The 57,671-nt window shown below is 43.4% G+C and carries 46 protein-coding genes (1 of these 46 only partly in view); 25 read left to right on the top strand and 21 right to left on the bottom strand.

Annotated features, from left to right (window positions below; genetic code table 11):
* Both J7384_RS12185 and J7384_RS12180 read right to left on the bottom strand, forming a co-directional pair.
* Positions 1-415 carry the 5' portion of a LysE family translocator gene (locus J7384_RS12185; protein WP_209114395.1) on the bottom strand. 200 nt of this gene lie to the left of the window's left edge, so only the first 415 of its 615 coding nucleotides appear in the window; its start codon is at positions 413-415; its stop codon lies beyond the left edge, outside the window.
* 99 nt (positions 416-514) lie between these two features.
* Positions 515-1,390, bottom strand: a complete 876-nt coding sequence (locus tag J7384_RS12180; protein WP_209114393.1) for a DNA ligase — start codon at positions 1,388-1,390, stop codon at positions 515-517.
* Between the two features lie 112 nt (positions 1,391-1,502).
* Here J7384_RS12180 and J7384_RS12175 point away from each other — a divergent pair, with 112 nt between their 5' ends.
* Complete coding sequence (locus tag J7384_RS12175; protein WP_209114391.1) at positions 1,503-2,042, top strand: hypothetical protein; 540 nt, start codon at positions 1,503-1,505, stop codon at positions 2,040-2,042.
* Between the two features lie 404 nt (positions 2,043-2,446).
* Here the strand turns inward: J7384_RS12175 and J7384_RS12165 are convergent, their stop codons facing one another.
* Together J7384_RS12165 and J7384_RS12160 are read right to left on the bottom strand one after the other, a co-directional pair.
* Positions 2,447-3,154 carry a DUF3581 family protein gene (locus J7384_RS12165; RefSeq protein WP_209114387.1) on the bottom strand — a complete coding sequence of 236 codons (708 nt, stop codon included), beginning with the start codon at positions 3,152-3,154 and terminating at the stop codon, positions 2,447-2,449.
* Between the two features lie 110 nt (positions 3,155-3,264).
* Entirely contained in the window at positions 3,265-3,549 is a 285-nt protein-coding gene (locus tag J7384_RS12160) for a GIY-YIG nuclease family protein (RefSeq protein ID WP_247741772.1), read from the bottom strand.
* A gap of 95 nt (positions 3,550-3,644) precedes the next feature.
* On the opposite strand from J7384_RS12160, the gene J7384_RS12155 reads away from it, so the two are divergent.
* Both J7384_RS12155 and J7384_RS12150 read left to right on the top strand, forming a co-directional pair.
* Positions 3,645-4,478 (top strand): DUF2797 domain-containing protein, encoded by an 834-nt coding sequence (locus tag J7384_RS12155; protein WP_209114385.1) that lies wholly within the window; start codon positions 3,645-3,647, stop codon positions 4,476-4,478.
* A 61-nt stretch (positions 4,479-4,539) separates the two neighbouring features.
* Positions 4,540-5,388: an HDOD domain-containing protein gene (locus tag J7384_RS12150; RefSeq protein WP_209114383.1), complete on the top strand. Its 849-nt coding sequence runs from the start codon at positions 4,540-4,542 to the stop codon at positions 5,386-5,388.
* Between the two features lies 1 nt (position 5,389).
* Here the strand turns inward: J7384_RS12150 and ispB are convergent, their stop codons facing one another.
* Positions 5,390-6,361: an octaprenyl diphosphate synthase gene (ispB, locus tag J7384_RS12145; protein ID WP_209114381.1), complete on the bottom strand. Its 972-nt coding sequence runs from the start codon at positions 6,359-6,361 to the stop codon at positions 5,390-5,392.
* Between the two features lie 268 nt (positions 6,362-6,629).
* Between ispB and rplU the strand changes: the two genes are divergently transcribed.
* The 4 genes from rplU (at position 6,630) to folA (ending at position 9,029) form a co-directional block, all read left to right on the top strand.
* The gene (gene rplU / locus J7384_RS12140) at positions 6,630-6,941 is read left to right on the top strand and encodes a 50S ribosomal protein L21 (protein WP_209114379.1); all 312 of its coding nucleotides are present in this window, start codon (positions 6,630-6,632) and stop codon (positions 6,939-6,941) included.
* 16 nt (positions 6,942-6,957) lie between these two features.
* Entirely contained in the window at positions 6,958-7,215 is a 258-nt protein-coding gene (gene rpmA / locus J7384_RS12135) for a 50S ribosomal protein L27 (protein WP_209114377.1), read from the top strand.
* A 141-nt stretch (positions 7,216-7,356) separates the two neighbouring features.
* Positions 7,357-8,511 (top strand): Obg family GTPase CgtA, encoded by a 1,155-nt coding sequence (cgtA, locus tag J7384_RS12130; RefSeq protein ID WP_209114375.1) that lies wholly within the window; start codon positions 7,357-7,359, stop codon positions 8,509-8,511.
* 23 nt (positions 8,512-8,534) lie between these two features.
* On the top strand, positions 8,535-9,029 hold the full coding sequence (folA, locus tag J7384_RS12125; protein WP_209114373.1) for a type 3 dihydrofolate reductase: 495 nt from the start codon (positions 8,535-8,537) through the stop codon (positions 9,027-9,029).
* 79 nt (positions 9,030-9,108) lie between these two features.
* On the opposite strand, the gene J7384_RS12120 is transcribed toward folA, so the two are convergent.
* The 7 genes from J7384_RS12120 to lptD all read right to left on the bottom strand — a co-directional run bounded on the left by J7384_RS12120 (position 9,109) and on the right by lptD (position 18,004).
* Positions 9,109-11,127, bottom strand: a complete 2,019-nt coding sequence (locus J7384_RS12120) for a methyl-accepting chemotaxis protein (RefSeq protein ID WP_209114371.1) — start codon at positions 11,125-11,127, stop codon at positions 9,109-9,111.
* 192 nt (positions 11,128-11,319) lie between these two features.
* Positions 11,320-12,129 (bottom strand): symmetrical bis(5'-nucleosyl)-tetraphosphatase, encoded by an 810-nt coding sequence (locus J7384_RS12115; protein WP_209114369.1) that lies wholly within the window; start codon positions 12,127-12,129, stop codon positions 11,320-11,322.
* Between the two features lie 8 nt (positions 12,130-12,137).
* Positions 12,138-12,557 carry a Co2+/Mg2+ efflux protein ApaG gene (apaG, locus tag J7384_RS12110; RefSeq protein ID WP_247741771.1) on the bottom strand — a complete coding sequence of 140 codons (420 nt, stop codon included), beginning with the start codon at positions 12,555-12,557 and terminating at the stop codon, positions 12,138-12,140.
* An 11-nt stretch (positions 12,558-12,568) separates the two neighbouring features.
* The gene (rsmA, locus tag J7384_RS12105; protein WP_209114367.1) at positions 12,569-13,378 is read right to left on the bottom strand and encodes a 16S rRNA (adenine(1518)-N(6)/adenine(1519)-N(6))-dimethyltransferase RsmA; all 810 of its coding nucleotides are present in this window, start codon (positions 13,376-13,378) and stop codon (positions 12,569-12,571) included.
* Positions 13,375-14,358, bottom strand: coding sequence for a 4-hydroxythreonine-4-phosphate dehydrogenase PdxA (pdxA, locus tag J7384_RS12100; protein WP_209114365.1), 984 nt, complete (start codon positions 14,356-14,358; stop codon positions 13,375-13,377). The genes rsmA and pdxA overlap by 4 nt, the downstream gene beginning before the upstream one ends.
* A complete protein-coding gene (gene surA, locus J7384_RS12095) occupies positions 14,358-15,665 on the bottom strand; it encodes a peptidylprolyl isomerase SurA (RefSeq protein WP_209114363.1) in 1,308 nt (435 codons plus the stop codon). Before surA ends, pdxA begins: the two co-directional genes overlap by 1 nt.
* Before the next feature lie 17 nt (positions 15,666-15,682).
* Positions 15,683-18,004: an LPS assembly protein LptD gene (gene lptD / locus J7384_RS12090; RefSeq protein ID WP_209114361.1), complete on the bottom strand. Its 2,322-nt coding sequence runs from the start codon at positions 18,002-18,004 to the stop codon at positions 15,683-15,685.
* A gap of 153 nt (positions 18,005-18,157) precedes the next feature.
* Here lptD and J7384_RS12085 point away from each other — a divergent pair, with 153 nt between their 5' ends.
* Genes J7384_RS12085 through djlA form a run of 3 tightly spaced genes read left to right on the top strand, consistent with a single transcriptional unit; the run spans position 18,158 to position 20,777 of the window.
* Positions 18,158-19,180, top strand: a complete 1,023-nt coding sequence (locus J7384_RS12085) for a phosphotransferase (protein ID WP_209114359.1) — start codon at positions 18,158-18,160, stop codon at positions 19,178-19,180.
* Positions 19,177-19,941: an N-acetylmuramate alpha-1-phosphate uridylyltransferase MurU gene (gene murU, locus J7384_RS12080; RefSeq protein ID WP_209114357.1), complete on the top strand. Its 765-nt coding sequence runs from the start codon at positions 19,177-19,179 to the stop codon at positions 19,939-19,941. Before J7384_RS12085 ends, murU begins: the two co-directional genes overlap by 4 nt.
* Positions 19,942-19,955: 14 nt before the next feature.
* Complete coding sequence (djlA, locus tag J7384_RS12075) at positions 19,956-20,777, top strand: co-chaperone DjlA (protein ID WP_209114355.1); 822 nt, start codon at positions 19,956-19,958, stop codon at positions 20,775-20,777.
* On the opposite strand, the gene J7384_RS12070 is transcribed toward djlA, so the two are convergent.
* The 6 genes from J7384_RS12070 to J7384_RS12045 all read right to left on the bottom strand — a co-directional run bounded on the left by J7384_RS12070 (position 20,774) and on the right by J7384_RS12045 (position 29,078).
* Positions 20,774-21,502 (bottom strand): L,D-transpeptidase family protein, encoded by a 729-nt coding sequence (locus J7384_RS12070; protein WP_348523868.1) that lies wholly within the window; start codon positions 21,500-21,502, stop codon positions 20,774-20,776. The genes djlA and J7384_RS12070 overlap by 4 nt on opposite strands.
* 138 nt (positions 21,503-21,640) lie before the next feature.
* Entirely contained in the window at positions 21,641-22,417 is a 777-nt protein-coding gene (locus J7384_RS12065) for a DUF2189 domain-containing protein (RefSeq protein WP_209114353.1), read from the bottom strand.
* A 416-nt stretch (positions 22,418-22,833) separates the two neighbouring features.
* Positions 22,834-23,838, bottom strand: a complete 1,005-nt coding sequence (locus tag J7384_RS12060) for a DUF3530 family protein (RefSeq protein ID WP_209114351.1) — start codon at positions 23,836-23,838, stop codon at positions 22,834-22,836.
* Positions 23,839-23,930: 92 nt separating this feature from the next.
* Positions 23,931-24,608, bottom strand: a complete 678-nt coding sequence (gene rluA, locus J7384_RS12055) for a bifunctional tRNA pseudouridine(32) synthase/23S rRNA pseudouridine(746) synthase RluA (protein WP_209114349.1) — start codon at positions 24,606-24,608, stop codon at positions 23,931-23,933.
* A gap of 33 nt (positions 24,609-24,641) precedes the next feature.
* Positions 24,642-27,545 (bottom strand): RNA polymerase-associated protein RapA, encoded by a 2,904-nt coding sequence (gene rapA / locus J7384_RS12050; RefSeq protein WP_247741770.1) that lies wholly within the window; start codon positions 27,543-27,545, stop codon positions 24,642-24,644.
* Positions 27,546-27,785: 240 nt separating this feature from the next.
* Entirely contained in the window at positions 27,786-29,078 is a 1,293-nt protein-coding gene (locus tag J7384_RS12045; RefSeq protein ID WP_209114347.1) for an NCS2 family permease, read from the bottom strand.
* A 326-nt stretch (positions 29,079-29,404) separates the two neighbouring features.
* Between J7384_RS12045 and J7384_RS12040 the strand changes: the two genes are divergently transcribed.
* The 4 genes from J7384_RS12040 to J7384_RS19710 all read left to right on the top strand — a co-directional run bounded on the left by J7384_RS12040 (position 29,405) and on the right by J7384_RS19710 (position 36,296).
* Positions 29,405-30,118, top strand: coding sequence for a hypothetical protein (locus J7384_RS12040; protein ID WP_209114346.1), 714 nt, complete (start codon positions 29,405-29,407; stop codon positions 30,116-30,118).
* Between the two features lie 504 nt (positions 30,119-30,622).
* Positions 30,623-32,002 carry a PhoH family protein gene (locus J7384_RS12035; RefSeq protein WP_209114344.1) on the top strand — a complete coding sequence of 460 codons (1,380 nt, stop codon included), beginning with the start codon at positions 30,623-30,625 and terminating at the stop codon, positions 32,000-32,002.
* A gap of 176 nt (positions 32,003-32,178) precedes the next feature.
* On the top strand, positions 32,179-32,736 hold the full coding sequence (locus J7384_RS12030; RefSeq protein ID WP_209114342.1) for a magnesium transporter: 558 nt from the start codon (positions 32,179-32,181) through the stop codon (positions 32,734-32,736).
* Between the two features lie 149 nt (positions 32,737-32,885).
* On the top strand, positions 32,886-36,296 hold the full coding sequence (locus J7384_RS19710; protein WP_209114340.1) for an ATP-binding protein: 3,411 nt from the start codon (positions 32,886-32,888) through the stop codon (positions 36,294-36,296).
* 40 nt (positions 36,297-36,336) lie between these two features.
* Here the strand turns inward: J7384_RS19710 and J7384_RS12020 are convergent, their stop codons facing one another.
* Entirely contained in the window at positions 36,337-37,311 is a 975-nt protein-coding gene (locus J7384_RS12020; RefSeq protein WP_209114338.1) for a hypothetical protein, read from the bottom strand.
* A gap of 191 nt (positions 37,312-37,502) precedes the next feature.
* Here J7384_RS12020 and J7384_RS12015 point away from each other — a divergent pair, with 191 nt between their 5' ends.
* Positions 37,503-39,284, top strand: a complete 1,782-nt coding sequence (locus J7384_RS12015; protein WP_209114336.1) for an acyl-CoA dehydrogenase C-terminal domain-containing protein — start codon at positions 37,503-37,505, stop codon at positions 39,282-39,284.
* Between the two features lie 174 nt (positions 39,285-39,458).
* Here the strand turns inward: J7384_RS12015 and J7384_RS12010 are convergent, their stop codons facing one another.
* Positions 39,459-41,120, bottom strand: coding sequence for a methyl-accepting chemotaxis protein (locus J7384_RS12010; RefSeq protein WP_209114334.1), 1,662 nt, complete (start codon positions 41,118-41,120; stop codon positions 39,459-39,461).
* Positions 41,121-41,364: 244 nt separating this feature from the next.
* Here J7384_RS12010 and J7384_RS12005 point away from each other — a divergent pair, with 244 nt between their 5' ends.
* The 10 genes from J7384_RS12005 to J7384_RS11960 all read left to right on the top strand — a co-directional run bounded on the left by J7384_RS12005 (position 41,365) and on the right by J7384_RS11960 (position 56,268).
* Positions 41,365-41,934: a glutathione S-transferase family protein gene (locus J7384_RS12005; RefSeq protein ID WP_209114332.1), complete on the top strand. Its 570-nt coding sequence runs from the start codon at positions 41,365-41,367 to the stop codon at positions 41,932-41,934.
* Positions 41,935-42,157: 223 nt separating this feature from the next.
* Positions 42,158-43,345, top strand: coding sequence for an acyl-CoA dehydrogenase (locus J7384_RS12000; RefSeq protein ID WP_209114330.1), 1,188 nt, complete (start codon positions 42,158-42,160; stop codon positions 43,343-43,345).
* A 107-nt stretch (positions 43,346-43,452) separates the two neighbouring features.
* Complete coding sequence (locus J7384_RS11995; protein ID WP_209114328.1) at positions 43,453-45,705, top strand: thiamine pyrophosphate-dependent enzyme; 2,253 nt, start codon at positions 43,453-43,455, stop codon at positions 45,703-45,705.
* A gap of 409 nt (positions 45,706-46,114) precedes the next feature.
* On the top strand, positions 46,115-49,207 hold the full coding sequence (locus J7384_RS11990; protein ID WP_209114326.1) for a hypothetical protein: 3,093 nt from the start codon (positions 46,115-46,117) through the stop codon (positions 49,205-49,207).
* A 243-nt stretch (positions 49,208-49,450) separates the two neighbouring features.
* Complete coding sequence (locus J7384_RS11985; protein WP_209114325.1) at positions 49,451-50,620, top strand: aromatic ring-hydroxylating dioxygenase subunit alpha; 1,170 nt, start codon at positions 49,451-49,453, stop codon at positions 50,618-50,620.
* Positions 50,620-51,657, top strand: a complete 1,038-nt coding sequence (locus J7384_RS11980) for a 2Fe-2S iron-sulfur cluster-binding protein (RefSeq protein WP_209114323.1) — start codon at positions 50,620-50,622, stop codon at positions 51,655-51,657. Before J7384_RS11985 ends, J7384_RS11980 begins: the two co-directional genes overlap by 1 nt.
* Positions 51,658-51,727: 70 nt before the next feature.
* Complete coding sequence (locus tag J7384_RS11975) at positions 51,728-52,234, top strand: hypothetical protein (protein WP_209114321.1); 507 nt, start codon at positions 51,728-51,730, stop codon at positions 52,232-52,234.
* Between the two features lie 160 nt (positions 52,235-52,394).
* Entirely contained in the window at positions 52,395-53,390 is a 996-nt protein-coding gene (locus J7384_RS11970; protein WP_209114319.1) for a Fe(3+) ABC transporter substrate-binding protein, read from the top strand.
* Between the two features lie 117 nt (positions 53,391-53,507).
* Positions 53,508-55,145 carry an iron ABC transporter permease gene (locus tag J7384_RS11965; protein ID WP_209114317.1) on the top strand — a complete coding sequence of 546 codons (1,638 nt, stop codon included), beginning with the start codon at positions 53,508-53,510 and terminating at the stop codon, positions 55,143-55,145.
* Positions 55,146-55,194: 49 nt separating this feature from the next.
* Positions 55,195-56,268, top strand: a complete 1,074-nt coding sequence (locus J7384_RS11960; protein WP_209114315.1) for an ABC transporter ATP-binding protein — start codon at positions 55,195-55,197, stop codon at positions 56,266-56,268.
* A 3-nt stretch (positions 56,269-56,271) separates the two neighbouring features.
* On the opposite strand, the gene J7384_RS11955 is transcribed toward J7384_RS11960, so the two are convergent.
* A complete protein-coding gene (locus tag J7384_RS11955; RefSeq protein WP_209114313.1) occupies positions 56,272-57,609 on the bottom strand; it encodes a DUF2252 family protein in 1,338 nt (445 codons plus the stop codon).
* Positions 57,610-57,671 lie beyond the last annotated feature (62 nt).

Below are 57,671 nucleotides of genomic sequence, written 5' to 3'. Positions count from 1 at the left end.
CAAATTGGCTGAATAGTGCGATAAAGAAAATCGCTAGTTTGGGATTGAGAAAGGCGATGAGAAAACCATCGCGCCAGCCATTGACTGATTTGTTGGTTTCCTCGCTTTGGTCTTTGACTAATACGGCAGACTTTTTACTCATTAAGCCTTTCACGCCAAGGTAAAGCAAAAATGCTGCTCCAGCGTATTTAATCAAATTAAACAATGCAGGTGATTCTGCGATAACAATACCAATGCCTGTGATACTAATGATCGCGTATAAGGTAACCCCAAAACCATGACTAATAGCAGTTGCTGAGCCGCTTTTATAACCACCGTTAATCGTGTTTTTGAGGACAACGGCGAGGCTTGGTCCCGGTGATAGAGCACCTAAAAAACAGATAATAACAAATGATAACCAAAGGTGAAGTTCCATGGTGACTACTCTCCCAATACTGTTTCGCTTCGCTTTAGTCGGTATTAGCTTCGGCGTTTCTGTAATAAAGCCGTAAGATAACATATTCTGTTATTGTTTTTACTTTTTAGATGCATTGGTATTTTGATCAACATCTGTGACCCTTACTCGTAAAAAACTGGCAAAACGAGGGATATTATTTTTAGTAACGCCATAATATTTGTAAGTCACGGTAGCACCGACTTCAGGTGGATATTGCCGTTGTTTGTCGGTAAAGCCAGATCCTATTTTGAATTGAACGCCTGCTGGAGTTTCTACTAACAGTGCACCAAGTTTGCCGCTGTATTTACCTTTACCGGGTAAATGGGCTAAGACTACGGCTTCGGCATCTTGATAGCGTTTTAACTTCATTAATTGGGGATTTCGTCCTGCTTGATAACTTGCATCTTGGTGATGAAGCATGAGACCTTCGCCGCCAGAAGCGACAACGGTATTGAGCATGTTGTCTAATGCTTGATTTGAACTTAACTGTCGCTGCCTGACAATATCAAGAGATTGGTCAGTGATACTTTGTTGTAGTGTATTCATTGCTTGAACTCGTTGGCTGAAGTTACCACCGTGGTCGGGTAAATCGAAGACCATAAAAGTCATTTGTTGCCAACATGAATCGTTATCTGTTTTGCGCCTAACACAGCCTGATGCGAACTCAAACCTTCCTCGTCCAGCCCACAGCTCTCCGTCCAACGCGTGCTTTGGCCAATACTGGCTGAACCATTTCGGGGCGTGAATTTGATTTCCCCGCCTGGTATATAGATGTTGACCATCCCAATAACCGCGAACGCCATCGAGCTTTTCACTCACCCAGTAATCGCCAATATTTAATTGAGATTTATAAACAACGCCGTGTTGAAGTTTTAACGTTTTAGTTGCAGTGCTTTCTGCATGAGAGGTAAGTGAGATAACCAATGTGATGGCTAAAAATTGTAGTATTTTCATACCAGCTCCTTGCTAATATCGAACAATCCTTATCGAGAGTATAGCGCTAGTTTGTCAGTATTGCCGACAGCAACTATGCTAATAATACGAATCTTCAAGTTAAGGATAACTTATGAGAGCCAGCCAATCTTTTTTCTTTGTTTCAATAAGCTGCTTGGTACTTGCTGTTGTTAATATCGCGAGTGCCGGTCAGCAAGACTGTCAGTCCTATGAAAATAAACTAAAGTTGTTGCAGATTAAGCAAAAGCAAGGCAATAGTGCGAAGCGTCAACAGTCGCTAAAAACGCAAGAAGACAAAGCGTGGAAAAAGCTACAGTTGTGCAAACGCGGTCAATTGACAGGTAAAAGCAATACCAAGAGTAAAGGTAAAAAGGGGAGTAAAAAGAAAAAGGTCGCCAGTAAACAGAAGAGTATTGCGGCGAAAAAGCATCAAGCAAGTGTCAACAAGCATGAAACGCGTAAGCCGTTAACGTCACTTGTTGCCAATAACCCTGTAGTGATAAAAAGCAAGTATCAAGGCAAGCAGCTGCAAGCTTGGCTGAATTTTTATCAGTCGCCTAAACGTTGTCGCAATACTAAAACGATGCAAGACTTTGTTTGGTGTGCAGAAGACAAGCAGCGACAGCAGGTCATCTTCGAACAGCAGTATTAGCTCAGCGTGATAAATATTGGTGAAATTGACCAAAAATAAATGTCACCTCTGATGATATTTTTTATCTATTTGATATTTAAAGACTAATTTATTGGCGTTAAAGCTGCTTTCAAATTTTGTCTTTATCTTGAGAGGGTTGCTGTTTTGGAGCAAATAAAAAGAAAGCTGTGGTTACTTGGTGGTTTTTTTTGGTGTTCGTCGGGACTGTTTTTGTTATTTTACCTGGGCCCGCGTTTATCTTTTTGCCGCTTGGTTTAGCGATGCTGAGTAGAGAATACAATTGGGCGCGAGTTTGGCTGAGAAAAGTGCAAAAAATGACGAACAGTAGCGCGAAGAAATTAGATGCCTTGTTTGCTAAGCGCTGGCGGCGTTGATAGCCTCCAGCGCTTGTTTTTACCAGAAAATTAAGCAGTATAGTTGGCTTTTTTCTCGATGTAGTCGGCCACTACTTTGTCCATAGTGTCTGCGCAATACGGACGTAAACCACTTAATAACATGTGCTTTTTGCCGTGACCAATGACTTGCTGGTTAGCAATCAAATCAAATTGTAAGCAGGCGGTAGCTCGCTTGCCTTCAATCGTCAGACTAGTATCAGCCAATGCAAGTTCTACCTCTGCTTGAGGAAAGCTAGATAGGGTAATCGACATGCTTTCGTACATAATCATTGGCCGAGTTGGGTTAATCATGACGCCGTTTTCCGCCATCAATTTAACTAATATATGTGGGAAGGTGTGACCAGAAAATTCGACATAGGCTTTGGTGAGCGAGTCAATTAATTTATCGTCTTTGCTATGCGTACCATGGGCACTGACACTTAAAAATTCTTTGCCATTGTCGTCAGTAACGGTAGCTGTGTCTTCAATTACACTTGGAAAGTTTAGGTTGATGTCGTTACTGACCATACCTAAAAAATTAAAGTGCATATTTTCGTACAAACCGAGTTTAGCCAGCATTACTGCGAACAATAAGTCGCCAGGAACACAAAACTTTTTGGCGTCGATATCGTGAAGAGGATTAAAGTCGTCAGCGATATTTTTGGCAAAATCACTTGCTTGCTGGCGGCTAAAAAATATTTGGTCTTGCTTGGTATGATAGTACTGTTCGATAAACATTTTGGCGTTCTAATAAGAATAAATAATAAAAAACGCGCTATTCTAGCAAGTTGGTCGGGTTAAATCGAAAACAAAACCACTAAGCAGACCAGCTTTGCTGGTAATCTTGACTATTGCTGTCGCGAATATTGACTGTTCTGGTTTGAGACTAGTTGCTCTTTTTCTCTCTTGGTTAGCTGCTTGAGTTGGTATTCTCGCTTACAGGCAAGTACTCGGTTTTCTTGCTGTTCTGCATAAGCCAATGCTACCGGGCGTCTTACTCTGGTGTACTTGGCGGCCTTGTTACTCGTATTGTGTTCTGCTACTCGTCGTTCTATATCTGTTGTTACGCCTGTATATAAGCTGTTGTCACAACACCTAAGCATGTATACGTACCAGGGCTTACTGCTCGACATAAGTACTTTATCAATATTCTATACTGAAGTTAGTCTATTATAGCGGGAACAAGGTATAATTAGTCGAGATAAAAACAAATTAAAATAGCAATTATATGAATCAAACAGCTTCTGGTGCTCTAGCCAAATTGAGTAGCCAATTATTTAAAAACGGCGATATCGAATACGCCTTACCAGTAGGGCAAGAGCGCATAGCGCTCAATCAGTTATTGGGTAAAACCCTAACCATTAACTTTGATGGTGAGATAAAGTGCAGTCACTGTGGTCAAGCGACTAAAAAAAGTTATTCACAAGGCTTTTGTTATCCCTGTACTCAAAGGCTTGCGCAATGTGATATGTGTGTGATGAAACCTGAAACCTGTCACTTTGATCAAGGCACTTGCCGCGAACCTGCGTGGGGAGAGCGCAATTGCATGATTGGCCACTATGTTTATTTGGCCAATACTTCTGGCGTAAAAGTGGGGATTACCCGCCATACTCAAATTCCGACCCGTTGGGTTGACCAAGGCGCTAGCCAAGCGTTGCCTATTTTTTATGTCAAAAGTCGCTTGATTTCGGGCTTAGTTGAAGTTGCACTTGCTGACTTTATCAACGATAAAACCAATTGGCGCGCTATGCTCAAGGAGCCAGCAGCAGTGATTGATTTAAAGCAACAAGCGCAACAGCTAATGCCAATGATTGAAGAAAAACTCGCCGACATCAAAGCAAAATATGGTGAAGACTGCATCGAAGCTTTAGATGAAGATGTCGTCGAGTTAACCTATCCTATTAATCAATATCCCGAGAAAATCACGTCGTTAAATCTGGATAAAACACCGACCATTTCAGGTGTTATTCAAGGAATCAAAGGGCAATATTTATTACTCGACACTGGCGTAATCAATATTCGAAAATACGGCGCTTATCAAGTTAGTGTTGAAATCAGCTAAAAATTTCTTATCTTATAGATAGGTATTAGTTTTATTGGTTGCAATTGAGAACGAGTACTATATGACAGCAAGTGAACTTGCCAAGCAAGCGAGCGATATTTTTGTTTTATCTGATTCCTTTTTACAGATAAAAGCCCTCATTGACGATGAGAGCTCTACTATTGATGACATTGCTGATGTTATTTTAGTTGATCCCGCTTTAGCGGCGTCAGTGCTTAAGTTAGCCAATAGTTCGTTTTTCAACTATCCGCGTAAAATTGATACCTTATCTAAAGCAATACTAGTTCTTGGTATTACTGAAATTTACAACTTAGTGATTGCTAAATGTACTAGTGATGCATTTAAGAACCTCGAGGCCGATAGCAAATATTTAGATAATTTTTGGCTTGATAGCGTGTTTACTGCCTTGGTGATAAAAGCGTTAGGGCATCAGTTAAAAGTACCAAACGCTGAGCGGCTGTTTGTCCTTGGTTTACTGCACAATTTAGGCGAGTTGGTTGTTGCTCATTACAACCCTGAAGTCGTTGAGCAAGCGACACCTGGGCAAGGGCAGCTTTTACCTTGGCATAAGCAGACACAATTATTGGGGTTTAGTTATGCACAGTGCAGTGCCGAGCTATTTAAGTGTTGGCAATTGCCTTTTAGTATTGTAGAGCCGATTCGCCGTCAAGACCAAGATGAAGAGCTTAGTTCACTAAATATCGATGTGAAATTGTTGCATGTTGCCAAGCGTATCATGCTGAGACAGGCTTACTACGATAAGTTGAATTATACAGATTTAATCAATGAACAATTGTTGAACGAGGTCAGTTTGACTGAGCAAGATTTGAATAAAGCACTGGAGTTTGCTCAAGTGGAGCAATTTTCAATCCTTGCGATTATTGCTCCAAATGCGGCTAATGTTTTTTAACTTAGTGGCTTCTGTTAACCGCGAGGTTTGCCAAGCTAATTAGCGCCTGTTTGTGATCTGATTCTGGCAGTACAGATAAGGCATTAATCGCTTTATCCGCTTCTTGTTCTGCTATTTTGCGCGCGTATTCTAAAGCGCCAGTTTCTGACATTGCTGTTAAAATAGCCTCTAAATGCTCCATGCCATTGGCTTTTTCAATCGCCTCTCGAATGAGCGCGCTTTGTTCGACAGAACCGTTGTGCATGGCGTAAAGTAAAGGTAGCGTTGGTTTACCTTCAGCGAGATCGTCACCAACGTTTTTCCCCATTTCGGCGCTGTCGGCGGTGTAATCCATGACATCGTCAATTAGCTGAAAAGCTGTGCCTAAGTGCATACCGTATAAGGTCATTGCTTGTTCAATATCAGCGTTTTTTTGGGCTAATATTGCGGCCAACTGAGTGGCCGCTTCAAATAATTTTGCAGTTTTGCAGTAAATTACCTGCATGTAGCTTGCTTCAGTGGTTTCAGGATCGTTACAGTTCATCAACTGTAGTACTTCACCCTCTGAAATTTTGTTTGTTGCATCTGCTAGCACCTGCATAATGCGCATGTCGTTGAGATCAACCATCATTTGAAATGAGCGGGTGTATAAAAAATCACCCACTAAAACACTGGCGCTATTGCCAAATAAGGCGTTAGCCGTTTCGCGGCCGCGTCGCAATTCTGACTCATCTACAACATCGTCGTGAAGCAAAGTCGCGGTATGAATAAATTCAATAATCGCGGCTAGTTCACAGTGTTTTTCGCCCTGATAGCCCAATGCTCGTGCAGCAAGTACAGTGAGCAAAGGTCTCATTCGCTTACCGCCGCCATTAACAATATAAATGCCCAATTGATTAATTAGGGCAACATCTGATTGTAACTGCTGATAAATAAGCGAATTAACCGCTTGCATATCGTGCTCAGCTAAAGCTTGTATATCTTTGAGAAGCATAAGAACTCTGAACGTTAGGTGATGACTAACCTGTTAACAAAACTGTTGAATAGTGTAGCAAGTTAGCGCTCTTTAGGCGATAAAATTGACCGAGAGTTTACACCAAATCACTCAATAATAAAGGTTTGAGCGGCGATTGATAAAATAATGACGAAAAAACTAAAAAATGATCACTTTTAGACTTGCGATACGGCAAATGTTGGCGTAGAATTCGCGCCCTATATTTTTAAATTTAGCGCTAAGATTAATGGCGCATTACGGAGTAGCTATGTACGCGGTATTCCAAAGTGGTGGTAAACAGCACCGTGTTACTGAAGGCCAAACTGTTCGCTTAGAAAAGCTTGAACTTGAAGTTGGTGCATCAGTAGATTTTGATAACGTTTTAATGATCGCAAATGGCGATGACATCAATGTAGGCGCGCCTTACATTGCTGGTGGTAAAGTTACGGCTGAGGTTGTTGCTCAAGGCCGTGCTGATAAAGTTAAAATTGTTAAATTTAAACGTCGTAAGCATTCACGCAAGCAAGCGGGCCATCGTCAATGGTTCACTGAAGTGAAGATTACTGGTATTAACGGCTAATTAGGAGCGATTTAAAATGGCACATAAGAAGGCTGCAGGTAGTACACGTAACGGTCGTGATTCAGAAAGCAAACGCCTAGGTGTTAAGCGTTTCGGTGGCGAGTCAGTTTTAGCTGGTAACATCATCGTTCGTCAACGTGGTACTAAATTCCACGCTGGTAACAACATGGGCATCGGTAAAGACCACACATTATTTGCTTTAACTGACGGTAAAGTTCAGTTTGAAGTAAAAGGTCCTAAAAACCGCAAGTTTGTTAGCATCGTTGCTGAATAATTATTAGTAACTGTTTGCAAAAAGCCCCGCAGTTAGCGGGGCTTTTTTTATGGATTAAAAAATATCAAATTATCGTTCTGCCTATTTAGGGGGAATGAGTTTATAATTAGCGCATTAGCACAAGTTTAGGTTAACGATCGCATGAAGTTTGTAGATGAAGCTGAAATAAGAGTAGAAGCTGGTGACGGCGGCAATGGCTGTGTCAGTTTTCGCCGTGAAAAATACGTAGAATTTGGTGGCCCTGATGGTGGCGACGGCGGTGATGGCGGCGACGTTTACTTAATTGCCGACGAAAACCTAAACACCTTGATTGATTATCGCTTTGAGCGTTTTCACAAAGCAAAACGCGGTGATAATGGCCAAAGCCGAAACTGTACGGGTAAAAGTGCTGACGATTTATATTTGAAAGTGCCCGTTGGTACTCGCGCTGTTGATCAAGATACCGGTGAGCAAATTGGTGATTTAACCCAGCACAAGCAAAAGCTAATGGTGGCCAAAGGTGGTTGGCATGGTTTAGGAAATACCCGTTTTAAAAGTAGTACTAATCGCGCTCCTCGCCAAAAAACCAATGGTACTCCGGGTGAAATTCGCAACCTCAAACTCGAATTACTCTTGTTAGCTGATGTTGGCTTACTCGGTTTACCAAACGCCGGTAAGTCGACCTTAATTCGCAGTGTCTCTGCCGCTAAGCCTAAAGTAGCTGATTATCCATTTACTACCTTAGTACCTAACTTAGGGGTTGTCCGCCTTAATGCTCAACGCAGTTTTGTTATTGCGGATATCCCTGGTTTAATTGAAGGAGCAGCTGATGGCGCCGGCTTAGGGGTACAATTTCTTAAGCATTTAGAGCGTTGTCGCGTATTGTTACACCTCGTTGATGTGATGCCAGTCGATCAAACGGATCCGGTTGAAAATGCTAAAACAATTATCGGTGAGTTAGAACAATACTCGCCAGAGTTAGCTGCGAAACCGCGTTGGTTAGTGCTGAATAAATTGGATTTATTACTTGAAGAAGAAGCTCAAGAGCTTACCGACAGAATTGTTAAAGAGCTCGATTGGCAAGGCGAAGTTTACAGTATTTCAGCTTTTAACAAGCTAGGTACCGATGAACTTTGTGGCAATTTGATGAGCTTTATTGAAGAGCTGCCTGCTGAATTGGTACCTGATGCCGAAGAAAAGGCCGTTGAGTTTAAATGGGATACTTATCACGAAGAAACTATTTCTGAGTGGGATGATCTCGATGATGATGATTGGAACGAAGACGACTACGATGTAGAAGTCGAGTATCGCAAGTAACGGCAACTGAGATAGGCAAGAACATGACCATATTATCTATGATAGTTGCCCACGCCAATGGCCGTGTCATTGGTAAAGACAATGATATGCCTTGGCACTTACCTGCTGATTTAGCTTATTTCAAGAAAACAACTCTGGGTAAGCCTGTCGTTATGGGGCGTAAAACCTTTGAGTCGATTGGTCGCCCACTACCCGGGAGGCAAAATATCGTGATCACGCGATCTGATGGTTATTGTCCAGAGGGCGTTGATGTGGTCAATTCGGTTGAGCAGGCACTGGTAGTTGCAGGTGAAGTTGAAGAAGTCATGGTGATAGGCGGCGGCGCTATTTATCAGCATTGTATGCCTGCGGCAGAGCGATTGTATATCACTCATATTGATGCTGATATCGATGGTGACACTCACTTCCCAAAATATGATTTAGCAAATTGGCAAGAGCAGTATTGTGAGCTTTATCAAGCTGACGACAAAAATGCCTACGACTTAAAGTTCTGCCTTTATCAAAAAGCTGAAAACTAATCGATAAGTGTTTAACGCTATATTCGGCAATAAAAAAACCAGCCATTTGGCTGGTTTTTTTATGCTTATTGTTTGGTGATTAAAGCTTAAACTCTTGCACTGATTGCTGCAGTTCCTCTGCAAGTTTCGCTACTTCACCACTTGAACTTGCCGTTTGTTGTGAACCTGCAGTTGTTTGCTCAGCAATAGCAACGATAGACTCAAGGTTTTCGCTAATTTCATGAGCAACGACACTTTGTTCTTCGGCTGCAGTCGCAATTTGCGTACTGCGATCGTAAGCTTCGTGAACCGCGTGAGTAATCGTTTCAAGTGCAGCATTAGCTTGTTCACTCTGTTCGACACAATTTGCTGCTTGCGACTTACCCGTATCCATTACAGTTACTGCTTTTTCTGCACCTGTTTGCAGCACTTCAATCATGTTTTGAATTTCTTGTGTCGACTCTTGCGTACGACTTGCAAGCGTTCTTACTTCATCTGCTACTACGGCAAAGCCTCGGCCTTGTTCACCAGCACGAGCTGCTTCAATAGCGGCGTTTAGTGCAAGCAAGTTAGTTTGCTCGGCAATACCGCGAATTACATCCAAGATACCACCGATTGAAGCGCTGTCTTGTTGTAGCTTGTTAATAACTTGCGAAGCAGATTCAACTTCATTGGCCAGTTGTTCAATAGTTGCTTTGTTGCGTTCTGAAATAGTCTTAACGCGCTCTGCTTCGTCGTCGGCTTGTTTAATTTCACCTAATGCGTCGTTGGCACTAGACAATACACTTTGCGAAGTACTGCTCATTTCAGTGGTTGCTGAAGCTGCTTGTTCAACCTGATTGCGCTGTTCTTCAATCGCTGTTGTGCTCTGCGCGGTCACTGCAGACGTTTGCTCTGCTGCCGCGGCTAACTGAGTTGAACGACTCACAATACCTTGAATTAGGTTGCGCAAGCTGTCGATAAGCAAGTTACAGTTTTTCGCTAGTTGAGCAAACTCGTCTGCACCACTTTCATCAAGTTTATGTGATAAGTCACCAGAGGCAACAATGTTCAGCATTTTGTTCACCCGGTCGAGTGGGCGAGTAATACTAATTAAGGTGACGTATGCGATAGCGACGGCAATAACAATAGAAATAACCATAATAGTTGTGGTAACCGTATTGCCTTGGCTTACTGAACCTTCTACTTGCTCAGCAGCATCGAGGGTTGTTTGGTTGGCAAGTTGTACTTGTTTAGCAAGGGTTAGTTTACCCGCTTCAACATCGGCATTAGCTGCGGCTTGTTTTTCAGTCGCAACACGCATTGCTTCAAGTTGTTGTGCCTTTAGCGCAAATTGACCGCTGTCACCATCAACTAAGTCTCTTAATTTGTTATAGCTGGCGGTTAAATCGTCGTTGATATCGTTGGCATTGTGTTTCGTTAACTCAGATGATACGTCGCCAAGTGAGCGAGTGATGGTATCAAGCGCATTGGTAATTTCACTTTCAATGAGCTGTACTGAACCAGATTCAATTGAATCTCGGTATTCAAATGATGAGCTAACCATAGAGTTGAGTTGAGTTTCAATTTGCTCACCCAAGCTAACCGCGCGCTGCAAGCGCGTATCGGCCAAATCATGGTCAGCTAAATCCAGTAACAGAGTAGCGGCTTCATCGGCAACTTCTTCAATGGTATCGACTTGCTCAGACAATTGGCTCGTCAACTCGATGCTTCTACGGCGATTGTTAAATACGTCATTTACATTGCCGACAAAGCTACTGTGAATTTGATTCACTTTATTGAGGTTACTACTTAGTTGAGGCTCGTCTTTGACTACACTAGAAAGCTTCTTTAAAGCCTTTGAAAACTTGCTATCAAAACGTTCAAATTCTTGTCGGTTAGTCGCTAACGGAGCGAGTTCACTTTGATAGTAAGCGCGTAAAGTCAGGCTACTCATCGCGGCCAGATCTACTGCTAGTTCATTGCTTCCCTTCAATGTCGGAATTGCTAGCTCGTTCTGTTGTAAGGTAGAGCTGTGAATGGTGCTGAGGTTATATAGAGAGATAACACTCGATGCTATTAGCAACAGGGTTATTACGGTAAAACCGCCGAATATCTTCGTTGCAACTTTTAAATTCATAAATTACCGCCAATTTGAAACAGGATTATTGCTTAATATTTGTTTTACATGTGGTTAAACCACCGAGCCATTTATATCAAGATTATTAACGTTCATTATTTATTATTATGGCTTTTATTATTATCGGTTGTGACTAAAAATACTTAATCACAAAGATTCATTATAACAAGCGTATTGGCTTTTTCATCCCTGTTAGCAAATTTTTGCTTGGCTAAATAGCGCTTTGTCATGCCAACGTAGCATAGTTAGATGACCACCCCAAACGCAACCTGTGTCTAGCGCGTATAATGACGCTTTTTTAGTTTCTCCCATTAGTGCAGCCCAATGACCAAAAACCCAAGTATTCGTTTTGATGGCATCGCTTAACTGAAACCACGGTTTTACGTTTTTTGGTGATTGTTTAATAGGCAATTTACACTGAAACTCTAAGCTGCCGTCGAGTAAGCAATAACGCATGCGAGTGAAGCTGTTGATGGTAAAGCGAAAGCGGTCAGTTTTACTTTCTACTTGCTGCCAGTTGTTGGGCTCATTGCCATACATTCTGTTGAGCCACTTTAGCTTGTTTTTTGACGTTAACTTTTTCTCAGTAAAACGCGCTGATTTGACTGCTTGTTTGACACTCCACTGAGGATTAATACCTGCGTGACTGACATAAGCATTTTCATTGTTAATTTGTCTGAGCAAGGGCTGTTGAATTAACCAATCCATTAATTCATCAACATCGTCGGCGGCGAGTAAGTCATCCAGCAAGTCTTGTTTTTTGACCTTTTTAATACCGTAGTAAGTGGCGAGTAGATGCAAGTCGTGATTGCCTAAGACCATTTTACAACTTTCACCAAGCGATTTGAGGTAGCGAATAGTAGCTAATGAGTCAGGTCCTCGTGCGACGATATCGCCAGCTGGCCATAGCTCATCTTTAGTTGGGTCAAAGGCGACTTGTTCGAGTAAAGCTCGAAGCTCTTGGTAGCAGCCCTGAATATCACCGACCAAATAAATAGCCATTACTTTTCTCAGTGTAAAATATTGGGCTGTGCTAGTCGAAAAACATCAATAGGGGCTTTACACGCTTGGCCGTCATCACTTTCAAAGACGTAATGACCCTGCATTGTACCCAATGGTGTTTTAAGTACACAACCACTGGTGTAGGTAAAGCTTTGTCCTGGTGTTAGTCTAGGTTGTTGGCCAACAACGCCGGCACCTTCAACGGTTGAGGTATCACCATTGGCATCGGTAATTAGCCAGCTTCTCGATTTCAGTTGTAAGGCATGCTCACTATTATTAGTAATGGTAATGGTGTAACTGAAGGCGTAGTTGTGCTCTTCAGGATCTGAATGGTTAGCTAAAAATTGACTATCAACGGCAATGTTAACTGAATCTGTGTAGGGCAACTGATAACTCATTACTTTTTGGCTCTGGGCAGTTTGGCTCAAGACTGTTTGACTTATGGCTGCTCTTGGTCATAAACCAGATTAGCTAAATCTATGTATTGTTCAATCGTTAAGTTTTCCGGTCGCAACGTCGGATCTATCGACAATTCAGTTAACTGTTCGACGTCAATTAACTTTTTAAAGCTGTTGCGTATGGTTTTCCGTCGTTGATTAAACGCCGTCACACAAACCTTATTTAAGGTCTCTAAACTCTTAGCTTGTTTAGCAAATGTTTTATGAGGAATTAAACGGACAATGGCTGAGTCGACTTTAGGCGCCGGAGTAAAATGCTCGGGGCCAATTTCCATTACCGGCATCACTTGGCACTGGTACTGAGTCATAATCGACAGTCGACCGTATGCTTTGGTGTTTGGCATCGCTGCCATCCGATCAACTACTTCTTTTTGCAACATAAAGTGCATGTCTTTGACACTTGCCTTAAACGCAAGTAAGTGAAAGATTAGCGGTGTTGAAATATTGTAGGGTAGGTTACCAAAAATTCTCAGTGGTGCGTCTTCACTGGCAACGCTCGCGAAGTCGAACTTCAATGCGTCGATTTCGTGAATGGTTAAGTGCTCAGACAAAAAGGGGTGATGGCGCAAGCGATGAGCGAGATCTCGATCGAGCTCAACAACAGCAAGCTTGCCAGCGCGCTCAACAACTGGTTCGGTTAGGGCGCCTAAACCTGGACCAATTTCGATTAAGTTTTCACCGGGTTCCGGGTTGATCGCGTCAACGATATTACTAATGATGGCTTCGTTGTTGAGAAAGTTTTGACCAAAGCGTTTTTTAGCTTGGTGGCCTAAATGAGAGTTTTTGTTCATGTATTATTTTTTGATAAATCGATTGCGCTATTAATGGCGGCGATAAAACTGCCGCAGTCTGCTTGGCCAGTACCGGCTAAATCGGTCGCAGTGCCGTGGTCAACTGATGTTCTGACAAAAGGCAGCCCCAGCGTAATATTAACCGAAGAACCAAAACCTTTATATTTTAGCACAGGGAGGCCTTGATCGTGGTACATCGCGAGAATAGCATCTGCTTGCTTTAAGTACTTATCTTGAAAAATAGTATCGGCAGGTAAAGGGCCAACAATATTGATACCATCAGCACGCAGAGCTTCGAAGGTCGGGTCAAGTATTTCGATTTCCTCACGACCTAAGTGACCACCTTCTCCGGCATGAGGATTAATGCCACAGGCATAAATGGTAGGGTGTTCAATGCCAAACTTGCTGATCAAATCTTGATGAAGAATACGAGTGACTTTTTGTAAGCGCTCTGGGGTAATCGCTTTAGCGACATAAGCTAATGGAATGTGTGTCGTAACCAGTGCAACGCGCAAACCTTCTGTTGCCAGCATCATGACGACATCGGAACAATTTGCTTGATGGGCGAAGTACTCGGTATGACCGCTAAACGCTAAACCTGATTTATTGATTAAGCCTTTGTGTACAGGGCCTGTGACAACGGCATCGAATTCACCTGAAATATTCTTTTCGCTGGCAATGCGTAGTGTTTCAACAACATAAGGTCCATTGTTGGCATTGAGCTCACCGGCAATACAAGGTTCTGCCGTTTCTACCGGCAAAATGGTGAGGGTTTGCGCCGCCTGTGGTTGACAAGGTTTGTTGGCGTCGTAGTCAATTAGCGTTAATGGCAGGCCCAACTGCTTTGCTCGTTCGAGCAACATATCAGGGCAGCAAATAACAACAAGCTCAACAGGCCAAGCCTGTTGAGCAATTGATATCGCAAGGTCCGGGCCGATACCCGCGGGTTCGCCCGGTGTAATGGCAATCCGTTTAACCATTAGTTTTCGCCTTGTTCAATAATTTCAATATACGCTTCGTCGCGTTTTTCTTTCATCCAACGCACATTTTCAACGTTAAACTTACGGTTATACAGCAATTGATAGGCTCTGTTTTCGTTCATCTGTGCCGTTGCGTCCAATGTTCTTCTACCAGTCAATTGTACTAAATGCCAGCCAAACGATGAACGGAATGGTTCGTGATATTCATCAACTTTTAAGCGCGCAAGGGCATCTTTAAACGCTGGGTCGTATGAGTTTGGATCTGCCCAGCCTAAATCACCACCTCTTACGGAGGTTGGTCCTTCTGAGTGCTCTTTAGCAAGCTCGGCAAAGTCCGCTTCGCCAGCTTTTACTTGGGCGAGAAAATCTTTAAGAATGCTTTCTGCTTTGCTCTCGCTAACGATAATTGAAGGCTTGATCAATATGTGACGAGACTTAACTTCTTCAACTTCCATTACCTCACGGCCGCGAATATCGAGTACTTTGATGATACTGAAACCAAGGCCGGTGCGAATTGGACCAAAAACTGCTCCCTTGTCTTGACCATCAACAACTTCAGAGAATAAGGTTGGCATTTCATTAACTGTTTGCCAACCCATATCACCACCGCTAAGGGCATCGCCGGCACCTGATGACGCAATTGCTATTTTAGTAAAGTCTGAACCGTTGTTTAAAAGTTCTAGTACTTTGTCTGCGCGATCTTTAGCACTGTTAATATCAGCTTGAGTGGGCTCACTTGGAAATTCAATAAGGATGTGACCTAAGTTGTATTCAATATTGGTATTCGATTGCTCTTTCATGGCATCGAGCAAGTTGGCAATTTCTTGCTCTGAGATGTAAATACGGCGGCGAATATTGGCGCGACGCACTTCACCGGAAATTAATTCGTTGCGAATATTTTCTCGATAACGCTCGTAATCAATACCGTCATTTACCATGCTATCGCGCAGTTGTTCCAACGATAGGTTGTTTTCTCTGGCCATATTAGACAAGGTGTCGTCGAGTTGAGCATCGCTCACTTGCACGCCCATACGCTCGCCTAGTTGCAGCACAATGCTGTCGTTGATCAGCTTGTCGATGACTTGTGTGCGCAAGGCTCGGTCAGACGGTAAACTTTGATTGTTTCTCTGGGCATTTGCTTTAATGTTTTCTAAAAGAGCTTGCACTTCAGACTCGAGCACAACACCTGAGTCGACTATAGCGGCAACGCGGTCGATTTGTTCAGGCTTTGCTTGCACAGACAAGTTAAACATTAAGCTCAGTGCTAATGAACCTGTAACTAAGTAAGTTTTAAATAACTTTTTCATGTAAAAATATTCTTTGACTAATTGTTTAGAAAATACGGACGCTTGTAACCAAAAATACTGGCGTTGAGCATGTCTTCGGTACTTAGCGAAGTTTGTTTACCTGTTAACCCTTTAAAAACAAACTGTAACACGAAACCACTGTTAAATTGTTCGCGGTTATCGTTGAAGTTGTTCGGTAGCCCCAAATTAGAATTGATGTGTCTGTGATAGGCAAACCTAACCGCCCAACAGCAACTTTCATATTGAAAGCCAGCATAGCTTTCTAAGCTGCGTTTGTCTCGCAAGTCTTGCGTTATGCGGCCGACAAAACGCCAATCTTTATTCAGAGTCAGCTGACTTAACAGCGATATTTGTTCAAGGTTAACACCTGAGACATCATTATTATACCTATGGTTCAATTGCAGGCTGTCATTTTTGTTAAAGTGATAGTCTAAGCTAAATTGACTTTGGCTGGTTGAGTCTTCTTCGGTGTTGTACTGAATATCGGCGCTAACCTGCCATTGCTGGTTAATTCTAAAGTAGGTTTCAGCAGCTAATGCTGAGCTGTCGATATTTAAGCCTTGTTGCTGATTAATGCGCTCATTACTGTTGTTGAAATAATTGATTTTACCGACGCTAAAGCGAAATACCTCTTCGTTACTCGGATCGAGAATTCGGCTGGTGACACCCCAAGAAACTTGGTTTGCTTGAATAACCCGATCGAGGCCACTAACTCGGCGATCTCTAAACAGTCCGTCGTAATTATCCTGCAAAATATTGGTGTCGTAGATGCCAATATTGGTTTGGTCCCGCTCGGGGATGTAAAGGTACTGTAGCTGAGGCTCTAACGTTTGCGTGTAGCCTGCCAGTTTAGGGTGGCTCAAGGCTCGGTCAAAGTTAACGCCACCATGGATACGCAATTTCGGAAGTGTTCGGCTAACATGTTCTTCTAAATTGCTATTATTTTGGCTCTGTTCTTGTTCAAAGTATGTCTGTAATACCTTTAACTCGGAATTTAAAAACCATGCAGGTGTGTTAAATGGCAAGTTGAATCCCGCTTCAACGTGATAGCGTTGAGCGTCTTGTTGGTCAGCATCTTTACCGACAAAATTACTGAGTTCAGAATAAACATCGAAGCTCGCATTGCTAAACCCTAATGGTGTTTGGCTGCTAAATGCCAATTGTGGCAAGGTTTTATAGCTTGCGGTGCTACTGCCCAAAATATCAAAATCTTGTAGTTTGGCTGTCACTTGCCAGGTATCGGCAAAGTAAGCTAATTCACCAACTTGATACAAGTAGGCGTCATTGGCGTTGTAGTGTTGGCTACCAATATCAATTAAATAGTTGTCGTCACTGATGGTTGTGTAATCAATATGGGCACGAAAGCGTTCTGAAAAGGTCCCTGTGTGTTGAAAACGTGCCAAATATCTAGGATCGTTGTCGTTAACTAATTCATCGTCTTTGTGCAGATACTCTAGATCGATAATACCGCTTTGTTGCTCGTGTAAGTACCTAAACTCAGTTAATAGTTGAAGGCCGCGCTTTGACATATATCTTGGTGTGATAGTTGCGTCGTAATTGGGCGCAATATTCCAATAATACGGTGTCTCAATAGTTAAGCCTGAATTTTGGCTTGAACTAATACTCGGGTACAAAAAGCCAGATTTACGTGCTTCAGTTACAGGAAATGTAAAGTAGGGTAAGTAAAATACCGGTACGTCAAAAATTTCTAATCTAGCGTTATAGGCTTTGCCGACATTGTCTTTGGCTGAAATGCTAATTTCGCTCGCGCTAATTTGCCAGTCAGGGGTGTCGCCGTAACAGGTAGTAAAACTTGAATCGACCAAAACAACCGTGCCGTCGAGCTTTATTTTCAACGCAGCCGCGCTGCCATGACCGGGGTTGTTGGCCAGTTGGTAAGAAGAGTTAATCAATTCCGTTTGTGCGGCTTGCTCACTTGCTGATAAACGGTCGGCAAAAACATTAATACTGTCGCTTTGAAAGTGAATATCTCCTTCGGCCGTTATCGTGCTTTGTTCGCGATCAAAATTTAGTCGTTGAGCTTTAATGCGTTGGTCACTTTTTACTAGCGTTACATCACCATTAAATTCGGCAAATTTATCTTGGCGCATATTAACGGTTGTCGAGTTGATCACAATGTCATTATCGTCAACGTCAAGATTCGCACCTTCGATGGTGGCGTATTGAGGAATAGGACAACTTTTAACGACGGGAATTTGCGCAGCTGCAGTGGTGATTTTATCGTCTTTATTCACTGACTGAGGTTGTACTTGGGCGGATACATGCGGTGATAAACAGCTAACGGCAATTAGCCATGGAAATTTGCGGGTAATGAACATCTAATATCCGATAAAGTCAGTGATTTTTATTTTTATCAATAAATTTGCCTGGAAACGTGATTATAATATCTTAATTTTTTAGTTACGGCTAATAGCCAGAGATTAATTTAACAAAAATCATGGTTATAGTAGATTGAACACAAAGGATCCCCATTGTCTGATTTAAGACTAACGCAGTTAACACAATGGCTGAGCGCCCATTTCAAGCAACCAGTAGACTGTTTACCGCTTTCTGGTGATGCAGGTTTTAGGCGTTATTTTCGAGTGAAAGTTAATGGTCAATCCTACATTGCCGTTGATGCGCCCAGTGACAAGTGTAACAACCAAAGTTTTGCTGAGCTGACTCGCTTTTTTGCCGAGCAACAATTTGATGTCCCCAAAATATATCAATATGCCGAAGAGCAAGGTTTTTTCTTACTGACTGACCTTGGCAGTTTAATGTTTTCTGACGCAATTAGTGACGTTGACGATACTAAAACCCTGACATACTACAAACGAGCTATCGATATCGCTATTGAGCTATCGGCTACTGCTTCGCCAACAAATTTTAGTTTGCCGGATTACGACGCGGCATTTATATATACCGAACTTGAGATTTTTCGAGAATGGTTATTAGGAAAGCACTTAGCGATTGGGCTCGATATTAAGCAAGCAGATAAATTACAAGCGTGCTTTGATTTTTTGGTACAAGCAATAAGCGAGCAGCCTAAAGTGGTGATGCATCGAGATTTTCATAGCCGCAATTTAATGGTCACGGAAAATAGCTTGGCGATAATTGATTACCAAGATGCTGTGTATGGGCCATTGAGTTATGATTTGGTCTCGTTGTTGCGCGATTGTTACGTTAAGTTACCGACAGCGCAACTGAATATACTGTTTGATTACTACCTTAAGCGTTTAACTGAAAAGCCTGAGTTTAAGAACATAAATTATCAACAGCTAAAATACTGGTTTGATTTAACAGGCATTCAGCGTCATCTCAAGGCCTGCGGTATTTTTGCTCGCTTGCATCACCGCGACAACAAATCTAATTATTTAGCAGATATCCCTCAAACGCTTGATTATATTGTTGAAGTTGCTAGCCAATACGATAACTTGAGTTTTTTGGTTGAGCTTGTTCAAAACAGGGTAATACCTGCGTTAATCACCATGAAAAATCAGGAAGTTCAGCTATGAAAGTAATGATTCTAGCAGCTGGACGTGGTGAACGAATGAAGCCGCTAACTGACCATTGCCCTAAACCACTGCTGAAAGTGGCAGATATACCCTTAATTGAGCATCATATTCGCAGATTGGCTGCTGCTGGTTTTCGTGAAATTGTCATTAACCACGCTTGGTTAGGCCAACAAATTGTTGATTACCTCGGCAATGGTGAGCGCTGGCAGGTCAATATTCAATATAGTGATGAAAGCTCTGGTGCATTGGAAACCGCTGGTGGAATTGCTAAAGCGCTACCGCTGTTAACCGAGAGACAGACAGAAGATTCGGTTTTTGGCATTGTCAACGGCGATGTTTTTACTGATTTTGATTTTTCCCAGTGGCACCAAGATGCGCAGTGTTTGAGCATTGACAACTCGAAACAGGGTTGCCTTTATCTCGTTACTAATCCGGAACATAATAAGGAAGGGGACTTCGCGCTACACCAAGGTATTGTGGAGCCATTAACTGAAACCACTAAAAGTTTAACTTATAGTGGTTTGGCACTGTTTAAAACGAGCTTTTTTGCTCAAGCGCCAGCAAGTGCTAATGAAAATGCCGGCGATACAGTTGGTGAAGAAAAACAACAACAAAAACAGGCGCTTGGACCTATGCTAAAAGCCGCCGCTAGCCAGCAACAACTAATTGGCAAGCATTATCAAGGACTTTGGACGGATGTTGGGACACCAGAACGCTTGTCTCAACTAGAACATCTATTAAATAAAGCCAAAGCGAAGTAAACAGGATTATAAAGATGCGAATATGGGGCAAAGTACTTGGTTTTTTATTTGGTTTTATGCTCAGTAAAACCATTTTGGGTGCTTTACTAGGGCTTTGGTTAGGACACTATTTTGATCGAGGTCAGCGTTTAAATTTAGATAGCTTAAATCAACACTCCGATAGTGATGCCAACCGCCAAGCGGCATTCTTTTACACCACTTTTTCTGTTATGGGCTATGTTGCTAAGGCCAACGGCAGAGTAACAGAGCACGAAATTGCCTTTGCAACCGCCTACATGGATAAATTAGGGCTTAAAGGTGATCTCAGGCGTCAAGCCCAAGACGCATTTCGCGAAGGTAAAATGGCGGGCTTTCCACTGGTTGAACGACTGAAAAAATTTAAACGAACATGTGGTGGGCGCCATGATTTGTTTTTACTTTTTTTAGAAATTCAGATTCAAGTGGCGTTTGCCGATGGCAAGTTAAGCGCTGAAGAAAGAGATGCACTCCATCAAATCGCTAAAGTGCTGGGCTTTTCGTCGCCAGATTTAGACAAATTGCTCGAAATGATTATGGCGGGCGCAGCCTTTCACGGTCAATCAGATAGCAGCTCAGAGCAAAGCACTCAGCGTCCTAGTAGTAAAACACAACTCGACAACGCCTATCGCATTCTGGGCGTAGAACGGGACGCAAGTACTAAAGACGTGAAAAAAGCCTATAAAAAACTGATGTCGCAACATCATCCTGATAAGTTGGTTGCCAAAGGCCTACCTAAGGAAATGATGGAAGTGGCAAAGCAAAAAGCACAAGATATTCAAGCCGCTTACGATTTGATCAATAAAAGCACTAGTCACTAGTCGTTATTGTCAGTGATTTTTTGGTAGTGAGTAGTGATGTTTTGGTAAAGCTCTGCGGTCCATTGGGGAGCGTGTTCAGGCGCAATAAGTTTTCGGCTAGATAAGTCATAGGGCGAAATGATGACGCTAGTATTAGATGCTTTAGTCGCATGAACTAAGGTGAACAGCTGTTCTATTGCTTTGTCACCAATCGCAAGACAACCAACGGATACAGCTTTACCGTGTATAAAAATATTACTACCTGGCTCTGATCTACCCTCTAAGTTTGCATATTTTAAATCGAACTTGTTGGGATAGTTTAATTTTAGCGACAAATGATAGGCGCTGTTGGGGTTAAAACCTTCAATTTTATATATCCCCTCTGGAACTTGTTTATCACCTTCTTTTAATTTCGGGCCTATGACTCCGCTAGCAGCTAAAACAGGGTAAGTCGTAACCTGTTTGTAATTCTCGGCTGTATCGCTGGCCCAAACTTGTAATTCATTTGTCTCTTTAAAGGCAATAAGTGCCAGCTTTTTCGGGGGATAACTAATTCCGGCCTGCTTAAATAATGGGGACAGCTCGGCGCGAGTAGTTTGACTGTACTCCTGAATAACATCAGCAGTCGAACGTTTTCCCTTTATTTCTAAGAACACTGGATACCAAATACCTCTGCCGTATGTATAAAAAACTGATGCGAGTATCGCCAGCAATGTGAATATGGTTAAAACCGTAATTTTTTTCACTAAGGTTCCTTACCTATTGTAAACCCAAGCTTTATTACATAATGGAGATGTTTTGGCAAGTAGGGCACTTGCTTTAGGTATAGTTGAGTGGGCTTACCACTTAGCATAAATAGCTAAGTGGTAGTGCCTTGTTCTGCTTTATTCGTAATTACGCTGCTTTTTAGTTTTGATAACGGCAATGTAAGCATGCCAGCTGGCGTAGCTTAAAATTGGCATGATGATCACAAACCCTGCGGCAAAGGTTGCAAAACCAATGACGACACCAGTAATTATCAAACCAGCCCACACAAGCATAGCACCAATGTTGTTGGTGACGGCGTTGATTGATGTTCTTACCGCCGTCATGATATCTACTCTGCGCTCCATCATAATTTGTGGTGTAAATACACTCAAGGTGAATACCACTGCCAGTAAAATACCACCAGCTATTGTGCCCATGGTTAAAAAGGTTATCAGTTCATCTAAGCCAGGATTGACCGTATTTGGGTAAAGTGCGTGAATGAGTGCTGCGATGCGCATCCAAGCAATCATGATCACCATCAGCATTATGGCGAAGCCCCACTCGTTGACGGGGTTTCTGAACATAGATTTAAAACTGTGGCCAAGTGTTGGTTCATGACCTTTTTCGAGCTCCCATGCGACGTCATAAAGACCGGTGGCAAACATGGGGCCAATTAAGGCAAAGGCAACGGTTGATGGCAAGATGACGAGATGGTTACCTGTAACGGTAACTAAATAGAGAATACTCCAAGGTATAAAGGTAAAAATTAAGCCGTAAATTAGGCTTATCATCGGCGCTCGGCCAAAATCTTTCATTGCTAGGGCTAGCCAATGAAACGGCGCCATTAGTTCAATTTTGTTGCTCTCAATAATGCGGGCGAATTCCTGATTTTTAACTGCACTGGTGTTTGGCATAGATCTCTCCAACCTGTTGTTGTTTTTTTATTATTCGAATATTTTGTACGAACGAGGTTTTTGTCTTGTTCAGTATAAATAGTAGACGATATTTTCAGGCTTGCAGAAATTGCGCTGTGATATACCCAAACTACCTCAAGATGCATGATTCAGCGCTTCACAGGAGCTTAATATCAAGGCGCAGCTAGCAGGAATGGTTATTCCTTTTCAATTAGCTACAACGCAGAGAGTAAGTTCCTGTGAAGCGCCCGAAGAGTTGGTTTAACAGCGATTTATACGGCGTTATTGATTTTAACAAGGGAATAACCATTCTTTGCAATCAATGCCTTGTCTAAATCGCTTTTAATTCCAACTGAACAAGCATCTTGAGGTCGCTTGGGTATAAATGAAGTTAAGGTGTTTTGAGGATAAACACCTTACCAGCCGTTGACTTTTAGCCAACCTAAAATGGCTTTTAACAAATCTTGCTCAGGGTAGTAGCTGGTACTAATGTTGAACAAATGCTGCTGGCGGTAGTCGAGTTTGAGTTCTGTATTGGCAAATCGCTTTCTCAAGTCCGCACTTTGCGTGGCAAGTGGATGGTCTTGAGCGAGAACTAAATCTAAGGTGGCAACATCTAGTTGTGCTAATTGCTCAGCAAAGTGTTGTTGTTGGCTGTTGTCCAACTGATATGAGCTCATCAAAATGAGCGCATTTGGCAGTTCGTTGCGCTGTTGATGAAGCAAGTCGGTAAGCAATGCGGCATGGGTGCCTTCACTGATCAGCAAAATGATACCGGGGTTTTGTCGTGCTTGCTCCATAACTTTTTCTAGCATCATACTCAATCTATCGAGGTAGTCAGAAACCACTGTTTGATTTTCTTGTTGTCGTTGGCTCGCTGTTAGCGCTGATGATGGATAACCACTTGGCATAGCAAAAGGCTGAATCGCTATGGTTGCCCAACCGAGCTCCGGTAATTTGGTGCGCAAAAATTCCATACTTTTTGCATTTGTTGCCGAGAGTTGCCAATCGGGTAATAAAATGACGGTGCCTTTACTGTTAGCACTTTGGCTTGCTTCGTTGAGTAAGCTAATTTCTTCAGTACCGACCAAGATGGAGTCAACTTGCTCTTGATAATGCTTTAAATCACTTTGGTGTTGCTGATCAACTGCTACTGGAAAGCGGATGTTATTGGCATCCATCATTTCTTTACTTTCAGCGTCTGTGTCGGACATCATCATTTCCTTGTCCATATTTTTGTCCATGCCTTTTTCCATATTCGATTCCATCGACTTATCTTGCATGTTTTTTTCAGCCATCGCTTTTTCAGACATAGCTTGTTGTTCGTCTTGAGCATACGCGAATAAGGGTAAACCAATGATAATAAAAGCTACTGAGAGCAGGATAATGATGAAAGAGCTTGAATAAACTGACTTTGACATAGCAAATATTGAGGCACTAAACAGCAAATTGTTATTTCGCTAGCATAAGCCCAAGCGGTTTTTTCTGCAAATAGAGCTGAGTTTAAAAGTCACTAAAATGGACAGTCAACTTGAAAACTGAGCCATTCGTTGCTGACTGGGTGATATAAAGACAAGGACTGTGCATGTAATTGTAAGCGCTTACTTAATTTTAATGCATCTGGATGTGCATAGAGCCGATCACCCAAAATCGGGTGATTTAAGCTCAGCATATGTACTCTGAGTTGATGAGAGCGGCCAGTGATGGGGGTTAACGCAACTAAACTCACTGGTGTTTTTTCGAGCCATTGACGTTCAACAACGCTGTATTCGGTACGCGCTTTTTTGCCTTGTTCAAAATCGATCTTTTGCTTTGGTCGGTTTGGCCAGTCGCAAATAAGCGGTAAATCGACTTCGCCAGTTGGCTTTTCTAAGTGGCCATAAACGCGAGCCAGATAACGCTTTTTAGTCACCCGTTGTTCAAATTGACGGCTTATCGCGACATGAGCGGCCTTGTTCAACGCCATAATGATGATACCAGAGGTCGCCATATCTAAGCGATGCACGATGGTTGCGCTTGGCAACACCCGCTGCACCCGGTTTTGTAAACAGTCTTGGTGTTCAGGCAAACGACCGGGCACAGTCAACAAACCGCTGGGCTTGTTGATAATCACTAAGTCGTTATCTCGATAAACAATATCGAGATAAGGATTTAGTGGAGGTTGATAGACAAAGTCTGGATTAGCGGCCATTTATCGCAATACAACTTATTTTTGCAACAGCAGTTAGCCGCTGACCACAACCAAGCGAATCGCTTCAAACTTGAGCTGAGCGTGATCGATAAAGTGGCTAAGCTCACTTTGTTGCCTTGCGAGAAAATCGATTTCCTCTTGGCGAACATTTGGATTAATGGCGGCCAGTGCCACCATGCGCTCTTGCTCTTGGCTTAACGATGCCGTCATTTGCGCCTTGGCTTTCTCTAAAATAGTGCTGACTTGCCCTTGTGCGTGCTCTTCTGCTTTTTCAACCAGTGGGCTTACTTGGCTTTTAAGCGCTTTCACCAGTTGGTTTGCAACTTGCTTTTTCACTGGGCTAAGCTGTTTATCAAGCACGGCAGCGCTGACTTTATCAGCGAGGTTGTTGCCATTTTTATCAACTAAAACGCGAATTGGCGTTGTTGGTAAATAGCGACCGAGTTGCAGTTGGCTTGGCGCCATAGCTTCAACTGTGAAGATACATTCAAGGAAGAAAGTACCCGCTGGAATTGCTGGGTTTTTCAATAAGCCAATGCTGGCGTTGCCGATTTCATCAGACAATACTAAGTCTAGTGCACCGCGTACCATTGGGTGATCCCAAGTCAGTAAGTGGTAGTCTTCACAGGCAAGAGCACTGTCGCGGTCAAAAGTGACTGTGGTGCCGTCGTCAGGCAAACAAGGGAAGTTTGGTGACAACATGTGTTCAGTCGGGTTCAAAGCAATTGCGTTGTCTGCTTTGTCGTCTTGTTGAATACCAAAAACGTCAAAGACTTGGAACATAAACTGCGGCAACTGGATTTGACGATCTTGTTGGTTGATTTGTTCAACCAATACTTGTGCTTTACCTTGGCCTGAAGAGTTTAGTTCAAGCAATTTGTCGCGACCCGCTTCGAGATCAGCCTTTATCGCTAAGTGCTTTTCATGGCTGGCTTTAATTAACTCATCACTTTGTTCACTGCACCATTGGGTGGTTAATGCCAACGCTTGCAATTGCTCGCCAAAGGCGTCAAATACCGCACGACCGGTAATACAGGTGTGCTCAAAGGCATTAAGTGATTGGTGATACCAGTTAAAGAGCAAGCTTTGGCTTGAATTTTCAAAGTACGGCACGTGTAACTTAATGGTTTGACGTTGGCCAATACGGTCCAAGCGGCCAATGCGCTGCTCTAATAAATCAGGGTTTGACGGCAAATCGAATAACACTAAGTGATGAGCAAACTGGAAGTTACGGCCTTCACTGCCGATTTCAGAACACAGTAGTACTTGGGCTGAGTCTTCTTCTTGTGCGAAGTACGCAGCTGCGCGATCGCGTTCAAAAATAGTTAACCCTTCGTGGAATACTGCGGCGCGCATGCCTTCGCGTGTTCTAAGTGCCGCTTCTAAATCAATTGCAGTTTGAGCATGAGCACAAATTACTAGAACCTTTTCTTGTTTGAGCTCTTTGAGTAAGTCAATTAAGTAATCGACTCTTGGGTCAATTTGATGCCAGTCTTGGCTGTGATGACTTAAACCGTAGAGCATCTCTGGTGTATTTAAGTAACTGCTTTTGGCTGATGCTTTAAGCTCAGCAAGTTCATCGCTTTGCAAGTATTCCAATACGGTATCTTGATAGGCTTCCGGCATTGCCAAAGGTGCTGCCAGCAATTTGCGCTCAGGGAAACCCTTAATGGTATTGCGACTGTTTCTAAATAAGATACGGCCAGTGCCATGGCGATCGAGCAGTTGATTCAATAAATCGGTGCGCGCTTGTTTACGAATAGCCAGGTCACTGTCATTTGCGTTAGCCAGTAGCTCGGCAACATCACTTTCGCTGAGTAGTTTTGTTAAAGTATCACTGTGTTGAGCCGGTAAATCTTGGTCAGCGACTAGGTGATTGGCAGCTTCGGCGATTTCTTGGTAATGACTCTCTTCTTCGACGAATTTTTCGTAGCTAAAGAAGCGATCGGCATCGAGCAAGCGCAAACGCGCGAAATGACTTTCGTGGCCGAGTTGATCTGGGGTTGCAGTCAACAGTAGTACGCCAGGGATATGTTCGGCGAGCTGTTCAATACACTGGTATTCAAGGCTTGGTGCCTGTGGTTGCCAATCGAGGTGATGAGCTTCGTCAACCACCATTAAGTCCCAGTCTTCAGCACATATTGCTTCATACCAGTTGGGGTTTTGGCAAACAAAGTCTAAATTAACCAAGACCAACTGTTCAGTGCTAAATGGATTTTCATCGCCAGCTTCACGGCAGCGCTCTTCATCAAAAATACTGAATTGCAAATTAAAGCGGCGCAGCATTTCTACTAGCCATTGGTGCATTAGCGGCTCTGGCACTATCACTAACACTCGGCTTGCGCGACCGCTAACCAGTTGTTGGTGAATGATTAAACCAGCTTCAATGGTTTTACCTAAACCTACTTCATCGGCAAGTAATACTCGTGGTGCGAAGCGCTTACCGACTTCTTCAGCAATGTATAACTGGTGAGGAATCAAACTAACACGGCCACCGACTAGGCCAAGTAGGTCTGATTGCTGTTGCTGGTATTGATATTTTAGGCTGTCTTTGCGTAGCGCAAACCAGTCTAAGCGGTCAATTTGGCCATTGAGTAGTCTGTCTTGAGGTTTGTTGAATTTAATAAAGTGATCAATCATCACTTCTTTCAGGCTGACGGTTTCACCATTGTCTTCACGGCTACCGTGGTAGGTTAGCAATCCCGAGTTTTCTTCTGTTTCAACAACTTTTAACTTCCAGCCTTCGTAGCTTGGAATAACATCGCCAGCATTAAATATAACGCGAGTTAGCGGCGCTTCGGCAATAGCGTACTGGCGAGACTCCCCCGTTGCGGTAAACATTATCGTAACAAAACGTCCTTCGACAGAGGTTACTGTGCCTAGTCCTTGATCTGATTCACTGTCACTAATCCATCGTTGGCCAAGCTGAAATGTCATAATAGGGTTGTCTCCACGCGAAAAATATTGCCGCAAAAAATAGGCTAAAAGTATTTATTGGTAAATAAATACTATAGACGATTAGGGATAGTTATTTGCGACTGGTAAAAAAAGGGCGCTATTCTAGCGCCATTTTGTTGTTGAATCACGAGAAATTAACGCCAATCAGGCAACTTTTATCTCGGCTTAGTTGGTATACATACGAGCCTTGATTTTTATTGTTTAATAGGCTGTTGTTAATTATCCCAAGAAAGCTATTTTTGCGATAAACAAAGCCGTTAATACCCAAACACTTATGCTCACTTCTTGGGCTTTACCAGATAGTGCTTTAGTGAAGGTATATGTGATGAACGCGAGGGTAATACCGTGAGCAATAGAGAAAGTTAATGGTGTAAATAGCAAGACAACTGTGACTGGCGCCGCTTCTGAAATATCTTGCCAATTAATGTCTTTTAAATTGTTGAGCATGAGTATGGCGACGTAAAACATTGCGCCCGCGGTAGCGTAAACTGGGATCATACCAGCAAGTGGTGCAAAGAAAATACTCAGAGTAAACAAGATGCCAACTACAACTGCGGTGAGTCCGGTACGACCGCCTGCGGCGACACCAGAGGCACTTTCAATGTAACTTGTTGTGGTTGATGTACCCAAAGCGGCGCCAGATAAGGTGGCGATTGAATCACTTGAAAGCGCTTTGCCCAAACGCTCAATTTTACCGTCTTTGTCGGTGAGTCCTGCTCGCTGTGTCACCGCGATTAAAGTGCCTGAGGTATCGAATAAATCAACAAACAAAAAGGCGAAAATCACGCTCAGCATTGAAATGTCAAAAGCGGCCTTTAAATCCAGTTCAAGAAAGGTTGGCGCTAAGCTTGGCGGCATTGAAATAACGCCTGAGTATTCCACTTGCCCGGCAGCTAGACCAATGACAGTGACCACCAAAATCGCGATTAATACTGCACCCGGTACATTGCGAGCGGTTAGCGTAGCGATAACAAAAAAGCCAAGCATGCTCATTAGCGGTGTAAATTCGGTAATGTTGCCCAAGGTGACGAGCGTTGCTGGGTGAGCGACAATGATGCCAGCGTTTTTTAACGCTATTAGCGCCAAAAATGCACCAATACCCGTGGCGATACCAAGTTTAAGCGTGTGTGGAATGGCGTTAATAATCCACTTTCTTACCTTAAAAACGCTCAATAGTAAGAAAATAATACCGGACAAGAAGACGGCACCTAGAGCTGTTTGCCAACTGTAGCCCATGCCTAAAACGACACCATAAGTGAAAAATGCATTGAGCCCCATGCCTGGTGCTAGTGCTATTGGGTAGTTGGCGATAAAGCCCATAATAAAACAGCCGATAGCCGCCGCTAAGCAGCTGGCGACGAAGACCGCACCTTTGTCCATGCCGGCATCAGCCAATATAGCTGGGTTGACGAAGATGATATAAGCCATAGTCATAAATGTCGTTAAACCGGCGATAATTTCGGTTTTGACGTTAGTCTGGTGTTGGCTGAGTTTAAATAAGCGCTCGAGCATTGTGGCATCCATTATTTTTGAATAAAAGCTTCGGGTTAAACGTTTTGAGTAAAAGCTTGAGGTAAAAATCGCGCGCAGTGTACTGAATTGAGTAGGTGATTTCATTAAAAAAGTTAAGTTTTTCAAAGAGAAAAACTTGTTTTTATCATGGTCAAAGTAGGGTGGTGATTAGAGTGCTTATTTTCTGTGGTAATAGCGCATTGATGACTAAAATACTGACCATTTGGTTTGGTTTGTGGTTGGTTTACCGAATAATTGCCACTTGTATGTCATAGCCATTTAGCTATAGAATCCGCGCAATTTTTTTACCTAAGGGATATTTTTGCATGGTTAAGCAAGTGCTAAGCTTGGTTCTTTTATTTTCATTTTCAAGTGTTTGTGCGGCAAAAACACTGTGGTCAGATTTTAGTGTTACCTACTTAAACGGCAACAACTATCAAGTGGGTGATAGCGATCGCGAGGTTTATACCTTTGAATATGCTGCTGGCACTGATTGGGGCGACGCTTTTCTTTTTGTTGACCGCTTAAAGTCAGCTAATGGTGACTACGAAACGTATGGCGAATTTACTCCGCGTATCCGCGTATCGTCATTTGAAACATCTTGGTTTAAAAACGTTTACGTGGTGCCTTCTATCGAAATGGTGGCCAATGAGTTTGTCGGCGACAATAACTATTTATTGGGCTTAGGTACTGATTTGGTTATTCCTGGCTTTAACTATGTTCAACTAACTGGTTTTCATCGCAATAACGAACGCGGTGACAACAGCTGGCAAGCGACCTTAGTGTGGGCTTTACCAATTGGTCCATTAATCTACGATGGCTTTATCGATTACGCTACTCATGTCGACAATATTGTACCGGGCACCAATGGCAAAACCCATATGAACTTTACCTCGCAGCTCAAGTACGATATTGCGCCGCACTTAAACTTAGACAACAAGTTTTATCTCGGCATTGAGTATGTTTATTGGAACAACAAATTTGGTATCGACGGCGTTGACGAGCGCAATGTTAACCTATTGGCTAAATTTCATTTTTAATTCAATGGAATGAAGACCACGAACTAGGTTCGCTAGACATCCACTAGCACAAATTTTTACAGCCGCTCTCGTTAGCGGCTGTTTTGTTTTCGTCACAAAATAATTACTCATTAGTCCTTGTCAAACAACTCACTAACTGTCACAGTTAAGTTGTCTGCATCAAAAAATAAGGAGTGTCACTTTAGGTTATTGGTGCGTTATCGATTGGCTAATACCAATTTCAATAATTATGTGTTCATTCTAGCTGGTTAAAATCGTCACTAACTGCGTTATTATTTTTGAAATTAGAATAACTAGTTACGAAAAATAAAGCCTTGTTATTGAGCAATTTTTCCTGCGCTATAACTGCTCATCTAATTAATTCAATTGGTATAATACGCTGGCTTAGCTAGGGCTCAATCACTGTTCTTTGCTCTGTAAGCTGCGTTGAGTGCGTCTTGTTGTTCTCTGTACTTTGCCATTAGGTAATGCGGTTGTTTTCAATGAGTATTACGAGTGATTGATATGTCTGACGAGAAAACCCTGTACATCCTAGATACCAATATTTTACTTCACGAACCTTTTGCTTTCCTTTCGTTTCAAGAACACGACGTTGTCGTCCCGATGACGGTACTTGAAGAACTCGATTCAATAAAAGATCGCCGCAAAGATGTTAGCCGCGATGCCCGCGTCGCGATTAGAGCATTAGAAGATACTTTAGTTGACGCAAGTCCGGAAGAAATTCTAGTGGGGGTGCCACTACCCAATAGTACAGAACACAACGCCAGTGGTTGTTTATCGATATTTAATGATTACACATTAGCCCAATCAGAAGCGAAATTGTCGTTTAACGAAAATGACAATCGCATTATTACTACCGCTTTACACCTGCAAAAACACAAAGCACCGCGCAAAGTCGTGTTAGTGACTAAAGACATCAACATGCGTTTGAAAGCCAAAGGTGCGGGGCTGGCGCATGTTGAAGATTATCGCACTGACCAATTAATTGATGATATTCAGTTTCTCACCAAGGGCTATCACAAGTTCGAAGGTGATTTTTGGCAACAAATTCAAGAATGTGAGAGTGAAACAGAGGGCCGTAATACTACGCATTACGTCGATAAGAATTTACTCCCCAATGCGTTTATCAACGAATACTTGCTCGACGAAGGCGAACACTTTGCCGGCAAGGTAACTGGCTGGGACGATGAAAAACTGTCAATTCTCGACTTGAGCCGCGAGCGTTTAATGGCAAAGAATGCGTGGGGCATTCAACCAAAAAATGTTTATCAGGGCATGGCGCTTGATGCATTGCTCGATCCTAATATTGATTTAGTGATTCTGACCGGCCCTGCGGGCTGTGGTAAAACCTTGTTGGCATTGGCATCAGCCTTAGAACAAGTGATCGAAAGAGGCTTTTACGAAAAAGTTATTGTTACCCGAAGTACACCTGAAATTGCTGAGTCGATTGGTTTTTTACCGGGCACCGAGGAAGAGAAAATGGCTCCTTGGCTAGCGGCAATTACCGACTCGCTGGAGGTACTGCACAAACAAGATGAAAGCATGACTGGCAGTATGAATTACATTATGGAGAAAGCTAAAATTCAGTTTAAGTCAGTTAACTTTATGCGCGGACGCTCGATCCAAAACACCTTTGTCATTTTAGATGAATGTCAAAACCTCACCGCCTCTCAGCTTAAAACAATCATTACTCGTTGCGGTGAGGGCACTAAATTGGTTTGTTCAGGTAACTTGGCACAAATAGACAGTAACTACTTAACCGCGCTAACTTCAGGTTTAACCTATATTGTCGAGCGATTTAAAAACTTCCCTGGCAGTACCACCATTAACCTCAATGGCGTGGTGCGCAGCCGACTGGCGTCATTTGCAGAAGAAAACTTGTAGCTTTACTTCATTAATCATTGAAACTGAGTAAGCCAGCCCGATGATATTTATGTCAATCGGGCTTTTTATCTCACTGATCCTTGTAGTACTAAGATTTCTGATCTTGATTTGGTTGAAAAACGTACAATTAATGTCTAACCTACTTTGGAGCTAACCTATTCGGTTGGGAGTAAATTATGCTAAGACATTATTACGTTGCAGATGATCTAAATGAACTTGAAACTGTTGAGCGTCAATTGGAACAGAGCGGTTTTACTGATGCCCAAATTCACGTGCTAAGCGAACGAGATGCAGACCTTGAGCAACACCAATTACACGAAGTGGCGGCAGTATTGAAAAAAGACGTGGTTCGTTCAACCGAACGCGGTGCCTTGTTAGGAGTTATTACCACAGCCCTGATGTTGTTAATGGTTTATGGCATGGGCTGGTATCAAAGCGCTGCTGGTTGGATGCCGTTTGTTTTTCTCGGAGTTGTTATCTTAGGGTTTTGTACATGGGAAGGGGGCTTTATCGGTATTCAACAGCCCAATGCAAACTTTATTCGGTTTAAAGAGTTGTTAAACAAGGGTAAACACATACTGTTTATTGATGCGAAACCTGAGCAGGAACAGCGCTTAGCGACGGTTATGCGAGCTCATCCTAATATTCAAGTGTCTGGTTATGGTGAAGCGGTACCGTCTTGGTGGTTGAGCACGCAAGACAAGTTAAAAGGCTTTATTAAAGCGGTTTCGTAACTAACCGAATACGTCTATAAACAAATTGCTTGATACCTGCACATTTAGGTAAATATGCGCTGATATCCACGCTGCAAATGATGCGCTCGCTTGCCATTAGTGGGCGAGTGCTTTATTTTATCTTTACGATACCTCTCCATGACTAACACGTGTCTCGATATCAACGTTCTCATCAAGTCTTTCGCAGTTTTAACTGGGCGATTATGCTGGTTTTTGTTGCGATTACCGTTATTGCGATTGGCTTAACATCTTTTCGCTACTACCAACAACTCCAAGCCTACAAAGTTGAACACTTGGATGAATTAAAGCATCAAACCGAGTTGTTGGACAACAAAATGGCACTTGGCATTCAAACGTTAGCGGCGATGAAACAATATGCCGAATATTTTTTACAACACCCAGAAGAGCTCAATATCAAAGCGCCCCCCTTAGTACAGCAAGGTGATGAGTTTTATTTACATGTCGACGACTTTGATATTATGGAAAAGCGCTACCATTTGGGGGGGAACATCACAGGGCTTGGTCGGTTAGACGATTTTGACCAAGCGATGAAACAAGAGTTGACCATGGCAAGTGGCTTAGTGCCCAGCTTTATTAATGCGCAAAAAACACTACCCGAAGCGACTTGGTTTTATTACTTATCAGCAAATCAGTTTGTTAATTTATATCCTTGGGTCAGTAAGCGAAGTTGGCGTTACAACGAAAATATGAGTGGCCAACAGTTTTTCGATCGCTTTGCTCAAAGCAAACCTGATCAGGTACTGTGGTCAGTCCCTTACCTCGACGGTGCCGGCACCGGCATGAGCATTTCACTCGCGACTGGGGTATATCATCAAGAGCAGCTTAAGGGAGTCTTGATTATCGATTTTCGCCTCGCTGCACTGGCTAATTTGTTAACACAAAACCTCAATGAACACGACTTAACCGGTCGAACGTTACTGTTGCTAGATCAACAACAGCACGTGTTGTGGCATGCAGATAACAACCTCACCAGCGTGCAACCGAGTGTTTGGCAAAAATTGGTGCCAGATTCACTTAAACATATTACTAATGCCGATTTACTGGCGAATCAAGGCAATTGGCAACAAAACGATTATGTTGTTCAAACCATGTTACTACCGCAAAGTCAGTGGATGTTGGTCAGCTACCAGAGTCAGCTCGCTTTTATTTCACCGGTTTTAAAGCAGTTTGTCTTAACGATTATGACGGTGCTGGCTGGTCTGACTATCTTCTTGACTTTGGTTTACTATTTGTCAATGAAGACCTTTATTCGGCCAACTAAGCTGTTTATTCGCCATATTGAGCACTGTGCCGATGGTGATCCCGGTAAGATTAGGCCAACGAATGCATGGTTGCCTTGGTTTGTTATTGTGGAAAATATTTTTGGTGAAAACCGGGCTTTATTGCAGCAACTCAAAGAACAAAATCAAGAGCTTGACCGCCGTGTTGATGAAAAAACAGAGCAACTCCAATTAACCAGTATTCAGCGTGAGCAGGATTACGCCCGCTTAAAATCAGTAATGAATGCAATGCCTGAATTAATTTTGTTCAGTGATACCCACTGTTGTTTGATAGGTGTTAACCAAGCCTTTGAAAAATTTATTGGTTTGCCAAGTCATCAGTTACTCGGCACTAATATTGATGCCAAATTACCGGCAAGCATTGCAGAAGTACTGGCTGAACATCGCTTATTGACCCCGGATCACTTAGGTGAACTAACCCGAACAGTCAGCGCCAATAACAGTCACTATCAAGTTTACTGTAGCTACTTCTTTACTGAAAAAGGCGAGTTGCTTGGCAGCGTTAATATTATTCGCGATGTCACTGAGCAGTACCAAAGCCAAGTGGCAATTGTTGCGGCCAAGGAACAAGCTGAAAATGCCAACCGAGCGAAGAGTCAGTTCTTGGCCAATATGAGTCACGAAATTAGAACACCGATTAATGCCATTCAAGGCATGATGCAGCTCTTAATGAGAACGCCGGTTAACCACTTACAGCAGCAGTATTTAGACAACGCAGTGATTGCTGCAGGTAACTTATTACATCTAATTGACGGATTATTGGATTTGACTCGAGTTGAGTCGGGTAAAATGGAATTAGTTAAGGGGCCTTGTTTACTAGACAATGTGCTGGCTAATGTTGTTCAGTTGAATGTTCAACAAGTGCTGAAAAAGCAGCTTAATCTAACAATTCACTGCGACAACACCTTACCTGAATTAGTTGATACTGATGAAATGCGCTTGATTCAAGTGCTGTCGAACTTAGTTAACAATGCGATTAAGTTTACTCATCAAGGTGGTATTGAAATTAAGCTCGAATTTACCGGTAACAAAGGACAGCAGGCACTGGTTCGATTCAGTGTTGAAGACAGTGGTATTGGTATTGCTAAAGCTAAACAGGAAGGGTTATTTGAAGCGTTTAGTCAAGTTGACCAGTCGATGACCCGACAATACGGTGGCTCTGGTCTTGGTTTGTCTATTTGTCGACAAATCGTGACCTTGCTCGGCGGTGACATTCGCCTTGATAGCACCTTAGGCCAAGGCAGTGCCTTCTCGTTTGTGTTACCGATGACGGTACTGCCGTTGACTGCCTTACCTGACGGTGAGCAGAGCTTGCATCTGGAACACATTAGGTTTGGGCAAATTGAACAAGTGCTGCCAGCAAACTTACAAGCTTTCATCGAAAGCCATAGCCATTGTCAGCAGTATTCTATTGCGCAAGTGAATAGTGGACTTAGTGAGGACAACAATACGGACATTGTTTTTGTTGATATTGAACGATTGGAGGATGGGCTTAACAATAGTGCTAACTCGTCAATCGATATTGATCAGCTGACAACTTGGCTGCAAAGCCAAGATATCGTATTGGCTATTTGCCAAGCCGCAGTCACTGACTATCCCGAACAAATTCTCACTTGGTTAGACCGCGCTCGACTCAATTATGTTTTTGTTGAAAAGCCTTTATATCGCGGAAGCTTGCGCACTGTATTGCAAACGTATCACAACAAGAAAACAGCTTTGGCAACACCTACAGAGGTTGTTGAAATTACCTCGGATACCAATACAGAGCAGTCAACTAATAAGGCCCCTGACAAAACCAATCAAGTGGCACCCAGTACCTTATCACGGGAAAGTACCTTATCAAACGCCCGTCGTGATGAATCATCCGCGCTACAGAACAGCGATGGTTACAACCAAGCTCAGGTATTGTTAGTTGAGGATAATCTTATTAACCAGTTGGTTGCCAAAGAGTTGTTATTGGCATTAAACGCCCAAGTCACCATCGTTGATAACGGCGAAAAAGCCATTGCAGCTATTCAAGAACACGAGTTTGATTTGGTCTTTATGGATATTCAAATGCCGGTTATGGATGGTTTGACCGCAGTTAAACGGATACGAGCAATGCCGCATTTTAACGGTTTGCCAGTTGTTGCGATGACGGCTCACGCCAGAGATGAAGATCAAGCCATGAGTTTAGCTGCTGGTATGAATATGCATATTGCCAAACCTATTACTGCTGATAAGTTGCAACAGGTTTATGATGACTTGTTTAAAGGCTGAGTACTGAGCACTTTTAAATTTAGCTGTTAAGCGGCAATCGTTACTCTTCGGCGTGAAAAGTTTCTAAGGTGTAGCGACCACTATTAATTGCTAACAAACTGTCAGGGGCTACTTGACCTAACGGATAGGTCGCTGGCCCGGTTGGTTCAGCCAAAACATAGGTTGTTCCTTGCCAATTGACCGTGGTTTCGCCCGCTTGCGGCATCACTTCAATGCCGATTAGGGCGTGGCCATCAATAAATACCAGCGCCATTTTTATTCGTGGCATCAAGGCCCGTAAGAGCGCTGCTGTTAGCGTTACTTTACTGTCACAATCCCCTTGATTCTCCCAGAGCAGTTTATTGGGAGGATTAAACCCCGCACCAGACGAACTAACACGTGATTCCAAGGGCGAGTAGGGAATTGCTTGGCTAAAACCCAGAACATAATTGGTGACCATGCGGACATTTTTTATTGATACCGTTTCTAAAATGAGTGGTTTTAGTATTTTCAGCGATTCAACGGTCTCATTGGCAATTCTCACGTGATCTGGCTTTATCGCACTGACGCCATCATGGGTGACAAAGCTGTGATAATAATATTTATTAAAAAAGTCCGCGGTCGCTTCTTGTTCTAGCTCATGCACTCTCGAGCGTGCTTGTTGCATCAATGTTTGTGATGAGGCATTTACTTGTAATTGATATTTACCAGCACGCTTAATTAAGTTGAGCTGAGCTCCCGGTATTGGTGATTTCTTCCAAGCCTTAACAATGTATTTGTTAATGTAGCTTTGTGCGATGTCGCTTTTAAAGGCGCGAAAATTTCTAAACTTGTCAAATAGGGTCTTGTTGCTTAACACAAAACTAATTTGTTGATTTTGAGCTGCACTGTCACGCCACAGATAGTCGAATTGGTAGCCTTGCTCAACTTTTTTTCGGCCGTATTTTATTTGTTCGGCAAGTGACGAGGGCGCGTATACAATTAGCTGAGAAGCTAAAGTAATCAATATAATCAATGATATACGCGAACCAATCATAAATCGTAAACTTTACTGTTTTGACATTCGTAGGCTAATCATAAACTAGTTCGATGAATAGTTTTTACTTTTTTGCCAAATCTGGTTATATTTAAACGGTTGTTTAAATTGTACGTTTGATTCCGCCGAGATAATGACATAATAACTGGCGGCCCCATATATAGAACGAAAGCATAAAGAGGAAAATAGTCATGGCTGAATATCGCGCGCCGCTAAGAGATATGTCGTTTTTACTTCACGAAACATTTAAAGTTGAGCAACAGTGGCAATCGCTGCCTCACCTTGCTGAACACGTTGATGTCGAGACTGCTGATGCGATTTTACAAGAATGCGCAAAAATTGCAGAGCAAGTGATTGCACCATTGTCACGTGAAGGTGATGAAATTGGCGTTAAGTTCGACAACGGTGATGTTACCACTCCTCCGGGGTTTAAAGAGGCGTTTTCAACTTTTGCTGAAGGTGGCTGGATCGGTTTAGGTGGTGACTTAAATTACGGTGGCATGGGTATGCCGAAAACCGTTACTGCACTTTATGAAGAAATGCTATGTGCAGCAGATATGTCATTTTGCTTGTACCCAGGATTAACCGCAGGTGCTGCTTTATCAATTGCTAAACATGCCACTGATGAATTAAAAGAAACTTACTTGCCAAATATGTACGCTGGCGTGTGGACCGGTACCATGTGTTTAACCGAAGCGCACTCAGGTACTGACTTAGGTATGATTCGCACTAAAGCCGTACCACAAGACGACGGTAGTTACGCGATTACGGGTAATAAAATTTTCATCACTGGTGGTGAGCACGACTTAGCTGAAAATATTATCCACCTAGTGCTTGCTAAACTACCTGATGCACCAGCCGGTCCTCGTGGTATCTCATTATTCTTAGTGCCTAAATTTAACGTTAACGCAGACGGCAGCTTAGGTGAACGCAACCAAGTAAGCTGTGGTTCAACTGAGCACAAAATGGGTATTCACGCCTCTGCAACTTGTGTTATGAACTTTGACGGTGCTAAAGGTTTCCTTGTTGGTGAAATCAACAAAGGTTTAGCCTGTATGTTTACCATGATGAACTTTGAGCGTATCGGTGTTGGTATCCAGGGTTTAGGTGCAGCGGATCGTTCTTACCAAAATGCTTTGGAATACGCGCAAGATCGCATCCAAGGCCGTTCACTAACTGGTGCTAAACAGCCAGAAAAAGCGGCTGATAACTTATTAGTTCACGGTGATGTTCGCCGCATGCTATTAAATATGAAAGCCTTGAATGAAGGCTGTCGTGCACTTTCTATTTACACCTCAATGCAGCTCGATGCTGACTCATACGGTGAAGGTGAACAGAAGCAAAAAGGCAACGTGTTAACTGCATTGATGACACCACTTGTTAAAGCCTTCTTTACCGATATGGGCTTAGACAGCTGTGTTGCTGGTCAGCAAGTATTTGGCGGTCACGGTTATATTCGCGAATGGGGCCAAGAGCAACTAGTTCGAGATGTTCGCATTGCGCAAATTTACGAGGGTACTAACGGTGTTCAGGCAATGGACTTGTTGGCACGTAAAGTTGCTAGCAGCAAAGGTGAGATGATGAAAGTCTTCATTGAAGACGTTCAGTCTTACTTAGCAGCAACAACCTCAGCTGAAATGCAAGAGTTCACTGCACCATTAGCTGAAGCAGTTAAAGACTTAGCAGCAGTAACGCAAGACGTATTAGTGGCAGCAAGCCAAAACCCAGAAGAGCTAGGCACCGCAGCAAATGATTACTTACACGTTTTCGGTTATGTCGCTTTAGGTTACATGTGGGCGAAAATGGCTGAAGTTGCTTTAGCAAATCAAGACAGCAGTGACGACTTCTACAAGAGTAAGTTGCAAACCGCGCGTTATTACTTCGCTAAACTATTGCCACGTCGTTTATCATTAATGGCGGCAATAAGAGCAGGCGCTGCACCATTGTTTGATATTGACGAAAGCTTATTTTAAGTCATTTATTATCCATAATAGGTTACTTAGATAACACTGTTAAATCAGTCGAAAAGGCCAGTTCAGTAGAACTGGCCTTTTTTATATTTGAGATTAAGGATAAACAGCTAACATCTGCAATGGTACTGAGCTTCCAAATTTATGGCGCCTGAACTGATGTCCTCAATCTCTAGGTTAATTAAGCCTGAACTTTTGACACAATAGTTTCATTTGTTCAGCCAATAGGTTGAGCTCTTCAGCGCTATAACCAATTTGCTCAGTGCCTTGTTCCACTTGTGCTGATATTTCAGCAATTTGCGAAATATTGTTACTGACGTCATTGGCTACGGTTGTTTGGCTATCGGTCGATTGTTTGATGTCGTTATTAACTAAAGTGATATCGTTAACTTGTTGACCAATACCCGACAGTGAACGCTTAGTTTCTTGGATTTGTTCAACAGCAGCATTGGCTTGCTCTGTATTGGCAGTAATTGCCGAGACTAAGTCACTGGTGGTACTTTGCAGCTGGTTAATAATATTGTCGATCTCGCCGGTTGAATGCATGGTTTTACTGGCTAATGCTCTCACTTCATCGGCAACGACGGCAAAGCCACGACCTTGTTCACCGGCTCTGGCCGCTTCAATTGCCGCGTTAAGTGCCAGTAGGTTGGTTTGTTCAGCAATAGAGCCTATAACTGCTGAAACAGTCCCTATTTTTTCTACGTTACCTTGTAATTGTCCAATAATGTTACTTGAGTTTTCCGCTTGCTCTGACATCGCTTCAATTACGGTTACCGAGCCTTGAACAACGGTTTGTCCTTGCTCGGAGACATTCTGGGCAATGGCTGCTGAATCAGTGGCATGAGCAGCATTGTCGGCAACCTGCGATACTGTGGTCAGCATTGCTTGCATTGAACTCTCAGTTGCCGTTGTTAATTGCGACTGACGTTGAGTGCCGCGCTGCGCTTCGACAGTGATGTGATTGAGGGCATCGGCTTTGTCTTTTAATTGATTTGCCGAATCGGTAATAAGCTCAATGGTTTGTCGGTACTGTTGAGTAATGCGATTGATCGATTTCATGATGATCGATAGTTCGTCTTGGCTCTTACCAGTGCTCAGCTCAGTACTGAGATCGCCGTCGACAATACTGTCTACGGCTTGGGTTATCGACGTTACTTTTTGCTTGATAAAGCGGGAAAAGCTCAAAGAAATCACCACCAGTACGGCAACTAGTAAAAGTGCCATCGTCCCGATAACTGACCAAGAGAGCTTTTTATCGGCGGCCTGTTCAGCACTTATATCAATACTCATTTCTAAAATACCGCGCACATCACCTACTTGCCAATCGGTCTTGGGCGAATCGGGATGTGAATTGTGACAGTTGACACAACTTTGCGCTGTTAATATGTCAGCAACGCCAACTCTCATAATGGCTTTGCCATTGACTTCGGTTAACTCTGAGTACGCTTTATCGGGGTTAGCGGTTAAAAACTGCCAAGCCTTGCGATCAAAGTCATCGAGCTCTCGATTGGCGCGATTGGCAAACGGAAACGGACTCGAGAACGAGAATTGAATATTGTCGCTACTCATTTCATAGCTAACGTCATGAAGAAAAGTTGCCGGTACCGGTACAACACCAACCTTGTCTTTGTGATCTGTTGAAGCGCTGATTGGGCTGTCGGCATTGATTACCGACTGCAATATATTGCGCGAGTAATAGGTGCGCAATTTTTTAAATTGCTCGGCGGTATTAACTGCCGAAGTAACAATGTTGTTCGTGGTGTTTTGATTTAACGTTGCGGGCAGCAATATTGAAAAGCCAATGAGTACGAAAAAGAAAAAACCGATGATCGGCATGATCAGTTTCCAAATAAGACTTTTCGATAAGAAGTTCATATTTAGCCCTTAATTCTATAATTTTTTGAGTATTGGAAAAATAAATGACTTCCTTTTCGCAATAGTGACTATAGCAAGACCATGATAATAGAGTAAATATGTCAATATCGGTTGAGTAGCTAATTTCATCTACTTAGGCTTTACATAAAGATAGATTAGAGGTATCTGTTATTAACGCTTCTTTAGTATATAAGAGTATTTACCCATGAAACTATTTGGCTCTACCACATCTCCGTATGTCCGTCGTTTGCGAATCTTGCTGCGCGATCATGATTATGAGTTTGTTAATCTTGATATTTTTGCCGATGATGATCGTAAAACCTTGTTGGCGAATAATCCGACCATGCGAGTGCCAGCATTGCAAGACGGTGAGCAGAGTGTTTACGATTCGAGAATCATTTATCGTTACTTATCGGAAAAGCTGAACTTGAGCCAAATCAGCTGGCAGCAAGAAAACCTGTTCACTCTGATAGATGCTGCCAACGACTCACTGGTTTCAATTTTGTTGTCTAAGCGTTCAGGCTTGCCAGTAGAGCAAGATATTCTGTTCTTTAATTTGCAACGTCAACGAGTGGATAGTGTTTTAACGACTTTGAACGATGAAGTTGCCCACAGCCAATTTAACCAGTGGGATTACTTGGCTATATGCTTGTTTTGTTTGCTTGATTGGGTCGAATTTCGCGAGCTTGCTGATTGGCGTCAGCACCCGCATTTAGTTGAATTCTATCAGTGGGCACAACAACAAGCTGGCGTTGTTGAAACAGATCCTCGTTAGCACAGTTGCCAAACGCATAGCCGAGGCCAAATAGTCAATTGGTCTGAGTGTTATTTGTTCAGTTTTGTTCACACTTGTAATTATTTTGTCTCAGTATTTGTCGTTAGTGCTTTATGCTGATCGCTGGCGACAAATAATTTTCTGTGATATTAATCAAACTATTAGCTTTGGTTATAACTTATAATTCCTTCACTTTAATCGAATTCATTATTAGGTCATCACTATGTCTGCGTCTACTACTAAACCGAGTTTTAACTGGCAAGATCCTCTGTTACTCGAGCAAGCGCTCACTGAAGAAGAGCGCATCATGCGCGATGCTGCTCATCAGTTTTGCCAAGAGCGCTTGATGCCTAGAATACTTGAGGCCAACCGTCACGAACATTTTGATCCTGACATTATGCGTGAGTTTGGTGAACTGGGTTTGTTGGGTTGTACTATTGAAGAAAAGTATGGCTGCGCTGGTGTTAATCACGTTGCCTATGGCCTGATTACTCGCGAAGTTGAGCGCGTTGATAGTGGCTATCGCAGTGCGATGAGTGTGCAATCATCGCTGGTTATGCACCCGATATACGCTTACGGTAGTGAAGCGCAAAAGCAAAAGTACTTACCTAAATTAGCGACTGGCGAGCTAATAGGCTGTTTTGGCTTAACTGAACCTAACTCAGGTTCTGATCCTGCTAGTATGTCGACTTATGCGAATAAAGTTGACAGTGGTTACCAGCTGACTGGTAATAAAATGTGGATTACCAATTCGCCAATTGCCGATGTTTTTGTCGTGTGGGCGAAGCTCGATGGCGTTATTAAAGGCTTCATTTTAGAAAAAGGTATGGCCGGGTTATCGGCACCTAAAATTGACGGCAAATTTTCACTGCGCGCCTCTATCACTGGTGAAATAGTCATGGACAATGTTTTTGTTCCAGAAGATAACTTATTGCCAAATACAAGCGGCTTGTCTGGGCCATTTGGTTGCTTGAACAAAGCGCGTTACGGTATTGCATGGGGTGCTCTTGGTGCTGCCGAGTTCTGCTGGCAGGCTGCTCGTCAATACACCTTAGATCGCGAGCAATTTGGTCGGCCATTAGCGGCGACGCAGCTGGTTCAAAAGAAGCTTGCTGACATGCAAACTGAAATTAGCACAGGTTTATTGGCCTGTTTGCAAGCGGGGCGAATGATCGACAACGGCCTCTTAGCACCTGAAGCAATTTCATTGATCAAGCGTAACTCTTGCGGTAAAGCGCTTGAGATTGCACGCAACGCGCGTGATATGCACGGCGGTAATGGTATTTGTGATGAATTTCACGTTATTCGTCACGCAATGAACTTAGAAGCAGTGAATACTTATGAGGGTACGCACGATATTCACGCCTTGATTTTAGGGCGAGCGCAAACGGGTGTACAGGCCTTTTTCTAGGTGAGTATTTTTCATTAGCTTTTAACAAATAGAACGGAAACAAGTGGAGTAAGCAGTACCACTGAGCACATTATTGACTCAGACAATAACAACAAAAAGGTGACAATATGGCACAGGTAAGTAGCACAGATCGCAATAAAATTGTTGAACAACAGTTTATTGATTTAGTTTTGTCTGGTGAATTACCTGATGTTGTGAGTTCCTTAACGCCAGCACAGCTCGGCTTGAGCAATAGTGATTTACTTGAGCTTTTTCTCAGCCAAGTGACCAGCCGACACTTAGATTTACACTCTCGAGTGATGCAAAAACAAGGGCAGAGCTTTTACACCATAGGCAGTGCTGGTCACGAAGGTAATGCCGCTTATGGCCGAGCGTTTTCGGTACAAGATATCGCTTTTTTGCATTATCGCAGTGGCGCTTTTATGGTTGAACGCGCTCGACAAGTCGCTGAGCAAGACCCTATTCGCGATATTTTGCTATCGTTCGCTGCTAGCAGCGAAGATCCGATTTCCGCTGGTCGGCACAAGGTATTGGGCAGCAAAATACTTAACGTGCCACCACAAACCAGTACCATAGCCTCTCATTTGCCGAAAGCAGTTGGCACTGCTTTTAGTATCGGCTTGAGCCGCCGCTTAAATTTAACCACGCCGCTAGCGAGTGATAGTGTTGTGGTTTGCAGTTTTGGTGATGCCTCAGCAAACCATTCAACTGCCCAAGGCGCATTTAACAGCGCCGCTTGGGCAGCTTATCAATCGGTACCATTACCGTTAGTCTTCATTTGCGAAGACAATGGTATCGGTATTTCAACCACAACACCTACTGGCTGGATAAAAGCCAATTTCAAAGATAGAGCTGGACTGATTTATTTAGAGTGTAATGGCCTTGACTTACTCGATACTTATCAACAGGCTCAGCGCGCTCGGGCGATTGCACTAGAGCAGCAAAAACCGGTGTTTTTGCACGTCAATTTGGTACGCCTACTCGGCCATGCTGGTTCCGATAGTGAATTTAGTTATCGCAGTCAAACTGAGATTGAAGCCAACGAAGCGCAAGACCCATTACTGTACAGCGCTGCGCTGTTGTTGAAACACCAAGTCGCCAATCGCCAAGCGTTAGTTGATTACTATCTCGATATTCAAGCTCAGATTACCAAAGTTGCGGCTGAGGTGGTGCAGAAACCTAAATTGAGTAGCAGCCAAGCGGTAATGGCAAGCTTGGTGCCGACTGAGCGCCGCCCTTCAAGCGCTAAATCGGTAACTGTTGAATACCGTCAGCAGCTTTTTAGCCATGAACAACACAATATCAATAAACCTCAACACATGGCTAAACTGATTAATTGGGCACTACACGATTTAATGGCGAGCTACGAAAACATTGTGCTTTGTGGTGAAGACATTGGTAAGAAAGGCGGTGTTTATTCTGTCACTAGTAAGCTTTGTGATAACTTTGGTCAAAACCGGGTGGTTAATACGCTGCTGGATGAGCAAAGTATTCTCGGCGGTGCTATTGGTTTAGCTCACAACGGTTTTTTACCGATACCTGAAATTCAGTTTCTTGCTTATGTTCACAATGCCGAAGATCAAATTCGCGGCGAAGCAGCAACACTGTCATTTTTCTCTGATAGTCAGTTTACTAATCCGATGGTGATACGCATTGCCGGCTTAGGTTATCAAAAAGGCTTTGGTGGACATTTTCACAACGACAACTCGTTCGCCGTATTTCGAGATATCCCAGGTCTTGTGCTGGCGTGTCCATCTAATGGTCAAGATGCTGTCGAAATGCTGAGAAACTGTGTGTGCTTAGCCGATGAAGAGCAACGTGTGGTGGTGTTTTTAGAACCAATAGCTCTCTACATGACGAAAGATTTACACGAAACCGGTGATGGTTTGTGGAGCTTTGACTATGTGCCACCGGTTGAACAAGTGAGTGAGCCTGATCAATTACTCCGCGCTGTTAGCGATCAATTAACGGTCTCAAGTTATGGCCAAGGCGAAGATTTATGTCTCTTGAGTTATGGCAATGGTTATTACTTGTCACGTCAGGCTGAGCCGCTGCTGGCAGCCTTGGGTATTAACTGTCGAGTGGTTGATTTACGCTACTTAGCACCGCTTGACCAGCAAGGAATTTTAGCGCAGGTCAGTGCTTGTCGTCATGTCTTGATTGTTGATGAATGTCGGCAAACGGGTTCAATCAGCGAAGCATTAATCACCTTACTGATTGAAAATGGCATTAGCTTACCGCAAGTGGTTCGAGTGACTGGTGAAGATAGCTTTATTCCCTTGGGTAAGGCCGCTTACTGTGTGTTGCCTTCGGTTGAACAGATTGTTAACGCCGCTAAGTCTATCACTCAAGTAAGTTAACGATAAACTTTAGAGTCTTTACTGTTTAACCTCCGCGTTAGTCGATAACTTTTGTCTAGCGCGCCTTATGTTTTCTTCTTTTATTCTCAACACTTAGTCTTCTAAGTGCTTTTGTCTCAGCGTTTACTTCCAATTTTAGTCATTGCCTAAGTCGTTGCTGTATTGAGTTTATTCTGTCTGCATGACTTTATTTTGTTCGCTATTTTCAATCACTCGTCAAAATCATCATTAATTGTCATGTTGACAATTAATTTGTGTGCGATCTAATATATAAATAATCAAGTTGACAATTTACTTGTTTATTCAATTTTTATTGTGATTTAAGCACTTGCTAAGACAGCTGCTATTGGATGAATACAAATGGCTGCTAGCAAAGGCTAATTGCGAGAAAGCGAACGAGAGTGTGCTAATGAAAACTAAACTAACAACTGTTATACCGCTGTTAGCATTATTAACAGCGTGCGGTGGCTCGAGTGACAGTCCAACGCCAGTACCAACCCCAAGTCCGGCACCAGCGCCGAGCCCGGTGCCAGCTCCGATGCCCGCACCGATTGAAGTACCGACAAGCAAATACCTTGGTTTTGAGTCAGTGGCCACCAGACCAATCGTCCAAGACAATAATACTTTGTACGTTGTTAATACGGCCAATAACAGTGTTGAAGTATTTACCCTCACTGAAGATGGCAGCCACCGACATAACTTGACTGTGTCGGTTGGCTTAGAGCCAGTTTCACTAGCGCTACTCGACAGTAAGCAGCTGTGGGTGGTCAATAAACTGTCTGATTCAGTGAGTATTATTGATTTAACGCTCGCCAAGCCTGTTGTTACCAGAACTCTGTTAGTTGGTGATGAGCCGCAAGATATTGTCTTTGCAAAAGGAAAAGCGTTTATTAGCAGTGCTCATCGAGGCCAACATTTAAGCCATCACAGCTTGCGAGGCGTGCCTGGTGCGGGCGACCCTCAACTGCATACGCCGGGAATTGGTCGCGCCGATGTTTGGATTTTTAATACCGCTAACTTAGGACAAGCACTTGGTGGCATTCCCGAAAAAATTATGACGCTCTTTGGCGATAGCCCAAGAGGCCTAGCAGTTAGCCCCGATCAATCTAGTGTTTACGTGTCGGTATTTCACTCAGGTAACCAAACGACAGCTGTTCACGAAGCTGTGATGTGCCAAGGCTTTGAAGATGATCAGTTAGGTAGCCAGCCATGCCAAGTGATGGACGGTATCAGCAGCCCAAAAGGTTTAGCTAATGGTATGCTACCTGGTGGTAGAACCGCACCTGGAATTAATGTTCGCGGACAGGCGCAACCGTGGACTTCAATGATTGTTAAGTACGATCGCGCCTCGGGAAAGTGGCTCGATACCAAAGGTCGCAACTTTAGCAATGGTGTGCGTTTTAGTCTGCCAGATAAAGATGTTTTCGCCATTGATACTGAAACTTTGACGGAGAAAGCAGCCTATACCAATGTCGGTACGACGCTGTTTAATCTGGCTGTCGACCCTAAAACCGGTGGTCTGTTTGTCAGTAATACTGAAGCGAATAATGCTGTGCGTTTTGAAGGTGCGGGTGAATTTGCCGATAGCACAGTGCAGGGCAACATAGCTAGAAGTCAAATTACCTATATCAACACCGCCAACGGTCAAGTTTTGCCTCGACATATCAATAATCACATTGATTACAGCCAGTTAAAAGCAAAGCCAGATGTTAAACAACACAGCTTGTCGACACCAACGCAAATTGCGCTAAGTGCTGATGGTGAAACTTTATATATGACGGCTCTGGGCTCAAATAAAGTTGCCGTGCTCAATACGGAACAACTGCGAGAGCAGAAGTTTTGGGACGGAGGAGCAGATGATTTTAATCCCGAACAAGCGAGTGAACGTTATTTAGATATTGCCGGTGGACCAGCGGGTTTAAAGCTTGATGAGAGCAATAAGCGAATTTATGTCTACACCAAATTTGATAACGCCTTAGTTACGATAAACGCGAACACTGGCACTGAATTGTCAAGGATTGCATTAGCTAATCCAGAGCCAGAGAGCTTCCAAGCTGGCCGATTTATGCTCTATGATGGTAACCGCAGTTCATCCAATGGTGAATCGTCGTGCGCTAGCTGCCATATTTTCGGCGATACCGATCATTTAAGTTGGAACTTGGGGAATCCTGACGAGGCCAACAGTCGAAACTTACAACCCTTTCCACTGCGCCACTTTCCGCGTTTAGGCTGCGACTTAGTGGGAGAGAATGACCAGTCTTGTCAGCTGTTAAGTATTATTAATGGCGACGGTGACATTGATACTATTGCTTCGATGAAAGGGCCGATGGCGACGCAAACAATGCGCGGTATGAGTACTCATGGTCATATGCATTGGCGCGGTGATCGCGTTAATGGCTATTTTGGTAACGACACTGAGCAAACGCTAGATGAACGTGTTTCATTTAAAAACTTTATCGCTGCCTTTGATGGTTTGCTTGGGCTTGATATCGGGTTGCCTGAGTCGGTTGAGGCGAGTAACAAAAGTGCTGATGTCAAAGCGTTAGAGAGTGACATGGATAAGTTTGCTGACTTTATGTTGGCGGTGGCAACTCCACCTAACCCGATTCGCAACCTCGATAACAGCTTGTCTGATTCAGCTCAACTCGGCGCTAATTTTTTCCACGGCGTTAGACGTTCTGATGGTTTAGCACAAGATGTTGATTCAAATGGTACGGCAGTTGACGGTGTTAATTGTGAAGGCTGTCATGGCGTTGACCACGCGCAGGGCTTTTATGGTAGCCGAGGTGAGAGTGGTCACGGTGGTGAAATTCAAATCTTTAAAATCCCACAATTGAGAAACCTATACACACGTGTTGGCATGTTTGGTCTTCCTGATCGAGAAGGTTTTTTGCCCAGCCATACTAAGCAACATCAAGGTGAACAAATCCGAGGTTTTGGCTTTTTGCACGACGGCGCGACAGACCAGCTAGTAAACTTTTTGCGAGGTGGTGTTTTTGATAACGGCGAACAAGATTGCCCTCCGGGTGTCAGTGCGAGTCACGGTTGTCAGTTCAATCAAGGTTTTGTCGGTATTCCTGATGAAGCAACGAGAGAAGGTTTGGTTGATTACCTAATGGCTTTTGACAATGATATTGCGCCAATTGTTGGCCAACAAGTTACTTTAAGTGCGACGACATCAAATGTAGTAAAAGCGCGTTTAGACTTGTTGCACGAACGAGCTCAAGTTCCTTTCGTTTCGAAAATACTCGGAGGTGAGGTCAAGGAATGTGATTTGATCGCTAAAGGTGTAATCGATGGTGATTACAAAGGTTTTCTGTATTTGCCCGCCAGTAAACAATTTGCCAGTGATAAACGAACTGAAGCAAGGTTAAGTGCTGAACAGTTACAGCAATTCGCGCAGCAAACAGGCAATGTTTTAACCTACACCTGTGCGGTTCCAGGCCAAGGCTTTAGGCTAGCACTCGACAATGATATGGATGGTCGTTTTAATCGCGATTAATGACATTTAGCTGTGGTAATGATAGCCGGAGGTTTATCACCATCATTCGTGATAGGTTTTTGTGGTTATTTGAGATAAAATGTCACATTGACAATATATTTGGGTGCTAGTTAAAGCTTCAGTACTTGAGTAAAGCGCTATACTGAAATTGTTCGGTGTAGCTATCCAGCTAACTGATGGCGAACTTCTTTACCATCTATGCTTAGTAGCTGTTTCAACAATAACAAAGAGTATAAAAATATTATGCTTAAAAATGATGTCTTGCCGATAGCCGCATATACAGACAAGCAGTGGTTTGATCTTGAAATGCGTCACATTTTTTCAGCGACTTGGGCTTATGCTGGCTTGGTTGAAGACCTCGCTCAACCCGGTCAGTTTAAAACGGTACAAGCCGGCCTTAACAGTATTGTCATTGTTATGGGGCGTGATTATCGCTTGCGCGCCTTCCACAATATTTGCCGACACAAGGGAACTCAGCTACTTAGAGCTGAAGGTACAGTGAAAAAGGCGATTACTTGTCCTTATCACGACTGGACTTATGACCTTGAAGGCGAATTGATTTCGGTTCCCAAGATGAATGCCGAATTTGCTAATTTGGATAAAAGTTGCCTCGGCTTAAAGCGAGCATCAGTCGATGTTTGGCGTGGCATGATTTGGGTTCACCCTGAAGCTGACGCCATTGCAGTGAGCCAATGGTTTGGTGATATAGAGCCTCACCTAGGCGCTCATCAACCGGAAAAATTGGTCGAAGCAGCCGATTACAAGGTCGTTGAAGATATTGCTGCCAATTGGAAGATTGTCGTCGAGAACTATATCGACCATTATCACCTGGCTCAGTTGCACAGCGGTACCTTGAATATGTACGATCACGCTAAGGCCGAGTTTGGTTTTATCGGACCTCATTTTGCGTTTTGGGAGCCGCTAGATAGCGAATACGCCGCTAATTTAGAGAAAAACGCCTCAATGCCATTGATTGATCATTTGTCGGCTGATCAGCTTGGCGCCTCTGTGCCAATGTTATTCCCTGGCATTGGCCTTGGTGAGTCTGAAACCAGTTGGTCTGTGTTTCATATTACGCCGATTGCTGTTGACCGCACACGAGTCGAGGTACGAACAAAAGTGATGCCTGCGTCCGACTGGCAATTTGCCAAGTATGGCGCTCGTTCCAGTAAGTTTTGGCAAAAGCGAATTGGTCCCAAATATCCTAGTTTAGATGCTTCGCATCCGCTTGGGTCAGCCGATTTTATGCAAGAAGATATCTACGTCTGTGAACAGCAGCAAAAATCTTATCAAAGTCCATACTTCGAGCTTGGTCCATCGGCACAGCACGGTGAGTCGCCGATTCGCGGCCATCAGCAGGTTGTTTGGCAATATCTCAAACCCTTTGCAGATAAGTTGGTAGGAGATAAGTAATGGCGTGGCATCAATTAACTGTCGCTGAAGTGACCAAAGCTGCCGATGCAACATCATTGAGCTTTGATGTTCCGGAGCATTTGTTAAGTACTTTTAGTTGGCTTCCCGGACAGCACGTTCGAATCAAATTGGTTGTTGATGGTGAGGAACTAAAGAGAAACTATTCTATTTCTGCACCCGTAGCACGCCCGTTACAAATCACGGTAAAAGCGGTCAATCAGGGCAAAGTTTCAGGGTTTATTAATCAACGTATCAGCGTTGGCGATACCTTGATGATCAGTGAACCGTCGGGTAAGTTTGTTTTGTCACCAGATAACAAATTAAGACGCAGTCATTACTTTTTTGCTGCAGGCTCTGGTATTACGCCAATTTATTCGATGCTGGTGAGTATGCTTGAGCGCGAACCGGATAGTTTTGGTTATTTGCTTTATGGTAATAAAAACGGCAAAAGCACTATTTTTACAGACCAACTAGCACAACTCGCTGAACAGTACAGTGATCGCTTAGTTGTTAGCCATTGTCATAGCTCTCCCGGCTGGTTTAGTCAGTCGCCGTGGCGTTCAAGCCGTATTAACGCGGAAGCTATTCATCAGTTTATCCAAGAGAACCCGCCGTATGCCCAAGACACTCAGTATTACTTGTGTGGCCCAGGGCAATTTTTGCCTAATGTTAAACAAGCGTTAAACGATATTGATGTGCCTGATAGCCGTATTCATATGGAATCGTTTGGCGCTGGTAAAACTGTGCTCACCACTAACAGTATTGAGGCTAATTTGTCGGTTAATCTCTACGGCAATAAATCACAAGTGTCGGTAAAACCGGGACAAAAGTTATTGCAGGCAATGCTCGACCAGGGTATTGATGCGCCATATTCATGCGAAGGCGGTGTTTGCGGTAGTTGCCGTTGCCAGCTGACTAAAGGTAAAGTCGATATGGTGAATAATTTGGCACTTGAAGCTCCTGAGGTTGAAAAAGGCGCAATATTAGCGTGTCAGTCACTGGCGTTAACTGACGATGTTGCCATTGAATATCGCTAAGCCCGTGTTGGCCTTTGGGCGTTGCGGCTATCAATGTTAAGATAAGGTTTTTATTCCAACGACGCACTTTATGGCTTTTGAATATAAAACCCGTTTTTTCTTAGATAAAGCGCATTACATTGAATGCTTTCAGGCTTCGGCAAAACCGCTTAGCGGTATTCAGCCTTATTACAAAGCGTTGGCGCTATTTATTGCTGGCTTGATTGTCAGCAGTATAAGCCAAGGCAATGAGCAGGGCCATTTAGCTATTTTTATTATCATGTTAGGTGTCGTTGAGGCATTAAGCGTGCGTTTTCGTCAAACTTGGTGGTTATGGCGGCAATTGATATCGAAAGCTGCGAACAGCGAAGTTGAGTTGACCATTACTGAGCAGAATCTCGAGATTAATGGCCGCTACCAAACACAAACACTGGCTTGGCAAGCACTTAGCGAAATGGTAGAAACCGAGCAGGGCTTTGTCTTGATGTTTAAAATTAATCAGCAGTTAGGTAAGCATTACTTAACTAAGTCTTGTTTATCTGAACAGGCGATTGCTTTTGTCGCTGCGCAATTACCTATAGATAAACAGTCGAGCTAATGTGTTATCAGCTAAGATCTTGTTACATAAAAGGCAATGAGAATAGTTCTCAAATGGCTTGACAGCTTAGCTTATCTTCATTAGTCTTGCGACACATCAAAATTCCATCGAGCTCAAGCAATTAGACTTGAGTAATAGTCACAGCGTCAATGGGTCACTTATGAAAAAACTATTAGTGGGCTTAGCCCTAATCAGTGCTAGCTTTGTTAGCATGGCGAAAGAAGTCAATGTTTACTCTTACCGTCAGCCGTTTTTGGTGGAGCCTTTATTTGCCAAGTTCACTGAACAAACAGGTATTAAGGTCAACGTTGTTTTTGCTAAAAAAGGTATGGCAGAGCGTTTGGCTCGCGAAGGTAAGCACAGCCCAGCAGATGTGCTATTAACCACTGACATCAGCCGATTAATTGAACTTCACGACAAAAATTTATTGCAAGCTGTTGACTCAAAAACGCTAACTGAGGCAATTCCTGCTCAGTTTCGTGCTAGCGATGACACTTGGTATGCCTTAACAACCCGCGTTCGCAATATTTATTCAGCTAAGCGTATGGGAGAGCACGCTTTTACTTATGAAGAATTAGCGGACCCTAAGTACAAAGGTAAAATTTGTACTCGCAGTGGTAAACACCCGTACAATGTCGCGTTAGTTGCCGCTATGATCAATCACCACGGCGAAGCTGAAACCTTAAATTGGTTAAAAGGCGTTAAAGCGAACTTAGCGCGCAAGCCACAGGGCAACGATCGTGGCCAAGTTCAAGCAATTCACCAAGGTTTATGTGATATTTCAATTGGTAACAGCTACTACTTCGGTAAAATGCTAACCGACAAAAAGCAAAAAGTTTGGGCCGATGCTGTTCATATTAACTTCCCTAACCAAGCCGGTGTTGGCGCTCACGTTAATATCTCGGGCGTTGCTATGGCAAAACACGCACCACACCAAGACAATGCTAAAGCGTTAATGGAATTCTTAGTTTCGGTACCAGCGCAAGAGTTATACGCAGAAACCAACATGGAATACCCAGTGCGCGTGGGTGTTAAGCGCTCAGACTTAGTGGCGTCATGGGGTGAGTTTAAAGCCGATGACTTATCGCTAGAAAAAATTGCTGAACAACGCAAAAAAGCATTAATGTTAATTGATCAGGCAAAATTTGATTTATAATCAGGTTTTTTAAACACCTAGAGGCACATTGGGTTTTAGATGAGTAATCTAGGTAAGTGATTTAGCTTACAAGTATTAGCTAAGTGATGTGCCTCAAAAAAAGAACCTTTATTTGTTTTGATTAAAATATCATTTCGACCAACGACGCTACTCAGTAAAGTGTCGGTTTGGTTGTTAGCACTGGCCTTAATGGTGCCAGTGCTAACCATGTTCTATGCCAGCATTAGCGCCTCTTCCGGCGTTTTTTCACATCTTTGGCAAACCGTTCTACCCGACTACATTCAGAACACACTCTTGCTCGGCGCTTGGGTGGTTTTTTTAGTGATAGTATTTGGCGTACCCAGTGCTGCCATTATCAGTCAAACCAATGTTTACGGTCGTCGTTTTTTGCGTTGGTTATTGCTATTGCCACTGGCAATGCCTGCTTATTTAGTGGCGTATTTGTATACCGACTTATTTGATTACGCAGGTCCGTTGCAGCGCTTTTTAAGGGCGCAATTTGATTGGCAATCACCACAGGACTATTGGTTCTTTGATATTAGAACCTTAGCGGGCGCCGGCGTGATTATCGCCTTGGTATTGTTTCCCTATGTTTATATGCTGACTCGCACCGCCTTTGAGCAACAAGATAAACACTTGCTGCGGGCGAGTCGCACGCTCGGTTTTAGTGCCGGGCAAACGCTGTTCAAAGTCTCAATTCCACTGGCTCGACCTGCGATAGCAGTTGCCGCTAGTTTAGTTTTGATGGAAACCCTTGCTGATTTTGCCACCGTTCAGTACTTTGCGGTTAATACTTTAACTACAGCTATTTATGATACTTGGCTCGGCTACGGCGATATTGCCGCCGCCAATGCGATCGCCAGCGTTTTGACCTTGTTGGTTTTTATCGTGCTTGTTTTGGAACAACGCAGTCGCGCTCATCAACAGCATCAAACTAACCGACCTAATCAAGCCCAGCCTTTATTGCAACTAACTATGTGGCAAAATCTATTGGCATCTGGTTATTGCTGGCTCTTAGTGGTCGCTGGTTTTCTGCTTCCTATGATCTTATTGCTGGCGATGGCGTTTGACTACAGTACAGGTGAACAAGTGGTTGAATTACTTGATACTGGCGTCAACAGTCTAACTATTGCGGCCTATGTCGCCACCATTGCCACGGTATTGGCCCTGGTTTTCGCGAGTTATCGCCGTTTTAGTCAATCGAAGGGCAAACAACTGCCACTGCAAATATCGGGCTTTGGTTACGCAATTCCCGGTACGGTTTTAGCTATGGCGATGTTGGCGACCTTTGGCCCGTTAGACCACTGGCTTAACGACTTAGCGGCAAGCATGGAGTGGCAACAGCCAGGACTCATTTTATCGGGCACTATTTTTGCGATTGTGATCGCCTTAGTGGTGCGCTTTATCGCAATTGCCAACGGCACCCTGGCCAGTGGTTATGATCAAATTGCCAAATCTCTTGATTACGCACCGGCAAGCCTAGGTGTTAGTCTGCCAAAAGCGGTTGGTCGAGTACATTTACCCCTACTAAGGCCGTCAATTTTTGTCGCTTGGTTACTGGTGTTTGTTGAAGCGATGAAAGAGCTACCTGCAGTGTTGTTACTGAGGCCGTTTAATTTTGATACCTTGAGTACTCACATTTATCAGCTGATTTCTGATGAGCGCCTAGAGCAAGGGGCATTGGGCGCTATTTTAATCGTTGCCTTTGGTTTACTGCCGATTATTTGGCTCAATAAAGAAAAAGCGCAAAGTTGATAAACATGAAAGAGTTCAATAGCAACAACAGAATGTTGAGAATAAGCAAATGATAAAACAAGCGTTTCGCGCCAGTAATATTGCGGTGCAGCTAGCCAACAAACAGATTTTACAAGACATTAGCTTTGAACTGGCTGCCGGTGATATTCTCGGGCTAGTGGGGCCGAGTGGCTGCGGTAAAACCACCTTACTCAACACCATTGCAGGTTTTATCAATCAACAGCGCGGCGAGCTTGAAATTGACCAAGCCCTCACCATTAGTGCCAGCAAGCCAATGCCACCCGAACAGCGCCGCATTGGCATGATCTTTCAAGATTACGCCTTATTCCCTCATCTAACTGTTGCCGCCAATATTAAATTTGGTTTGAGTAAGCTCAGCAAAGCAGAACAAGCTCAGCGTTGCAGCGACTTATTGGCATTGCTTAAACTAGATGACTTTGCCGACCGTTATCCACATCAGCTCTCTGGTGGTCAACAACAACGAGTGGCGATTGCCCGGGCGCTCGCGCCTAGACCTAAATTACTGCTGCTCGATGAACCGTTTTCCAATATCGATGCCCGCCTGCGCAACGAGTTGATGCTAGAGTTAAGGCAGTTGTTGAAGTCACAAGGGATTACCGCGATTTTCGTGACCCATAACAAAGATGAAGTATTCACCTTTGCCGACAAAATTGCCGTGATGCATCAAGGTAAAATTGCTCAATTTGGTGTGCCAAGTGAAGTTTGCCAACAGCCTAACAGCTGGCAAGTTGCTGACTTTTTACAGCTAGGTAGTTGGCTGAGCGTTGTTAAGCAAGCCGGCGTGTTGCAGTCTGCCCTTGGCGTGTTAGATTTTGTCAGCGTTGAACAACTCGATACACTAGCTGACGGCAGTGATAAACAATTGTTGATTAAGCCGCAGTATTTGGTGTTAGCGCCAACTGTTAAGGCCAATGTTGCCGTTAAACACGTTAGTGTCACCGAACAAGGTTATCACTATTTAGTTGCTCCAATTGGTGCTAGTGTTGCAGACAACGAAAGCTCAAGCCCTGAGCAACTGTTGAGCTTCTACAGTGCTGACATATTTCAAGTAGAGCAGCCGCTGAGTTTGAGTGTTGCCGCTCATCAAGCGCTGATTTTTTAGCTTTTAGTCGTCAGTTAACATCTGCTGCAATAACTCGGTATCTGTCAACACTTGTTCGAGGTATTGCTGGCAGGCGTCAATTAACACGGTTGCGACATTTGGCAGTGTCTCGACAATTGCTTGTTCAAATAATGTTGATCTGCGATCGCCTCGGCAATGACTTAGCGCCAAGGCGTGACCACACGCTTGTGCATATTGAACAAAGCCACCTTTGTTTACTGCTTTTTTTCCAATGGCTATTTGCTCTGGTTTAATACCGACTTTGGCGTGATGCCTTGAACGCACTAACCAGTGTTGGCCGCGCCACTCAACTTCGTCTAATACCAAATCTGGGCTGCGCTGCATTCGGCGCTGGCAGTTTACGGTTAAGTGGGCAGGGTTGAGTTGGTTGACTGGCGACAAATCGGCAAAGGTTGCTAGTGGTGCCGCCGCCCTTTGTTGTTTAATTTCAACGACATGACATAGGGCTAATTGATTTTTATCCGCATTTTTTGGGCCAACCAATAAATAGTAACGGCCCATATTGACTGAGCCTGTACCGGCGTTTAAGCGGCCAACAATATCTAAAATACAATCGTCAACATAAGGTGCAAACGCTTGCTCAATTGCTTGGTATTCTTTTGGCGCTAAGGGGGCAAAACGTTCGGGTAACACTTTAAAGCGCAGTGGTGCGGCGGTTAAATCAACCGCTTTTGCCAATGTACTCTCGGTGCTAAAGCCTTCATTATTTGCGGCGCGATTAACGGCTTTTTGATAGCGCTTAGCAAGAATGTGATGGTCAGCAAAACTGTTTAAGGCATGGCTGCGATAGTTAACATCTTCAATTGAACGTTGGCAGCTGTTTATATAGCTGTCGATAAATGCACGGCTGGCATCAATTACGTGTTGTTGGTTAATAACAGGCTTGTTTTGATAGTCTTTTTCACTGGCGTAGCGGTCAGTAACAATGCCATGGCAATGGTGTTGAGCCAGAAATAGGCTAGTGATAAAGCGCGCGAGCTCCCAACTTGCTTGACCAATACAGGCATCGTCAAAATCGTTAACGGCAAAAATAACACTATCGCCGTGGGAACCTTCTTCGGTAAAAAAGCCAAAATTAGAACTGTGGCAGTCCCCCATGATGGTAGTCAACGGCATTTGTGCTAGTTGCTCTGGAATATTGAGTAAATTATCGGCTATGTCGCGATAAAAAAGCGGCGCTGAACCTCTGAAAAATAAGAATGGGCTAGTTGCCATTTTTAAGTGTTTGGCGATTTGCTGTTGTGGCTTGTGGCCATCGGTGCTGATAAAATATTGTTCGAGTTGCTGCCTGCGCTGAGTATTCGTGGCGGTTTCTTTCATGGTGAGCACAATGTTGTCGATTTATTGTCTTAGATATCAGTCTATTAAAATTCTACCGAAAT

It is taken from the genome of Endozoicomonas sp. G2_1 (assembly GCF_017744155.1).
Taxonomy (GTDB): Bacteria; Pseudomonadota; Gammaproteobacteria; order Enterobacterales; family Alteromonadaceae; genus JAGHQT01.
Note: the sequence above shows the minus strand (reverse complement) of the source record. Positions and strands in the feature narration are given on the sequence as shown.

What these genes read in the sequence shown, in the direction of transcription:
- J7384_RS12180 (WP_209114393.1), bottom strand. Translation starts at nt 1,390, where the DNA reads ATGAAAATACTACAATTTTTAGCCATCACATTGGTTATCTCACTTACC.
- J7384_RS12175 (WP_209114391.1), top strand. Translation starts at nt 1,503, where the DNA reads ATGAGAGCCAGCCAATCTTTTTTCTTTGTTTCAATAAGCTGCTTGGTA.
- J7384_RS12165 (WP_209114387.1), bottom strand. Translation starts at nt 3,154, where the DNA reads ATGTTTATCGAACAGTACTATCATACCAAGCAAGACCAAATATTTTTT.
- J7384_RS12160 (WP_247741772.1), bottom strand. Translation starts at nt 3,549, where the DNA reads ATGTCGAGCAGTAAGCCCTGGTACGTATACATGCTTAGGTGTTGTGAC.
- J7384_RS12155 (WP_209114385.1), top strand. Translation starts at nt 3,645, where the DNA reads ATGAATCAAACAGCTTCTGGTGCTCTAGCCAAATTGAGTAGCCAATTA.
- J7384_RS12150 (WP_209114383.1), top strand. Translation starts at nt 4,540, where the DNA reads ATGACAGCAAGTGAACTTGCCAAGCAAGCGAGCGATATTTTTGTTTTA.
- ispB (WP_209114381.1), bottom strand. Translation starts at nt 6,361, where the DNA reads ATGCTTCTCAAAGATATACAAGCTTTAGCTGAGCACGATATGCAAGCG.
- rplU (WP_209114379.1), top strand. Translation starts at nt 6,630, where the DNA reads ATGTACGCGGTATTCCAAAGTGGTGGTAAACAGCACCGTGTTACTGAA.
- rpmA (WP_209114377.1), top strand. Translation starts at nt 6,958, where the DNA reads ATGGCACATAAGAAGGCTGCAGGTAGTACACGTAACGGTCGTGATTCA.
- cgtA (WP_209114375.1), top strand. Translation starts at nt 7,357, where the DNA reads ATGAAGTTTGTAGATGAAGCTGAAATAAGAGTAGAAGCTGGTGACGGC.
- folA (WP_209114373.1), top strand. Translation starts at nt 8,535, where the DNA reads ATGACCATATTATCTATGATAGTTGCCCACGCCAATGGCCGTGTCATT.
- J7384_RS12120 (WP_209114371.1), bottom strand. Translation starts at nt 11,127, where the DNA reads ATGAATTTAAAAGTTGCAACGAAGATATTCGGCGGTTTTACCGTAATA.
- J7384_RS12115 (WP_209114369.1), bottom strand. Translation starts at nt 12,129, where the DNA reads ATGGCTATTTATTTGGTCGGTGATATTCAGGGCTGCTACCAAGAGCTT.
- rsmA (WP_209114367.1), bottom strand. Translation starts at nt 13,378, where the DNA reads ATGAACAAAAACTCTCATTTAGGCCACCAAGCTAAAAAACGCTTTGGT.
- pdxA (WP_209114365.1), bottom strand. Translation starts at nt 14,358, where the DNA reads ATGGTTAAACGGATTGCCATTACACCGGGCGAACCCGCGGGTATCGGC.
- surA (WP_209114363.1), bottom strand. Translation starts at nt 15,665, where the DNA reads ATGAAAAAGTTATTTAAAACTTACTTAGTTACAGGTTCATTAGCACTG.
- lptD (WP_209114361.1), bottom strand. Translation starts at nt 18,004, where the DNA reads ATGTTCATTACCCGCAAATTTCCATGGCTAATTGCCGTTAGCTGTTTA.
- murU (WP_209114357.1), top strand. Translation starts at nt 19,177, where the DNA reads ATGAAAGTAATGATTCTAGCAGCTGGACGTGGTGAACGAATGAAGCCG.
- djlA (WP_209114355.1), top strand. Translation starts at nt 19,956, where the DNA reads ATGCGAATATGGGGCAAAGTACTTGGTTTTTTATTTGGTTTTATGCTC.
- J7384_RS12065 (WP_209114353.1), bottom strand. Translation starts at nt 22,417, where the DNA reads ATGCCAAACACCAGTGCAGTTAAAAATCAGGAATTCGCCCGCATTATT.
- J7384_RS12060 (WP_209114351.1), bottom strand. Translation starts at nt 23,838, where the DNA reads ATGTCAAAGTCAGTTTATTCAAGCTCTTTCATCATTATCCTGCTCTCA.
- rluA (WP_209114349.1), bottom strand. Translation starts at nt 24,608, where the DNA reads ATGGCCGCTAATCCAGACTTTGTCTATCAACCTCCACTAAATCCTTAT.
- rapA (WP_247741770.1), bottom strand. Translation starts at nt 27,545, where the DNA reads ATGACATTTCAGCTTGGCCAACGATGGATTAGTGACAGTGAATCAGAT.
- J7384_RS12045 (WP_209114347.1), bottom strand. Translation starts at nt 29,078, where the DNA reads ATGCTCGAGCGCTTATTTAAACTCAGCCAACACCAGACTAACGTCAAA.
- J7384_RS12040 (WP_209114346.1), top strand. Translation starts at nt 29,405, where the DNA reads ATGGTTAAGCAAGTGCTAAGCTTGGTTCTTTTATTTTCATTTTCAAGT.
- J7384_RS12035 (WP_209114344.1), top strand. Translation starts at nt 30,623, where the DNA reads ATGTCTGACGAGAAAACCCTGTACATCCTAGATACCAATATTTTACTT.
- J7384_RS12030 (WP_209114342.1), top strand. Translation starts at nt 32,179, where the DNA reads ATGCTAAGACATTATTACGTTGCAGATGATCTAAATGAACTTGAAACT.
- J7384_RS12020 (WP_209114338.1), bottom strand. Translation starts at nt 37,311, where the DNA reads ATGATTGGTTCGCGTATATCATTGATTATATTGATTACTTTAGCTTCT.
- J7384_RS12015 (WP_209114336.1), top strand. Translation starts at nt 37,503, where the DNA reads ATGGCTGAATATCGCGCGCCGCTAAGAGATATGTCGTTTTTACTTCAC.
- J7384_RS12010 (WP_209114334.1), bottom strand. Translation starts at nt 41,120, where the DNA reads ATGCCGATCATCGGTTTTTTCTTTTTCGTACTCATTGGCTTTTCAATA.
- J7384_RS12005 (WP_209114332.1), top strand. Translation starts at nt 41,365, where the DNA reads ATGAAACTATTTGGCTCTACCACATCTCCGTATGTCCGTCGTTTGCGA.
- J7384_RS12000 (WP_209114330.1), top strand. Translation starts at nt 42,158, where the DNA reads ATGTCTGCGTCTACTACTAAACCGAGTTTTAACTGGCAAGATCCTCTG.
- J7384_RS11995 (WP_209114328.1), top strand. Translation starts at nt 43,453, where the DNA reads ATGGCACAGGTAAGTAGCACAGATCGCAATAAAATTGTTGAACAACAG.
- J7384_RS11990 (WP_209114326.1), top strand. Translation starts at nt 46,115, where the DNA reads ATGAAAACTAAACTAACAACTGTTATACCGCTGTTAGCATTATTAACA.
- J7384_RS11985 (WP_209114325.1), top strand. Translation starts at nt 49,451, where the DNA reads ATGCTTAAAAATGATGTCTTGCCGATAGCCGCATATACAGACAAGCAG.
- J7384_RS11980 (WP_209114323.1), top strand. Translation starts at nt 50,620, where the DNA reads ATGGCGTGGCATCAATTAACTGTCGCTGAAGTGACCAAAGCTGCCGAT.
- J7384_RS11975 (WP_209114321.1), top strand. Translation starts at nt 51,728, where the DNA reads ATGGCTTTTGAATATAAAACCCGTTTTTTCTTAGATAAAGCGCATTAC.
- J7384_RS11970 (WP_209114319.1), top strand. Translation starts at nt 52,395, where the DNA reads ATGAAAAAACTATTAGTGGGCTTAGCCCTAATCAGTGCTAGCTTTGTT.
- J7384_RS11960 (WP_209114315.1), top strand. Translation starts at nt 55,195, where the DNA reads ATGATAAAACAAGCGTTTCGCGCCAGTAATATTGCGGTGCAGCTAGCC.
- J7384_RS11955 (WP_209114313.1), bottom strand. Translation starts at nt 57,609, where the DNA reads ATGAAAGAAACCGCCACGAATACTCAGCGCAGGCAGCAACTCGAACAA.